This is a genomic window from Corynebacterium tuscaniense DNF00037 (genome assembly GCF_000759055.1).
Classification (GTDB): domain Bacteria; phylum Actinomycetota; class Actinomycetes; order Mycobacteriales; family Mycobacteriaceae; genus Corynebacterium; species Corynebacterium tuscaniense.
This window is the reverse complement of sequence record NZ_JRNG01000001.1, coordinates 56,661-112,041: the sequence shown is the minus strand read 5'-3', so window position 1 is coordinate 112,041 and position 55,381 is coordinate 56,661. Positions and strand designations below refer to the sequence as shown.

Sequence of the window (55,381 nt, the reverse complement as noted above, 5' to 3'; positions counted from 1 at the left end):
GTGACGGCCAAGCATGTCATTTGCCGTCTGGCCCGCGTACGGGCAAACAAGGAGGACTTGCGTGGCCTTGGGATAAACGTCGCTGACATGCAGCGTGACAGAAGCGTCACCCGCGTGTTCTGCCAACGCGTCCTGCAGCGCGTGCTGCTCCGGGTGTGTGCCACAGGCTGTTAGTAGCAAACAGGAAAGGGCGGCAGTAGTGAGTTTGGCGCGCATCTGGGTCCTTCTCCTCCGGCAGCGTAAGATTGTCGCCGAGTGTATCTGACCCCCTTTTCAAAGGAGTTGACAAACGTGACCGAAGCCACGGCACCCATGCGTACAGGCTACAAGCGAGTGATGCTGAAGCTTGGTGGTGAGATGTTCGGTGGGGGCAAGGTCGGCATTGACCCTGATGTGGTTGAAAGTGTGGCCAAGCAGATCGCTGAAGTTGCCCGTGGTGGTACCGAGATCGCCGTGGTGATCGGTGGCGGTAACTTCTTCCGCGGCGCGCAGTTGCAGCAGCGCGGCATGGACCGTGCACGCTCGGACTACATGGGCATGCTGGGCACCGTGATGAACTGCCTGGCGCTGCAGGACTTCCTGCAGCAGGAGGGCGTGGACTGCCGTGTGCAGACCGCGATCAACATGGCGCAGGTGGCGGAGCCGTACCTGCCGCTGCGTGCATCCCGCCACCTGGAGAAGGGCCGCGTGGTCATCTTCGGTGCCGGCATGGGTATGCCGTACTTCTCCACCGACACCACGGCCGCGCAGCGCGCCCTGGAAATCGGGTGTGATGTTCTGCTCATGGCCAAAGCAGTCGACGGCGTGTATTCCGACGACCCACGCACGAACCCGGACGCTGAGCTCTTCAGCGAGATTTCTCCGCGTGAGGCACTGGAGAAGGACCTCAAGGTCGCCGACGCCACTGCTTTCAGCCTCTGCATGGATAACAACATGCCGATCCTGGTGTTCAATCTGCTCAAGGAAGGCAATATTGCGCGGGCGGTTGCGGGGGAGCGCATCGGCACCCTCGTGAAGTAATGCTCATTCTCGCCGCGATGGCGGTTGGGGCGGTCATCCCTGCCCAGACCGCGGTGAACAGTCGCCTGCGCACGAGCGTGGGTGCGCCCTTACCCACGAGCTTTTACTCTTTCACCGTCGCGTTTCTGTGCGCGGTGACCCTGGCCGTGGCCATTTCTGGATTCCGCTGGGATTTTGCAGCCGCTGCTGCGGAACCCTGGTGGGTGTGGATCGGCGGTGTCATGGGCACCGTGTTCCTCACCGGCAACGTGCTGCTGTTCCCGCGGTTGGGCAGCGTGGAAACTGTGGTCATACCCATCCTGGGCCAAGTGATCATGGCGTTGGTCATCGACCAGTTTGGCATCTTCGGGGCGCCCCAAACGGAAGCCAGTGCGCTGCGTTTGCTTGGCGCGGTCGTGGTCCTGGCTGGTATCGTGTGCATTCACGTTCTCCGTCACAATAGCGACGGAGCAATAAGAGGCCACGCGGGTGGCGGCTCCCTGTGGGGTTGGCGTGCCTTCGGTGTCTTCATGGGCATGTGCTCCGCCACTCAAACCGCGGCCAATGGTTATTTGGGCACCGTCCTGGGTAGCTCGATCCAGGCGGGCGCCGTCAACTTGGCTGTCGGCGCAACACTGCTGTTTCTGCTCAGCTTGACTTTCCGTTCTTCCCGCCAGGCGCTCCTATCCACTATTGAACCCGGCCCGTGGTGGATGTGGCTCGGCGGAGTGTTCGGTGCGATCTTCGTGGTGGGAATGGCAACCCTGGCGCCAATTATCGGCACGGGCGCCACAGTCATCGGCCAGCTTGCCGGCACGATTATCTGTGGTCAGGTCATTGAGCGCTTCGGTTTCTTTGGCAGCCCAAAAACTCCGCTCCACGCCAACCGCGTGGTGGGCCTTGTCCTCGTGTTCATCGGCGCGGTCTTGGTGCGCGCGCTTTAGCGCCACTCGCGCACGACGGGTTCAATCAGCTGCGCCAGTTGGAGCAGCGTCGCATCATCCACGGTGAGCCCACCCAAATGAACCGGTCCCACTGCCACTGCAGGCCCACCCGAGAGGTTGAACAGGGAACACCACGGTGACCATTCGGTTTGCGCCATGAAGCTGTCCTCCGGCGCTAAACCAGGGAAGTAGTCCACCGCGGGCGGGTCCGCCGCAATCGTGGGTGTGAGCACCACGTCCACATCCCATTGCGCCGCCACATGAGTTGCCACACCCGCTGCCTGTTGCCGTGCCAACGTCACATCGCCCGGGGTCAAGGCGCGACCCTCACGCCGCAACCACGCCAAATATTCGCTGTCTGCCGGGTCCACGTCCGCAAAATTATGCGTGATCAACGTACGGAAGTAGCCAAAAGCGCGCTCCGCACCAGAGAAAGGTTCAAGCACTTGCTTATCGACGCCTCCCAGCTCCTCCAGAACCTCCCCCGCACGCTCCACCACAGCAACACGTTTCTCGTCTACTTGTGCGTTGGAGGCGAAGAGGGGAGAGGTGCAGATGCCGAGGCGGAGACGTCGATAAGCATTCTGGGGCAGACCATGAAGGGTGAGCTGATCGGCGACCGTGCGGGTGAGGAACCCATCCACGGTGCCCGCGCCGGAAGGCTTGAAACCCACAACTTCGCATGCGGCGGCAGGCACCCGCAACGATCCACCTGCATCACTGCCATGTGCCGCGCGATGCAGCCCCTCGGCCACAACCACCGCTGCACCCGAGGAGGAACCACCCGGTGTGGCTCCCGGATAAGCAGGGGACACGAGCTCCGGCACCCGCTCCGCGTACACCGTGGCACCCATCTCCGCCGTCACAGTCTTGCCGTTGATCGCCGCGCCCTGGCGCACCAGCGTGGCGAGGAATGGTGAGGTCGTGCGCGCTTTGTACTCGCGCGCGGGGTTCCCCATCGTGGTAGGCATCCCCGCGACATCCGAAAGATCCTTCGCGGGGATCACCCAACCAGCCAACCGCCCAGCAGTTTGGGGCAGGACGGAATTGTCGAGGTAGGTGAAAGCAGCATGCATCGTGAAGTTCAGTGTAGAAGCGGCTGCTAAGTTAGTACACGACAACGGCGCGCACAATGCGCGCGATGAAAGGATGAACACCCCATGATCGACGACGTATTGCTCGACGCCGAAGAGCGCATGACCAACTCCGTGGAACACACCCGCTCTGAGCTGGTGACCATCCGCACCGGCCGCGCGAACCCTGCCATGTTCAACGGTGTCATGGCTGATTTCTACGGCGCACCCACCCCGATCAACCAGATGGCCACCATCTCCGTGCCGGAGCCTCGGATGCTGCTGATCAAGCCGTTCGACCCGTCCACGATGGGTGAGATTGAAAACGCGATCCGTAACTCCGACCTCGGCGTCAACCCGACCGATGACGGTCACGTCATCCGCGTGACCATCCCGCAGCTCACCGAAGAGCGCCGCCGCGACCTGGTCAAGCAGGCCAAGGCAAAGGGTGAGGACGGCAAGATTGCCATCCGCAACGTCCGCCGCTCCGGCATGGACGCACTGAAAAAGATCCAGAAGGACGGCGACGCGGGTGAGGACGAAGTGACCGCAGCTGAGAAGGAACTGGACAAGACCACCGCCAAGTACGTCGAGCAGATTGACGACTTGGTGGGCAAGAAGGAAGCAGAGCTCCTCGAGGTCTAAATTCCGTGACGGACACGACTGAAAACCAACACCAGCGCCGAGTTCACCTGCCTAAACCCAAGAACTCCGCGGGCCGAAACCTGCCCGTGGCGATTGCCACGAGTGTGGTGCTTATTACCTTGGTGCTCGTGGCCACCTACGTGGGGCCTGTCATGTGGTATCCCGTTGTCAGCGTGGCTGCCGCGCTGGCGATGTGGGAAACCTTCACCCGCCTGCGCGAACACGGCTTTGGTGTGTACCGCTTTGCCAGCATCGTGCTGGGCATATCCATGATTGTGTCTACGTGGCCGTTTGGATATACCGGGTTGCTGGCCACTTTCACCGTAAGCGTGTTGGCCCTTATGTTCGCGCGCCTGTTCTTCCACGGCCCGGATACCGCGCCACGGAACTATGTGCGCGACACAGCCGTGAACATTTTTGTCCTCGTGTGGATCGGCATGTTCGGGGCCTTTGCCGCCATGATCTCCCGCCTAGAAGCGCCAGGGGTCGCGGGTGGATTTTTCATCATCACGTTCATCGCATGCGTGGTGGCCAATGATGTGGGTGGGTACACCGCCGGTGTTCTCTTCGGTTCACATCCGATGGCACCGGCAGTAAGCCCGAAGAAATCCTGGGAAGGATTCGTCGGCTCTGTCATCCTCGGTGCGGTGACGGGTGTACTCACCGGCATGTACCTGCTGGGGACACAGTGGTGGGCAGGACTCATCTTCGGGCTCGGCATCGTCGTGTGCGCCACCCTGGGAGATTTGGTGGAAAGCCAGTTCAAACGTGAACTGGGCATCAAGGATATGTCTGCGCTCTTGCCAGGTCACGGCGGAATGATGGACCGGGTTGACGGCATCCTACCGGCGGCTGCGGCGACGTGGCTGCTGATGAACGTCGTCGTGCTGTAACAATTGGCTATGACGTGACAAACCGGGCAGAATGGGCCACGTCATGAGTGATTTTCCAAAGATCCAGTTGCTGTCCCCCAAGCGCGGCATGCCGCCGAAGCACTTCGCGGACCTGACCGTTGAAGAACGCATCACTGCATTGGGGGAGCTCGGCCTACCCAAGTTCCGCGCCGACCAGATCGCACGCCACTACTACGGCCGCTATGAAGCGGACCCGTCCACGATGACGGACCTACCTGCTGCTCAACGTGAGACAGTCAAGGAAGCACTGTTCCCACGCTTGCTCACCCCGGTGCGCACCGTGGAAACCGATAACGGTGATACCACCAAGACCTTGTGGCGCCTGCACGACGGGATCTTGTTGGAATCCGTACTTATGCGCTACCCGGGCCGCGCGACCCTGTGCATCTCCTCCCAGGCTGGCTGTGGCATGGCGTGCCCGTTCTGTGCGACCGGCCAGGGTGGGCTTGACCGTAACCTGTCCACCGCGGAGATCGTGGACCAGGTGCGTGAAGCCGCCGCCATGATGGAAGCTGAAGGCGGTCGCTTGACCAACGTAGTCTTTATGGGCATGGGGGAGCCACTGGCTAACTACAACCGCGTGGTGGCCGCGGTGCGTCAGATCATCTTGCCCGCGCCGGAGGGCTTTGGCATCTCGCAGCGCAACGTGACGGTGTCCACTGTGGGGCTCGCGCCGGCTATCCGTAAGCTTGCGGACGAAGGCTTCAATGTCACCCTCGCGGTTTCCCTGCACACGCCTGATGATGAACTGCGCGACACCCTCGTCCCCATGAACAATCGCTTCTCCGTCGCCGACGTTCTGGATGCTGCCCGTTACTTCGCGGACCAAACCGGCCGGCGCGTATCCATCGAGTACGCGCTCATCCGCGACATCAATGACCATGATTTCCGTGCGGACATGCTGGGCAAAAAGCTTCACGACGCATTGGGCCCCCTCGTCCACGTCAACCTCATCCCACTGAACCCGACCCCGGGTTCGAAGTGGGACGCGTCCCCGCGTGAGCGCCAGGACGAGTTCGTCCGCCGCGTCATCGCCCAAGGTGTGCCGTGCACAGTGCGTGACACCAAGGGCCAAGAAATCGCTGCTGCGTGCGGCCAGCTGGCCGCCGATGAAAAGGCAGAGGCCTAACACCACATCGGGGCAGAAGAAAACCCCAGCTAACAGATCATAGAACTGCTAGCTGGGGTTAACTAAATGTCTTACTTGCCCAGTTGCTGGGTGCTGCGGGAAGCGCGGAATGCCTCCGGCTCAATGTTGTGGGCGCGCAGCTGGCTGTCGGTCAGATCAGCGTATGGTCCGGTCATGGTGCGCTGGAGTTCAGTCCAGTTCTTTTCCTCGTAACCGACCGGCTGGTTGAAAGCGGTGAGAGTGCGCACCTGGGACAGCTCCGGGCGGATGGCAAACAGCACGAGGCCGAGAGCAATAAGGACTGCCAGGGCGATCAACCAGATGGTCTCCACGTGGCCCCTATGGTTGCCGAAGTTGAAGCCAATGAGGAAAGCCACGGACACCCAACCAGCGATCTGGATGGTCTTCGGGGTCAGTTCAGACCAACCCCACTTGGCGGAAGGCACATCAGCCTCGGAAACACCGTTGTAGACTTGGGGTGCGTCATCCTTAGCGCTCACAGCAAACTCCTTGACACGGGTTAGGGAAAAGAGTCAATGCCACCATTTTGGCACACGTGGTGCTGTGTTTCCGATTCATCCCCCCGAAACACCCCGAACCTCACCCTTAGTATGACCCCACAGCGCTTCCCGCCCGCTCTGTGTGACAATGAAACTGTGCGCAAAGTTGTGATTTTGGGTTCCACGGGTTCCATCGGTACGCAGGCGTTAGATGTCATTCGGGACAACCCCGATGCCTTTGAGGTCGTGGGTATTTCCGCCGCCGGGTCGGATCCAGCCACGATCGTCGCCCAGGCGCGGGAGTGGGGGTTGGGGGCGGGGCAGGTTGGCGTCGCTAAGCAAGAAGCTGCTGATGAGGTAAGCCGTGAGCTCGGAGGCGAGGTTCTGCGCGGTGACGCGGCCGCGGAAACGCTGGTGCGCCACGTGAACGCTGATGTGGTGCTGAACGCTCTTGTCGGATCGCTGGGGCTCGCTTCGACGTTGGCCACGCTGGACAGTGGCGCGGTGCTCGCGCTGGCGAACAAGGAGTCTCTCGTTGCGGGCGGCGATATTGTCATGGCGCGCGGCGGCGAGATCGTCCCCGTTGATTCAGAGCATTCCGCGATGGCGCAATGCTTACGCGCGGGCCGGGCCGAGGATGTGGAACGCTTCGTCCTTACTGCTTCCGGTGGACCTTTCCGTGGGCAAACACGTGAGCAGATGTGGGACGCCACCCCCGCACAAGCTGCCGCGCATCCGACGTGGTCGATGGGGCAGATGAACACGTTGAACTCCGCGACGATGGTGAATAAAGGCCTCGAGCTGATTGAGGTGACGCTGCTCTTTGGCATCTCCCCGGACATCATTGATGTGACCGTGCACCCGCAGTCGATCGTGCACTCGATGGTGACCTTCGTGGACGGTGCGACGATCGCGCAGGCGTCACCGCCATCGATGAAGATGCCCATCGCGCATGCCCTTGCATGGCCGGACCGCGTGGCGGACGTGCAGCCGAAGCTTGACTTCACGCAGGCGATGGATTGGCGCTTCGAGCCACTCGATGAGGAGGCTTTCCCCGCCGTGCGCCTTGCTCGCGATGTCGCGCGCGCCCGAGACACCTTCCCCGCCGTGTACAACGCCGCCAACGAAGAGGCAGCCGCCGCGTTCCTAGCCGGAAAGATCCGCTTCCCCCAGATCGTGGACACCATCGACTATGTGCTGGATTCGGCGTCGGATTTTGCGGTGGTACCGTCATCCTTCGACGATATCGTGGCCGTGGAAACCGAGGCCCGCGCCCGCGCCATAGAGCGGGTTAAAACCATCAGTGCGTAGCGCCAGACGGAAAGGCAGTTCGTGGGACCATTCATCCTGGGCATTGTTGCCTTCGCGCTGTGTATCGCTGTGTCGATCGCGCTGCATGAGGCCGGCCACATGCTCACAGCGAAAGCCTTTGGCATGCGCGTGCGCCGCTTCTTCGTGGGGTTCGGCCCGAAGCTTGTGTCCGTGAAGAAGGGGGAGACGGAGTACGGCATCGCCGCGCTGCCGTTCGGCGGGTTCTGCGACATCGCCGGCATGACCGCGATGGATCCGCTCACCCCGGAAGAAGAGCCGCACGCGATGTACCGTAAGCCGTGGTGGCAGCGGGTTGCGGTGATGAGCGGTGGCATTGTGATGAACCTGTTTCTCGGGTTCATGGTGCTGTACCTACTGGCGGTCTCGTTCGGTATCCCGAACCCGTACGCAGATCGCACCCCGACGGTGGGAGAGGTGTCGTGCACGTCTGACCAGGTGGATGCCAGGACGGTCGCCGACTGCGCGGGCCCTGGTCCGGCCGGTGAAGCGGGAGTGCGCCCCGGCGACAAGATCTTGGCCATCGACGGCCAGGAGATGCGCACCTTCGTGGAGATCCGCGAGTACGTGCTCACACGCCCGGGCCAGACGGTCACGCTTGATGTGGAGCGCGCAGGGGAGCGCATGCTTATCGACGTCCCCGTCGCCTCCGTCACCCGCCTCACCCCCGAAGGAACCGCTTTTGAAGCCGGCGCGATCGGCGTGAGCAATGCCCCGGTGGAAGATGCCGTGAAGCGCTTTGGTCCGGTCGAAGCAGTGCCGGCAACCGCGCGTGTGTCCGGGGAGATGCTGTCAGCATCCGTGAAGGGGATCATCGCGTTTCCGGGCAAGGTGCCGGGGGTGGCGGCGTCCATCTTCGGTGCGGAGCGGGATGTGGAGGGGCCGATCAGTGTGGTCGGTGCGTCGCGGGCCGGTGGTGAGCTGGTGGAGCGCTCCATGTGGGCGGTGTTCTTCTTCCTGCTGGTTTCCCTGAACTTCTTCCTGGCCCTGTTCAACCTGATCCCGCTGCCACCATTGGATGGTGGGCACATCGCGGTGGTTCTGTATGAAGCAATCCGTGATCGGCTGCGCGCGCTGCGCGGGCTGCCGGCGGGGGAGCCGGTGAACTACCAGAAGTTGGCGCCGATCACGTACGCGATGGCGGCGCTCCTGTTGGGTGTGGGCGTGTTGGTCATTGTCGCCGACGTGGTCAACCCCGTGCGTCTCTTTGGCTGACGGAACCGGTGTTAGTCTTAGGTCTATGAATCTTCCCATCGGTTTGGGCATCCCGGAAGGCCCGCCTCCGACTCTTGCTCCGCGTCGTAAAACCCGCCAGTTGTTCGTGGGTGGAGTAGGTGTCGGATCCGATCACCCGATTAGTGTGCAGTCGATGACGACGACGAAGACGCACGATATTAACGCAACTTTGCAGCAGATCGCGCAGCTGACAGCGGCTGGTTGTGACATCGTGCGCGTGGCCTGCCCGAAGACGGTCGACGCGGATGCGTTGCCGGCGATTGCGCAAAAGTCGCCGATCCCGGTTATTGCGGATATTCACTTCCAACCGAAGTACATCTTCGCAGCCATTGACGCCGGGTGTGCCGCCGTGCGCGTGAACCCGGGCAACATCAAGGAGTTCGACGGCCGCGTGAAAGAGGTAGCCAAGGCTGCTGCCGATGCGGGGATTCCGATCCGCATCGGTGTTAATGGTGGCTCCTTGGATAAGCGCCTTCTGGAGAAATACGGTAAAGCAACCCCGGAGGCACTCGTGGAGTCCGCGGTATGGGAGGCCGGCCTGTTCGAGGAGCATGGTTTCGGTGATATCGCCATTTCCGTGAAGCACTCCGACCCGGTTCTCATGGTGGAGGCGTACCGCCAGCTCGCCGCGAAGACGGATTATCCGCTGCACCTCGGTGTGACGGAGGCGGGCCCGAAGTTCATGGGTACGATCAAGTCCTCTGTGGCCTTTGGCGCGCTCCTGGCTGAGGGGATCGGCGACACCATCCGCGTCTCCCTTTCCGCTGACCCGGTGGAGGAGATCAAGGTCGGCGACCAGATCCTCCAGGCGCTCAATCTGCGTCCGCGCAAGCTGGAGATCGTCTCCTGTCCGTCGTGTGGTCGCGCGCAGGTGGACGTGTACAAGCTCGCCGAGGAGGTCACCGCCGGCCTGGAGGGCATGGAGTATCCGTTGCGTGTTGCTGTGATGGGCTGCGTAGTTAATGGCCCCGGTGAAGCGCGCGATGCGGACCTCGGCGTCGCTTCCGGTAACGGCAAGGGCCAGATCTTTGTCAAGGGCGAGGTTGTGGAGACGGTACCGGAGTCGAAGATCGTCGAAACGCTCATTGCGCATGCTGAACGCATCGCGGAAGAAGAGGGCCTTGAGGAGATCGCGGGCGCGAAGGCTGAAGTCAAGGTTACAAAGTAGGACGATGAAATCTCGGGTCCTTGCGCTGCTTGCCGTACTGGTTGTTGCGCTTGGTGTGAGTGCGTGTACACCGAAGCCGAATCCGGCGAAGCCAGTAGCGCAGGATCTACTCGATGCTCTGCAAGATTTCGATTATGAGGCCCTAGCTCAGCTTGTCGACGTCCCCCAGCAAGCCACCGACTCGGCCTCCGCCACCGTCAGTGGCCTGCAAGCAGAAGCATTGAATGCGACGCTGAACTACATTGACCAAAAAGAAAACATCGCTACCGCCCACTACACCTTGGAGTGGGCCCTGCCACGCGACCGGCAGGTGGCCTATGACGCGTCGATGACGTTGACGCAGTCCAATGACGAGTGGACGGTGCGGTGGCAGCCGTCTGTATTGCACCCACGCCTGGGGGCGAACCAGCACCTTGAGTTGCGGACGGTCCCAGCGAAGCAGGCGAGTGTGGTGTCCTCCGATGGTGTGGCGTTGTTGAGTCCGGGGGTGGCGTATCGGCTGCTCGTAGATAAAGGCGCGGTGCGCAATGTTCCGGAAACCGCCATCTCGATCTCCAATGCTTTGACCAATGCTCACGCGGTGGACAAAGCGGTTCCCACGCGCGATGCGGGGGACCTGCAGAAGGAATTGGAGGCGGCTTCTGGGGTGTACTCCGTGGCGATGATCCCGGCCACCTCCCATGCGGTCGCTGATGCCGCGTTGAAGGGTATCCCCGGGGTGCGGCTGAATGAGGAAGCTGCGATGGTCAATGCGAATCCGGGTTTTGCGCCGGACATCATGGCACGCATCGGTGAAGTTGTGCGCGGGGATTTGGAGGGAGATGCGGGCTGGAAGATCGCCGTTGTGAATGAGAACGGCAATGAGCTCGAAGACGTGGAAAAGCACGACGCGAAGCCATCGCCGTCCATCGGGATCAGCCTGTCCCACAAGGTTCAGGTTGCCGCGGAGAAGGCTCTTGAGCCGATCGCGGGCCAGAAAGCAATGATCGTGGCAATCCGCCCCTCGACGGGCGAGATCCTCGCCGTTGCTCAAACACCTGAGGCGGATAAGGACGGCAACCTAGCCCTTACCGGCCAGTACCCGCCGGGCTCGACGCTCAAGATCATTTCCGCAGCCGCTGGATTGGAAAAGCAAGGGCTCAACCCAGGTTCCATCGTGCCGTGTCCAGGAACCATGAATATTTACGGGCGCATCGTGACTAACTACGCGGGCTCTGGCGCTGGGGATGTCCCACTGCAGACCGCATTCGCACGGTCCTGCAACACCACCTTTGCGGACATTTCAACGAAGTTGGCGCCGGGGGAGCTCAAAGACGTCGGTAAGCAATTTGGCCTTGGGGTGGACTACGAGATCACGGGCTTGGAGACCTTGACTGGCTCGATCCCCGTCGGCGAAGAAGCGCTTGACCGCACCGAGGCCGGTTACGGGCAAGGCCATGACCTGGCGAGCCCGTTTGGCATGGCGCTCGTGTCCGCAACTGCTGCCCGTGGCGAGGTTCCTCTGCCGTATCTGATTCAAGGCAAGGAAACGAAAGCCAGCGAAACGGCACCCAAACTCGACCCGCAGGCCCTGGCGGGTCTGCAGGACATGATGAAGGCAGTTGTCAGCCCTGGCGGCACCGCTGGCGGCATGAGTGCTGGCGGCGACATCCGCGGCAAGACTGGTGAGGCCGAAATCAACAGCGGCTCCCACTCCTGGTTCACCGGCTACCGGGATGATGACATTGCGTTTGCCACCCTCATCGTCCTTGGTGGCGGATCTGAGGCAGCCGTGCACATCACTGACGCGATGCTGCGCAACATCGATGAGGCCGGAGTCTAGGCCGAAACACGCGGGACTACCATGGCACCCATGAACCCACGCGGAAAACTGAAACCTGGAAAACCCACACCGATCCGCACCGTGCCGGACTCTATTGAGCGCCCGGAATACGCCTGGAAAGACACCGTCGCGGAGAACATCGGCGAACCGTTTGTGCAGACACCGGAGATCATCGAGAAGATGCGCGAAGCGTCCCGCATCGCCGCGAACGCTCTTGAGGCAGCCGGCGCGGCTGTGGCGCCTGGCGTGACCACCGATGAGATTGACCGCATCGCCCACGAGTACATGCTGGACCACGGTGCGTACCCATCGACGCTTGGCTACCGCGGTTTTGAAAAGTCCTGCTGCACGTCTCTTAATGAGATCGTGTGCCACGGCATCCCGGATACCACCGTGATCCAGGAAGGCGATATCTGCAATATCGACGTCACCGCCTACAAAAACGGCGTCCACGGTGACACGAACGCCACCTTCCTGGCTGGCGACGTCGCCGAGGAGCACATGCTGCTCGTTGAGCGCACGCACGAGGCGATGATGCGTGGCATCCGGGCTGCCAAGCCGGGCCGGGAGGTTAACGTGATTGGCCGTGTTATCGAGTCCTACGCCAAACGCTTCGGTTACAACGTGGTCACGGATTTCACCGGCCATGGTGTGGGCCCCACCTTCCATAACGGCCTGGTGGTGCTTCACTACGACTCGGATGCATACACGGACGTGCTGGAACCAGGCATGACGCTGACCATCGAGCCCATGATTAACCTTGGCGGGCTCGACTACGAGATCTGGGACGACGGCTGGACCGTCCAGAACACCGATGGTGAGTACACTGCCCAGTTTGAGCACACCATCCTCATCACTGAGGACGGCAACGAGATCCTCACCCTCCCCGATTCCCAGCGCTAACCATATAGCTGGTACAACGCGCCGAACCAGAGGGTAAACAAAAAGAAGACCGCGGGATTCGCGGTCTTCTTGAAGTATCTAGCGCGCAGCTTTTAGTGCTGCGACACGCTGAGATTTAGAGCTGCGGCAGCAGGCCCTCGTGCAGAGCCCAGTTAGCTGCACCGATGACAGCACCGACGCCAGCGAGCAGAGCGAACCACTCGATGGAGTCGCGCCAGATGCGAGCCCACTGCGGCAGAGCGCCGGTCTGCTTGCCCCAGAAGTCGCTGATGTTAGCTTCCGTGGTGCGGTCCACAGCTGCGCCGAAGCCGGTCAGGCCCTTGCCTTCGCCGAGCTTCCCGAAGCCCTGCTCGAGGACCTCGCCCAGGGTGGAGTCCTTCTTGCCGTTGTGCTCGCCACCCCAACCGGAGAAGAAGTGCGAGGAGCTGGTGCCGTTCGGGTTCTTCGGTGCTGCTTCTTCAGCGCCAGCGACGGTGACGCCGCCGAAAGCGACTGCGGTTGCGGTTGCTGCAGCGAGAGCTGCGTTGCGGAACTTACGCATGGTGTTTCCTTACTTTCTAGAAGTTGAAGTGGGTATGGGAGTTCGAACGCAGTTACTTAGCGTGCGGGCCGTACTTGATGAAGTTGTCGATCGGGGCGATCAGCAGCGCGAGAATAGCGGTGATGCCGAGGACAACGGAGAAGACGTAAAGACGCTTGCCAGCAGTGCTAGCGTCCGCCCAGTTCTTGCTGGAGCCGAAGATCTGCTGAGCGTCGGTCTTGTCGCCCTTGCCGCCGTGCTCACCGATCCCGAAGATGTTCTGGCCGACCCATGAGGAGAGGCCCGGCTTCGGGGTGTCGGCGCCGCCCTGCTGGGAGCTCTGCTGGGTCTGAGGGTTGGCGTCCTCGGCGACCGCGACGGCGGTGCCGCCGAAGGTCAGCGCGACTGCGGTTGCGCCTGCGAGTGCAATGTTGCGAAGGTTACGCATATTTACGATTCCTTTTCTAGTCCGATTTGGGGGTGAACGGGAACGCGGTGGATTCCAGTTCGCTTCCAGGGAACGTTGAGCAGGTTAGCGCATTTATGCTGGTAGGCGCAAAAGATAGTGGGTTTTAGCTGTGAAAAACTTAGAGGTGTTCTCAGGTTGATTCGTGTCCGAAGAAAGTTTTTTGCTTAGACCTCGGGGAAAGTGAAATCGAGGCCGAGGATGGCGTTCTCAGTTACCTCACCTAATGCGGGGTGAATCCAATATTGGAGTCGGGCGACTTCGCGGAGATCAAGGTCGAAAGCCATCACCGTGATGAGTTGTTGGATCAACGTCGATGCCTGGGGGCCCATGTAGTGCGCACCGAGGAGGCGGGCGGTGCGCCGGTCGGCGACGAGTTTCACGATGGAGGTGGCGTCTTCCATGGCCCAGCCGTAGGCGACGTCGCCGTAGTTCTGGGTTTTGCAGGTGACGTCGTAGCCTGCGTCGATAGCCTGTTGCTCGGTGAGGCCAACGGTGGCGATCTGCGGGGAGGTGAATACCGCGGATGGCACGTGATCATGGGGCATGGGCACCATACCGGATTCATCGCCGGCGGCCAGGCGCAGAATGTTGTGTCGCACGGCACGCAGTTCCGCATTGGCCACGTGCTTGAGCATGTAAGGGGAGGACACGTCGCCCAGTGCCCACACGCCGTCGGCGGTGGTGCGACCAAACTTGTCAACTTTCACGCGGCCATCCTCATGCAGTTCCACACCGCCAGCAGCAGCGCCGAGGCGGTCGCTGTTGGGCACACGGCCGGTGGCGACGAGGAGGGCGGAGGAGGTGACTTCAGAGCCGTCGTCAAGCATGAGCATGACTGAATTCGCATCGTGGGACGCGGATGCGACGGTGCGGCCAAGGTATGTTTCGTAGCGGTTCGTAGCCAGCGCGTTGAAGCGTTCGGCGAGGTCACTGTCAAGATGGCGCATCAAAGGGGAACGGTTCACAATGCGCACGTGGGTGCCCAAGGACTGGAAGATGTGTGCGAACTCCATCGCGATGTACCCGCCACCCAAGATTGTCAGCGATTCGGGATGCGCGGGCAGGCGCATGACGGACTCATTGGTCAGGTACGGCACACCAGAATCCGCGATGACATCCGGGATGAAAGCACGGGACCCAGCTGCCAGGACGATCGTGTCGGCGGTGATCTCCACAGGTTCGCCGTCACGGGAGGTGCGGATGGTCTTCGGGCCAATGAATTCAGCGTGCCCGTCGTATACGTCAATGTTCGGGCATTCATCACCGCGGCGGTACTCCTCGCCACCGCGAGAGATCTTGTCGATGCGGTTGGTGAATACGCGGTCCACAATCGCCGGCCAATCCGCCCCCTCAAAGGTGGTGCGGATGTTCAAGCGCCCAGAATCCGCCGCTGATTGTGCGGTGTCCGCTGCGACGACGAACATTTTCGTGGGGATGCACCCGGAGTTGAGGCAGGTGCCGCCGAAGCGCGGGGCTTCGTCGACAAGCGCGATGCTCTTACCGTCGAACTCGGGCGTGGGAAAAGAATTGCCGGAACCAGAGCCCAGCACAATGTAGTCATAGTGTGTCATTTTTGAGCCTTTCGCTTATCGGCGACCCCCTCCAGCCACCCGTCCATCTCCCGGAACGCATTCTGGCGGGCGAGCGGGGCGGAGAGGAAAACATCATGGAGCGCACCATCAATGACCTTGGTGGTGCTGCCGGGGGTGCTGGAGACGTGTGGGGCCCAATGCTGAATCTGCTTCACGTCAAGCACCGTGTCTGCCGTGTCTGCCGCTGCGGAATACGGCTTGTTCAGATATGAGTGCGAGGAACATAACGTGAGGGTAGGCACGCCGGAATCCACCGCGCCCTCATGGATCTCCTTTTGAGCGACTATGACCGCGCGGAACCACCCGAGGAACTTCTTGTGGCCACCCATGGCTTTCTTTTCCGTGTCATAGTCCCAGCGGCCGTGCGCACCTTTATAAATGGACTCCCCGTAGGTGGCCTCGCCGATCGAGGGGAGCGGGCACAGCGGGAAACGCCTCCCCACAATGTCCACAATGGGGGTAGTTACCGCCACCACCCAAGAGGGGAACTGCATGTCTAGCCACGGGCTGTTGAGGATCTGGCCGGCGACGAGCGCGTGCGTCTGCGGATCATTCCGGCGTAAATGATCCAGCCACAGCGGTGTGATCAGTCCCCCGGTGGAGTGTGCGAGCGGGATGACGCTGCCGTGTTTCTCCGCGATGAGCTTGGTCGCCTCCGTCAACTCGTCAAAGTAGTGGCGCATATCCGTGGTGTAGTGCCACTGATGTCCCTCGTGGTGTGCACGCCCACATTTGCGCAGATCCAAGGCGTAAAAAGGATAGCCAAGTTCCTTATAGTGCTGTGCCACATGGTCCTGGAAGAAATAATCCGACATGCCATGTACCCACAACAGAGCTGGTTTGCCCGTCACCTCATCTGGGAGCGCCTGCACCAAAACTGCTGACACTTCGCCTGAACCATCCGGGTCGGGCCCAAGGGGCAACGTGGCGCGCCGGTAGTTGCTGCCCAGTTCGTCCGTGGTCCAACTTAAGGAATCGAGGTTCATGTCACACATCATAGGAGACTGGGTTTTGGTTTGATACGGACATTTGGTTTTGGCTCTATACCGCATTTCGGGTGGAATGATGGGGAGGGGTAGGATGCACGTAAACCAAACACGGCGACAAGATCGAAGAGGTCAAAAGGTGTCAACGAAGCAGTCCCAAACAGCGAACAACCACTCGAAAGGGGACGAAGTTGATGTCCTCCTAGTGGGTGCGGGGGTCATGAGTGCGACACTGGGGGCAATGATCCACCAGCTCGAGCCATCCTGGTCCCAACTCATCTACGAGCGTCTCGATGGCGCAGCACAGGAGTCTTCCTTCCCATGGAACAACGCGGGTACCGGTCACTCCGCCCTGTGTGAGCTCAACTACACGCCGGAGAAAAATGGTCGCATTGATGTAACCAAGGCCATCGCGATCAATGAGAAGTTCCAGGTCTCCCGGCAGTTCTGGGCTCACCAGCTCAACGAAGGAGTTTTGACCGACCCGACCGAGTTCATCAGCCCCGTCCCGCACGTGTCCTTCGCGCAGGGCCAGGACCAGATTGAGTACCTGAAGCACCGCTACGAGGCACTGTCTGAGAATTACATGTTCCCCAACATGCAGTTCACCGATGACCGCGAGAAGTTCGCAGAGAAGTTGCCACTGATGGCTGAGCAGCGTGACTTCGATGCAGAACCCGTGGCTATCTCCTGGGTTGACGCTGGTACGGACGTCAACTTCGGTGCTCTGACCAACCAGTTCATCGACCACGCAACTACCTCCGGCACCGAGGTTCGTTACGGCCACGAGGTCGTGGACATCAAGCGTGAGGGCAACTTCTGGAAGGTCACCGCCAAGAACCTGCACACCGGCGCCAAGGAAACCACCCGCGCCCGCTTCGTCTTTGTCGGTGCTGGCGGCTACGCCCTCGACCTGCTGCGTAAGGCCAAGGTGCCTGAGGTTCGCGGCTACGCCGGCTTCCCCATTTCGGGTGCATGGCTGCGTACCACCAACCCGGAACTGGTGGCCAAGCACCAGGCCAAGGTGTACGGCAAGGCAAAGGTGGGTGCTCCACCAATGTCCGTCCCGCACTTGGACCTGCGCGTCGTGGACGGCAAGCAGTCCCTGCTCTTCGGCCCCTTTGGTGGTTGGACACCGAAGTTCCTGAAGGAAGGCTCCTACCTGGATCTGTTCAAGTCCATCCGCGTTGACAACATTCCGTCCTACCTGGGTGTTGCCGCATGGAACTTCGGCCTGGTCAAGTACCTGGTTGAGGAAGTGTTCAAATCTTTCGACGGCCGCGTGGATCACCTACGCGAGTACATGCCGTCCGCCGATGGCAAGGACTGGGAGGCCATCATCGCTGGCCAGCGCGTTCAGATCATCAAACCAGCCACCCCGCCTCACTTCGGCTCCCTGGAATTCGGTACCGCGCTGGTCAACGACCAGTCCGGCACCATCGCGGGCATCCTCGGTGCCTCCCCAGGCGCCTCGATCGCCCCGGCTGCGATGCTCGAGCTGCTTGAGCGCTGCTTCGGTGAGCGCATGATCGAGTGGAGCCCGAAGCTCTACGAGATGATTCCTACCTACGGCAAGACCCTCATCCGTGAGCGCGACCTGTATGAGAAGCAGTGGGCAGAGACCCAGGAAGCACTGAAGCTCAACCGCTAAGGTCCTCTTACGTACCGCAGTATGTGATGAAGGGTTCGCCTTCATCCCCCTCGGGCTCGGCCATCCAGGCCGGGCCCGCTTCTGAGTTATAAGGGGCCGTCACAGCTGTGAGCAGATCGAAGTAGGGCTCGAGATCGCCCTCGCGTTCAGCGCTGGAGATGGCCCGCTCGAGCATCCGGTTGCGAGGAATGAACACCGGCCCGCCGTGGTGCTTGTGGTTGTATGTGGTGATGTCCTCGGCCTGCGCCAGCGCCTGTGGGTCAGGGACGTGTTTCTCCCACACGCGGTGCCAGGTAGGTTCCATGTCCGCCAGGACTTCGCGCATGGCATCCTCGTTGCTCGCCGGAAGTAGCGCTTCTGCGAGACGCGTGAGGTTCCACGCCATGATGTCCGGCTGATTCCCAAAGGCGTAGCGGCCGTGGGCATCGATGGAGGAAAATACCGCCGCTGGCCGGAACTTCTCGGTGAAGGCGCACGGGCCGTAGTCGAGGGTCTCACCCGACAGGGCCACATTGTCGGTGTTCATTACCCCGTGGACGAAACCGATGCGCATCCACTGGGCAACCAGCTCGAGCTGACGTTCCATGACGGTGGCAAGGAGATCTTCCGGCGCGTCGAATCCAGCCGTCCTGATCACCGCACGGACAAGGTCAGGGGAGTGCGCCGCCGCGTACTGGACGGACCCGACCCGCAGGTGGCTGCGCGCCACTCGTACCACGATCCCGCCCGGCGCATTCCCGTGGTGCCGTAGCACTTTCTCCCCAGTGGTGAGCACTGCTATGGATCGAGTCGAGGGCACACCCACCGCGTGCATGAACTCGCTCACCAGATACTCCCGCAGCATCGGACCGAGTGCCCCGCGCCCATCCGAGCCCGGGCGGGAAAACGGTGTCGGGCCGGAACCTTTCAGCTGAATCTCCACCCGGCTGTCCGGGGTGGGGAGGTCGCCGAGGAGGAGGGCACGGCCGTCGCCAAGCAATGGCACAAACTGCCCGAACTGGTGCCCGGCGTACGCGGTGGCGTGCCCGCCGTTGGCCCCCGTGAGCCACCGGAGACCGTCGTCGCTGCGCAACCACGTGGGGTCTAATCCGAGGTCCCGCGCCAGCGGTTCATTGAGCACCACGATCTGCGGGGCCGGGAAGTCCGCACCCAGTGCTTCGACCGCCATGGTGGGCAGTGCGTCGGCGAAAGAATGATTCAGAGCGAGCATATGGCCAGCGTAGACAGGCCGACGGTGAGGTACGGTAAAGCCGTACAACTGTGGAGGGGTCATGGCACTAAGCGCTAGTGAAGCACGGTGGACGTTGTTCCAGCTCATTGAGCATGTCAACAACGATTGCTCAGTCGTGGAAATAACGTCTCGTTCCGGCAACGCGGTCCTCATGTCGGCGGATGATTACGCCACTTGGGAGGAAACCGCTCATATCTTCCGTTCCCCCGCGAATGCGCGTCGCGTGCTCGATGCTTACGAAGCTGCGCGTGCGGGTGAGTTCGTAGAGCACGCGATCGAGGACTAATGACCCGTTCGAAGGGATCGAGAAACCGGAGCCCCTCAAATATGGTGCGGAAGGGGCCTGGTCGCGGCGGATCACGCAGGAACACCGGTTCATTTATTTGGTGGACGGTGATGATCTGATCATCCTGCAGGCCTGCTACCACTACTGATGTGCCCCACCCTAGACTTGGGTGCCATGAACGGAACCGCCACGATGCGCACGCTCGATCGCCTCATCATCGACGAAGCGCCGATCCGTGTCACTGCCACCACCCTCATCTGCCACGACCCTACCCTGGACCTCACCCGCGCGGCGCTGGCGGAAGGTGGCCCTGTGGTGTTCCTGGACTCGGATTATGGGCGTAGCCAGGAAGCTACGTCGCTTGGTGCCGTGGTTGCCGGTGATGTGCGGCTGGACGAGTTTCTGGCTGGCGCGAGCGAATCCGCAGTGGCGATAGGGGAGATACCCAAGTCCCTGGCGCGGCTCGATTACCTGGCGCGTTCCATCGCTAGTGCTGGCTACGATGATATCCGCGTGGTGCTCGGCGGGAATAACAAGCATCTCTCGCGTGGCATGAATGCGACGCTCGCGGAATCTTTCACTGACGTTGGTGCCTCCCGCGGTCGCGGGAAATTCCGCTGCCTCGTCGCATCCGGCCCGCGCTCCGTGTCCTATGAACCGGTGCATGGGGATGGCCTGGTTGCCTTCGGTGGAGTCTTCTCTGGCGCGAAACCAGACCGCGGTGGGGAGCTGCTGCGTTCCTGCCTGCCGGCAGAACCGGGACGTTTACTCGATCTCGGATGCGGCAATGGTTCTGTTACCCGTGGCCTCGACGCGCAGGCAACGGATTCGGACGCCGATGCCGTTCTTTCCGCCCGTGCCATCGGCCTGGATGCCACCTGGGATGACGCTGGCTCGCGCTTCCCGGACGCGTCGTTTGACACCATCGCGCTCAACCCGCCATTCCACGACGGCACAGCCGTTGACGCCACTTTGGTGCAGCACCTGCTTGATGCGTCCGTGCGATTGCTCGCGCCTGGTGGCGCGCTCTACCTGGTGCACAACTCCCACCTGCGGTACCGCGGTGAGGTAGAAGCTCGATTCGCGCGGGTCACCGAAGTGGCACGAAACCAGAAGTTCACTGTCCTGCGCGCGAGCTAACCGGTGCGGTCCAGAGTCTTCTCGGCTGTCTCGAGGTCAGAGGATATGTCCTCTAAGTACGCAGCGAGCTCCTCCGCATAGAAGAACTTCTTCGCCTGCCCACCACGATTTAGCTGGTTATGAAGGTCGTCGATGCTACGGTGCATGCGGTTGGTGATGCGGCGGGACTCGTCGATAAGTTCCGGGTCGCTGAGGTCGATTCGCTCCAGGCTCTGCGCATCACGCTGTAGTTCATCGAGCACCGTGCTGTCTTCCGGCGTTGGGGAAAAGCATTCCACTCCGACTCCGAAGATCCCGGTTTTCTTATGCTTTGGGCCAGCCTCCGCAGCCAGGATCCGGTCGTAGAATTTCCGGTTCGGCTCAAAGAGGACGGCGCGGGCGTACCCCTCTTTCACGAGGGTCTCATTAATGAAGCTGCCTTCCTTGAACACGCCAGCCAGATCGCGCCCGTAGCGGTCCTGGTGTTCAACGTCGTATTCAAGCGTGACCTTTGTGCCAGCGGGGATGAGCTCCTCCAGGCGCTGCTTGGCTTCCTGAGCTAAGCATTCGTCCGGGGCGCCGTCGCGCCCGAGCTCAGGTGCGTCGATGTTGAGCAGTCTCACCCGAATTGTGTCGGATCCGGTGGAGACAGCGATGGTGTCACCATCAATGACGCGGTCAACGGTTGCGTTGTCACCCATGACATCCGCAACCGTCATTCCCGCACCCACGATGGCGGCTGCCCCCACAGCTACAAGCCATTTCTTCATCTAGTGCACCTAAAAGGTCAAAAACGGTGCCACCATCACGACCACAAGCAGTGCCACGAGCGTGAAAATATACCGCTTCACTGGTGCATGAGCCCAGTTCAAATCGACCTTGCTTTGGTTGAAGGGTGAGACCCAGGTGACCATCGGGTCCTTGGGCTCGTTGTAGAAGCCCATGCCACCGCCGAAGCCGAAGTACTTCTGGCGGGCGCGCTCCTCATCATCGGTAGGCATGGCTTCCAGCTGGTTCGGCCAGCGGGAGATCTGAACAAAGGTGTACCCCAGTGCTGCGACGATGCTAGCGATCAGCACGATGATGGCGGCGGTGAGGTAGCCCCGGTAAGCAGGGAAAGTGAGAGTGAACTGCATGAGGCACATCGGCACGACGGTGGCGAGTGCTAACCAGGCGAGTGAACGCTCAGTGATCCTGAGTAGGGTGGCGGCCTTATCGGCAGCGGTGTTAGAGAAGGGGATGACGGGATCGTCGGTGGCGACAGGGACACGGATATGCGCGAAGGAGGGCCGGGGTGCTGAGATGGCCACGAGCACGAGGAGCAGCACGGAGTACCACACGCCGAAAGTGGCGGCGGGTATGGACTTCGGCTCAGTCCGGTCGACCTCGCCGCCGGGGCCCACGTGTACGGGAATGTTGTCCGGCGCCGCATCAATATTCAGCACGATCAACGCGAAGCTGAACAGTGCAAAAGCTACTGCGACACCATAAATAGGTCGAGAGGACATAGAACAACTTTAGCCACGGAGGGAACCAAACCGGCGCAAGGCTAAACGACGAGCGTCAGCTGGTTCCCGTCCACTTCCACCGTCATGCCGTTGCCCTCGGCGATGGCGGCAACGCCCTCGATGTCGGTGACCGAGTCCGCATCGAGGGCGGTTGCAAGCACGCGAGCGAGCTCGCCTTTGTAGTGCTTGTTGTAGTGGCTGACCACCTTGCGCGTGCCATCTTCCTGCACGGACTCGACGCGGACGGTCACCGCGCCGGGGACGGGGCCGAGTTGCTGGTAGGCGCCGGAGCGCATGTCTACGATCAAATCGTCGACTGAGAGCAGCACATCGGTGATGGCGGTGCCCCAGCGGGCTTTCATAGTGGGCACGGCCGTTTTCTGTGCTTCCACCCCAGCAGCTTGCGCCTGGGATGGAAGGGAAGAGCCGCCGGAGAGCCGATAGCGGGGGATCGTGTCGGTAGCACGGACAACACCGAACAGCGCGGAGCCGATCGCTAGGTGGCGCAGGGCGGGGTCGGGGAGGGTGTCGGCAGACAATGCGTCGTAAAGCACTCCCGTATAGCGGTAGATTGCGGGCATGACGGGCGCTGAGCGCAGTTCGAGGTTCTCTGCGGCTTCCTCGCGTTTGGTGGGCGGGAGTTTGAGAGCGGACATCATCTCGTCGAGGTCAAGCGCGGCGAGGTCGTCCATGATCGCGGAGCGGATCGGATCGAGGGAGGGGAAGGAGACGTCGATGCCGTCCATTTCGCCACCGGGAGCTTTGGTTTCGGAGGGCGGAAGCACAATCAGCATGCCGTCCAAACTACATGTCTACGGGCAGGGTTAAGATGACGGGCATGATCACACGTTTGTCCACGCTGTTCCTACGCACCCTGCGCGAAGACCCCGCTGATGCTGAGGTGCCCAGCCATAAGCTTTTGGTGCGCGCCGGGTATATCCGCCGAGCGGCGCCGGGCGTGTACTCGTGGTTGCCGCTGGGTTTGCGGGCGGTGCGCAATATTGAGGAGATCGTGCGCGAGGAGATGAACGCGATCGGCGCGCAGGAGCTCCTGTTCCCGGCGCTTTTGCCGCGTGAGCCGTATGAGACGACGAACCGGTGGACCGAGTACGGCGACGATCTTTTCCGCCTGAAGGACCGCAAGGGCACGGACATGCTGCTGGGCCCGACGCACGAGGAGATGTTCACCCTCGCCGTGAAAGACCTGTACTCGTCGTACAAGGATTTCCCGGTGACGCTGTACCAGATTCAGACGAAGTACCGCGATGAGGCACGGCCGCGCGCGGGCATTCTGCGTGGGCGTGAGTTCGTGATGAAGGATTCCTACTCTTTCGACATGTCCGATGAGGGCCTGGATGACTCCTACGCGAAGCACCGTGGCGCGTACCAGCGGATCTTCGACCGTGTTGGCCTGAAGTACGAGATTTGCCAGGCCACGTCGGGTGCGATGGGTGGTTCCGCATCCGAGGAGTTCCTCGCCTACTCGGACAATGGTGAGGACACGTTCGTGGTGTCCACTGCGGGCGACTTCGCGGCGAACGTGGAGGCTGTGGTGACGGTACCGCCGGCAGAGCAGCCGATCGAGGGCCAGCCGGAAGCAGTCGTGCACGATACGCCGAAGTCGGAGACCATCGACACGCTAGTTGAGTGGGCGAATGGTGCAGGCGTGCTTGTTGACGGGCGTGCGGTCGAAGCCGCCGACACCCTCAAGTGCATGGTTGTGAAGATCAATGACCCACGCCAGGTAGACGAAGATGGCAAGCCGGTCGGCCCGCAGCTGACTGGTGTTCTCATCCCGGGTGACCGCGAGCTGGATGAAAAGCGCCTCGAGGCGTCCCTCGAACCGGCCACCTTTGAGCTGGCCAGCGAAGAGGACTTCAAGAACAATTCCTTCCTGGTCAAGGGCTACGTCGGCCCGAAGGCACTTAACGCCAATGGTGTGAAGGTCTACGCGGATCCGCGCGTTGTGGCTGGGTCGTCCTGGATCACCGGTGCAGATGCGCCACAGAAGCACGTGGTCGGCCTGGTTGCTGGCCGTGACTTCGAGGTGGATGAGTTCATCGAGGCAGCGGAGATCAAGGAGGGCGATCCGTCGCCGTCCGGCAATGGCACGGTGAAGCTGGCGCGCGGCATTGAGCTGGGTCACATCTTCCAGCTTGGTCGCAAGTACACCGAGGCGATGGATGTGCAGATTCTCGACGAGAACGGCAAGCGCGCTGTGCCCACGATGGGTTCCTACGGCATCGGCGTCACCCGTATGCTCGCGGTGATCGCGGAGCAAACCCACGATGAGAAGGGGCTGGTGTGGCCGAAGGAGATCGCGCCGTACCAGGTGCACCTCGCCGTAGCTAATAAGGATGCGGCCGCGCTCGAGGAAGGTGAGCGCCTCGTGGGAGAGTTTGAGAAGGCCGGTATCGATGTGCTTTTCGACGATCGCCTGAAAGTCTCCCCAGGCGTTAAGTTCAAGGATGCTGAGCTCCTAGGCATGCCCTTCATTGTGATCCTGGGGCGTTCTTTCGCCGACGGCATTATCGAGCTGCGTATTCGCGGTGGTGAAACGTTGGAGGTGCCGGCAAGCCAGATCGTGGAAAAGGTACTCGAGCTGGTTAACGGCTAGTTTTGGCTGGCTGCGCTTTGGGCGTGGCCGGCCAACAGGATGGCTAGTTCACGCCATTCGGGGGAATCGGCGTTGGCGGCTGCGGCGCGCCAATGCTCAACCAGGTTGTTCTCTAGGGCATGAACAAACGCTGTGGCCTCAGCCGGGTTTGTGGGGGCGCCTTCGGGGATCTCGTAGCCGGCTTCGCGGGTGGGGAGGTCGCCGGTGGGGAAGGCATGGTGGAGGGTGGCCACGCGGGCATCATGAAGCAAACGTAGATCGTTGATGCGACTGTGGAGCTGCGTGTCTGCGTAGGCGCTGGCGATGTCCAGGCCGAATTCGACGGCGTACTCGGCGCTGAGCAGTTCCTTGGCGGCATTGAGGGGCTCAAGCCCCTCAATGGGGGACTTAAAGCCATCAATCGGGAGTTCCGCGGTGGAGGCAGCATCAATCGCTTGGGCAATGACGAGGTCGCGCGAGTCGGCGGGCACCTTCGTGGCGACCTGAGCGGTGTGGGTGACAAGTTCCTGTGCGTTGCCACTGGCTGGGAGATCGGTGTCGCCGTACGTGACATTGCACGAGGTGGGCACTTCGCCCCGGTCGTTTATCCCGCACAGTCGTCGCGCTTCCTCTTGGAGTTGGTCGGCGTGGGTGGCGCGGAGTTTGTTCCATTCAGTCTCGCCACCTAGTTGATCGGCGGAAGCTTGCTTGGCTAGCTCCATGATTGTGTTGTTGGCGTGCGGGCCGAAGATATCGACAGGGGAGCAGGCAGTAAGTGGTAATGCGGCCACGATGCACAAGGTGGCGAGATAACGAGGGGACTTCACGTGGTTGACCCTACCGGTCGGACAGTACAGTGGCCTGCATGGCATTCCCGCAAGTTGAAGAACTCACTGCTCTCATTCGTCCCGTCACCGATGCTCGCGGCTTTGACATTGAAGCCGTCAAAACGGTCAAAGCCGGTAAGAAGTCGCAGGTTGTTGTCGCTGTTTCTGGTGATGACGCGCCGACGCTGGACCAGTTGGAAGATGTGTCTAATGAGCTTTCCGAGCTTTTCGACGCTGCCGAGGAGCGCGGTGACGTCAACTTTGGCGCCGGCTATACCCTGGAAGTAACTACCCCGGGTATCGATCTCCCGCTCACGGAGCTGCGCCATTGGCGCCGTAACCGTGGCCGGTTGGTGAAGGTTGACGGGGACATCTTCCGTGTTGGGGCTCTTGATGGCGCAACCGGGCAGGTGGTGCTCGTGGTGCCGGTGAAGAAGGGTGAGCCCGGTGTGCGTGTGGTTCCCATTTCGGATGTGTCGGGTGCAGTGGTAGAAATTGAATTCAACACTCCGCCAGTTCAGGAGATCGAATTGGCGGAAACACCCTTCGGCGAAATTGCTGAGATCGCTGAGGAAAGCACCACCGGGAAGGACGACAAGTGAATATCGACATCGCAGCGCTCAAAAGTATTGAGAAGGAAGCCGGGATTCCGGTTGATGACCTGTTGGGAACGATTGCGGCCGCTCTGCTGCACGCCTACCGCGAGCACAAGAATGACGGCATCGCACCGACGCAGCCTGATGAGGGGTCGAAGGCGCGTGTGGATGTTGACACCGAAACGGGTGATGTAGCGGTGATTGTCAGCGAATTGGACGAAGAGGGCAACGTCACTTCCGAATTCGACGACACCCCGGTGAACTTCTCCCGCGTAGGCGCGTTGGCTGTGCGCAACGCCATCTTGAAACGCCTGCGTCAGGCAGAGGCCCAGCGCGCATTCGGTGAGTACTCCGAGCTAGAAGGCAAAGTTGTCTCCGGTGTTGTACAGCGTGATGCCAATGCGAACGCCCGTGGCATCGTTGTCGTGCAGCTGGGCACGGAGTCTGATCCACAGGACGGCATTCTGCTTCCTGCAGAGCAGATCCCGGGGGAGAAGCTCGAGCACGGTGATCGTGTCAAGGCCTACGTGGTGGGTGTTTCTGGCGGTGAGCGTGGCACGACAGTGAACCTGTCGCGCACACACCCCGAACTCGTCCGCGGCTTGTTCGCCCTGGAGGTGCCGGAGGTAGCAGATGGGGCAGTGGAGCTCGTGTCCATTGCTCGTGAGGCTGGACACCGTTCCAAAGTGTCCGTCAAGGGTGTGGCTAAGGGTATCAACGCCAAGGGTGCCTGCATTGGTCCGCGCGGCGCGCGTGTGACCAACATCATGGGGGAACTTGCCGGTGAGAAGATCGATATCGTTGACTACTCCGATGACCCAGCTGTGTACGTGGGCAATGCGCTCGCGCCGTCCAAGGTTGTCCGCGTGGAGATTCTTGACCCCGAGGCACAAACCGCCCGAGTCACTGTGCCGGACTACCAACTGTCCTTGGCTATTGGCCGGGAAGGGCAGAATGCTCGTCTGGCTGCGCGCCTCACAGGGTGGAAAATCGATATTCACTCCGATTCTGGAGTGGGTAACGCAGAACAAGCGGAGTAACAGTTCGCGGCAAAGTGGCGTAAGGTGGTTCAGTGGCTTCAATCTGGCAGAACTGCTGGGGTGGGGTCGTCGATAAGCGAAAATGAGCAAGAAACATGAACCAGTCCGCATGTGCATAGCCACGCGCCGACTGCAACCAGCAACAAAGCTCTTGCGCGTCGTCGTCGATCCGGCTGATCCAACACGGATCATCCCCGACCCCAAGCGGATCATGCCAGGACGCGGAGCGTGGATCACCCCCACGCTTGTCGCGTGTGAGCAGGCGGAATCACGCCGCGCCTTCGGGCGGGCTCTCCGCGTGTCTGCGAAAGTAGACACTAGCCATGTGCGCAAGTACATCGCCGTCGTGGAAACCACCATGCCGGCGGGCAAAGCAGTAAGTGAAAAGGACTAAAGAACTGATGAGTCTTCAACCATGAAGCAGAAAATGCATCAGCGATGAACGTCATGACCATCGTCTAGAGGTCGCTCGCGTAGCTCCGCAAGCTGCCGTGCCACCTCTAGCCTGACCAAGAGGAGACACGTGCCCGGAAAGCTACGCGTTCACGAACTGGCAAAACAGCTCGGCGTAACAAGTAAAGAACTACTCGCAACCCTGAAAGAGGAAGGCGAGTTTGTTAAGACTGCTTCTTCCACCATCGAACCCCCGGTGGTGAAGAAAATGATTGCGCTCTACGAAGAGCGCGGTGCCGCTGCCGACGACGCGAAGGAAGAAAAGGCTGCGAAGGCACCAAAGAAACCAGCGGCGAAGACCGCTGCGAAGCCAGCCGTTAAACCGGCGCCGAAGCCGGCTGCTGCGAAACCTGCTGCGCCAGGACCGAAATCTGCAGCACCGAAACCCGCAGCGCCAAAACCGGCTGCTACGGCGAAGCCCGCCGCCCCCAAGCCTGCTAAGCCGGGGCCGAAACCCGCAGCACCGAAACCGGCTGCTGCTAAAACGGCTGCTAAAACGGGGGATGCGGCATCCGCTATGCCGCGCCCAATGCCGAAGCCGGGTGGTCGCCCGCGTGTGGCCAACAACCCGTTCTCGTCTAATACTGGTGGTCCGCGCCCGCAGCCGCGTCCCGGTGGAAACCGCGGTGGTGGGGCAGGTGCTGGTGGCGGTCAACGTCGTTCCGGTGGTGGTCAGGGTCAGCGTGGCTCCGGTGCACCGCGTTCAGGCGCGCCGAGCCCGGCAGATATGGCAAATGCGCCAAGCCCAGGCCAGATGCCATCGCGTGCTGCCACCCGTGGTGGTGGACGTGGCCGCGGTCAGGGTGGTCCCGGTGGTGGTCGCGGACGTGGCCACGGTGGACCTGGTGGTTTTGGTGGTCCCGGTGGTGGGTTCCGTGGCCGCGGTGGTCGCCGTGGTGGCACCGCCGGTGCTTTCGGGCGCCCAGGTGGCGCACCTGGCCGGGGACGCAAGTCCAAGCGCCAGAAGCGTAATGAGTACGAGGAGATGCACGCACCGAACGTCGTTGGTGGCGTTCGCCTGCCCGACGGTGGCGGTAAAACCGTTCGCCTGCGCCAGGGAGCAACCTTGTCTGACTTAGCAGAGAAGATCGGTACCGAGGCATCTAACCTCGTCCAGGCGCTGTTCAACCTCGGTGAGATGGTGACGGCGACGCAGTCCGTCTCCGAAGACACCCTGCAGCTGCTGGGTGCGGAGATCAACTACGAAGTTCAGATCGTCTCCCCTGAGGATGAGGACCGTGAGCTGCTTGAATCCTTCGACCTGCAGTTCGGTGAAGATGAAGGCGGCGAAGAGGCGCTTGAGCAGCGTCCGCCTGTTGTGTCCGTCATGGGTCACGTTGACCACGGTAAGACCCGCCTGTTGGACTCCATCCGTAACGCCAACGTTGGCCGCGGTGAAGCTGGTGGCATTACCCAGGGCATTGGTGCGTACCAGACCGAGGTCACTCTTGATGGTGAGCACCGCAAGATCACTTTCCTTGATACCCCGGGGCACGAGGCCTTTACTGCGATGCGTGCCCGTGGTGCGAAGTCCACGGACTTGGCCATCCTCGTCGTTGCTGCTGATGACGGTGTGATGCCGCAGACCGTGGAGGCCATCAACCACGCCAAGGCAGCTGACTTGCCCATCGTGGTTGCAGTGAACAAGGTGGATAAGCCCGAGGCGCAGCCGGACAAGATCCGTGGACAGCTCACCGAGTACGAGCTGGTGCCGGAGGAGTACGGCGGTGACACGATGTTCATTGACATCTCCGCGAAGAACGGCACCGGTATCGATGAGCTACTGGAGGCGGTATTGCTCACCGCGGATGCGTCCTTGGAGCTCACGGCGAACCCAGACATGGATGCGCAGGGTCTGTCCATTGAGGCACACCTGGACCGTGGCCGTGGTCCGGTGTCCACCGTGATTGTTCAGCGCGGTACTCTCCGCGTCGGCGATTCCATTGTTGTGGGCGGCAACTTCGGCCGTGTCCGCCGCATGGTCGACGAGTGGGGCCACGACGTGGAGGAGGCAGGCCCGTCCTGCCCGGTCCAGGTCCAAGGTCTCAACGGTGTACCTGGTCCTGGTGACAACTTGCTCGTGGTTGAGGACGATCGTGTTGCGCGCCAGATCGCGGCACAGCGTGATGCTCGTCAGCGTGCCGCCATGCAGGCCCGCAAGAAGAAGCGCGTTTCCCTGGAGAACCTGGATCAGGCGCTCAAGGAGACGAACACGCTCAACCTCATTCTCAAGGGCGACAACGCCGGTTCGGTGGAGGCCCTGGAGGAAGCGCTGCTCAAGATCGAGGTCGACGACGAGGTGGATGTGAACATCATCGACCGCGGCGTTGGTGCGGTCACGCAGACCAACGTCTCGCTCGCTGCGGCGTCGGATGCTGTCATCGTGGCGTTCAATGTCCGTTCCGAGGGCAAGGCCACGGAGGAGGCCAACGAGGAAGGCGTGGAGATCCGCTACTACTCGGTGATCTACCAGGTCATCGAGGATGTGGAGGCTGCTCTCAAGGGCATGCTCAAGCCGATCTACGAGGAGCGTGACCTGGGCACCGCGGAGATCCGTCAGATCTTCAAGGCATCTGCTGTGGGTCTTATCGCTGGTTGTATGGTCACCACCGGCAGCGTCAAGCGTGGTGCCAAGTTGCGCCTTGTGCGCGATGGCAATGTGATTACGCCGGACGCAACCATCACCTCCCTGCGCCGGGAGAAGGACGATGTCACCGAAGTGGCCAAGGGCTACGAGTGCGGTATGGTCCTGTCCTACCCGGATATTCAGGTGGGCGATGAAATTCAGGTCTACGAGATGGTTGAGGTACCAAGGACGTAGGCGTGGGTTGAGAGGGATCGTCGATAAGCATGTGCTTATCGACGATTTCTTTAGCCCTGTAGACTTAAAACCCTGTTCTGCTACTGACATCAAAGGAGTGACGCTATGGCTGACAACACGCGTGCACAACGGCTGGCTAAGAGGATCCAGACGATTGTGGCAAGCGCCATTGAGCGCCAGATCAAAGACCGCCGCTTGGAGTTGGTCACCGTCACTGATGTCCGAGTGACCGGCGATTTGCATGATGCGACTGTGTTTTACACGGTGCGCGGCGCGAATATTGATGATGCGCCGGATTATGAGCAGGCCGCTGAGGCCCTTCACCGTGCTCGCGGTCAGCTGCGCAAGATCGTCGGCGACGAGTTGGGGGTGCGTTTCACTCCGACGCTGGCTTTTGAGTTGGATACTGTGCCGGAAGCATCTGCACGTATGGAGGAGCTGCTGGCACGTGCCCGTGCGCGTGATGAGGAGCTGGCTGAGTTGAAAAAGAACGCCACCCCAGCGGGGGAGGCGGACCCGTATAAGACGAAGGACGAATAAATGGCCGGTGACATTCACGCCGAGTATCCGGCTTTGTTTGGCCCCGGTGAGGGGGACTTTGCCGGCGTGGCCGCGAAGCTGAGTACCGCAGATGAGGTGCACATTGTCACCCACATTCGGCCGGATGCGGATGCGGTAGGGTCGGCCCTTGGCCTGAAACATGGGCTTGCTGCTCTTGGCGTGCCGTCCACGGTGTACATCGGGCAGAAAGAGGAGCTTCCTGAAAACATCAGGACGGTGCCGGGCGTGGCATCGGTAGCGTTGGGGGAGCCACTGCCTCCTTCTGGCGTGGTGGTGACCACGGACTGCGCGTCATTGGACCGCACCGGCATGTACCACGATGAGCTGGCGGGCAACCCGGAGCGCGTTGTGGTGATTGACCACCATGCGTCGAATCCTGGTTATGGCGCGATGAATTTGGTGTTGCCGTCTGAGTCGACGACGGTGATTATCCGTGAGCTGCTCGCCCACATGGGTGTTGCACTCACCCCGGATATTGCGTACTGCCTGTATGCGGGTCTGGTCACGGATACGGGAAGCTTCCGGTGGGGGACTTCCCGCATGCACATTCTCGCCGCTGAGTTGATGGAGCACGGCGTGGATACCCGCGCTGCCGCGATGGACCTCATGGATGCGGTGTCGGCGGATGATTTGAAGCTCATGGGGGATGTCATGGCGGGCATGGAAACTCGTGTGGCGGGGCGCTACACCATCTCCGTGCTTGCTATCGACGATGTGCATCTCCGCCACATGAACCAAACTGCGATCGAAGCCATCATTGAGTACTCTCGCGCGTTGACCGGTAGTGATATCGGCGTGGTATTCAAGGAAATTCACCCGGGTTATTGGTCTGTGTCCCTGCGTTCGAGCGTGGTCAATGTTGCGGATGTGGCGGCGATGCACGGCGGTGGCGGACACGTCCCGGCTGCGGGCTATTCCGTTGCGGGTGCTGTGGACGCTGCGATTGATGCGTTGCAGCAGTCTGTTTCGGAGCTTCCGTGACGGATGTGACCGCACGGCGGGTGCTTGCACTCGCTCTTCCTGCCCTAGGGGTGCTCGCCGCGAACCCGCTGTACCTGCTGCTTGATACGGCTGTGATTGGTCGTTTGGGTGCGGTGGAATTGGCGGCGTTGGCAGCTGGCGCCACGGTTCAATCCACGGTGACGACGCAACTGACCTTTTTGTCCTATGGGACAACAGCGCGCTCTGCACGCTTTTATGGGGCGGGCAAGAAAGACCAAGCAGTTGCTGAGGGCGTGCAGGCCACCTGGGTTGCCCTTGGCGTGGGTGCGCTGCTGGCCATATTGGTGTGGATCTTTGCCCGGCCGGTTGCGCTGTTTCTCACCAATGATCCCGTGGCAGCTGGGCAGGCAGTGTGGTGGATGCGCACTGCCGCTTTTGCCATCCCGCTCACCCTGATCATCATGGCGGGCAACGGCTGGTTGCGAGGCATACAGAACACCCGCCTGCCGTTTGTGTTCACGTTGTGTGGGCTGATCCCGGGCGCTATTGCTTTGCCGTTCCTTGTAGCCCGCTTCGGACTGGTGGGTTCGGCGGTGGCCAACATTATCGGGATGGGGCTGACCGCGGCCGGGTTCATTGCGGCGCTGATACGTGCGCACGAGGGACCGTGGAAGCCCCAGTGGCGTGTGATCAAACAGCAGCTCGTCTTGGGGCGTGATTTGATCGTGCGTTCGTTGTCATTCCAGGTGGCGTTTGTCTCCGCCGCGGCGGTGGCAGGGCGTGTCGGGGTGGCTGCGCTCGCGGCACACCAGATCATGCTGCAACTGTGGAATTTCCTCACATTAGTGCTTGATTCCCTGGCTATTGCCGCACAAACCCTCACTGGCGCTGCGTTGGGCACCGGCCGGGTGGATACCGCGCGTGACGTGGGGCGCCAGGTGGTGAGGCTCTCCGCGGGCTTCGCACTGATCTTGGCGGCGGTCTTCGCACTTGGTGGTCCGATTATCCGTCGTATCTTCACCTCCGAGGAGGCGGTGCTGGATGCGATGGTGGTGCCGTGGTGGGTGCTCATTGCCATGATCGTGGCCGGGGGTGTGCTTTTTGCACTCGACGGAGTGTTGCTGGGCGCCAGCGATGCCGCTTTCCTGCGTACACTCACGGTGGCCTCGGTGGTCTTCGGTTTTCTGCCAGGTATCGCTGTTGCTTACTGGGCTGGCACGGGACTCACTGGCATCTGGTGTGGTTTGGCCGCGATGATTGCGCTGCGATTGGTCGGCGTGGTCTGGCGGTTCAAATCCATGCGCTGGGCGCGCACAGTGGTAGGAACATAAGCACGATGACTGTGCAGCCCAACAAAAAGCGGACCACCACCTTGTGGGCGGTTTCCGATTTGCATGCGGCGGTGAAGGCGAACCAGCCGCGGTTGGAGGAGATCCAGCCGAATGATCCCTCGGACTGGCTCATTGTTGCTGGTGACGTGGCGGAACGCACTGAATTGATCGTTCAGGTGATGCAACAGTTCGTGGATCGTTTCCACACGGTCATGTGGGTACCGGGCAACCACGAACTTTTCTGTCGTGGCACTGACCGGTATACGGGGCGTGAGAAGTACGAGCACCTGGTGGAGGAGCTGCGCACGATCGGGGTGATTACTCCGGAAGACCCGTATCCGGTGTTTGCGGGTGTGACCATCGCACCGCTGTTCACCTTGTATGACTACTCTTTCCGCGGGCCGATGATGAGCGTGGAGGAAGCGCTCGCGTCCGCGCGGGCACGTGAGATCGTGCTCACGGATGAGGTGGCCATTGCTCCCTTCGTAGATATTCGTGCGTGGTGCTGGGACCGCTTGGCGTACACCACCAGGAGGCTTTCCCGAGTGGAGGGGGAGACCATCTTGGTCAACCACTGGCCGCTCATCCAAGAGCCAACGGACAAGATGTTGTGGCGTGAGATTGCCCTGTGGTGTGGCACGCGACATACCCGTGGGTGGCCGAAGCGCTACAACTCCCGTGCGGTCATTTACGGGCATCTGCACATGCCTGGTGTGGAAACGTATGACGGGGTGGATCATATCGAGGTGTCTTTGGGATACCCAGACGAGTGGCGGCGGCGCGAAAACGGCCCGCAGTGGCCGTACCCGGTGATGGAGGTGGAGCAGTGATTGATCGCGACCTGTTCCCCGAACCGGCTCGAGTGGTGTACATGTATACCGACCGGGCCAATGGTGACACGGACCTAAGCAATTACAACGAACTTCACCCTGAAGAGCGCATCGTGGTTAGTCGTGCTGTGGATTCCCGGAAGGGGGAATTCGGTGACGCGCGGTGGTGCGCCCACGAGGCTTTGCGAGAGCTGGGTGTGGATTCGGTCCATGCGATTCTGCGTGGGGAGAAGGGGATGCCGTTGTGGCCGGAAGGCTACACCGGTTCCCTCACTCACACGGAAGGTTTGCGCATCGCGGTGGCGGCGCCGACGAAGACGCTGCGGACCGTGGGCATTGACGCTGAACCGGCGGAGCCCCTGCCGGACGGCGTGTTGGGGGAGATCGCCCGGCCCCAGGAACGCGAATGGGTAGACAGCCAAAAAGCCGCTGGCCACGGTTGGGCTGACCGCCTGTTGTTCTGTGCGAAGGAAGCGACGTACAAGGCCTGGTTCCCCATGACCTTGCGCTGGCTCGGCTTCGAGGACGCGGAGATTGATATCCGCGAGGACGGTACATTCATCGCCTATATCTTGAAACGCCCGACACCGGTGCCGTTCATCGAGGGGCGTTGGGTGGTCCGAGGTGGCTACGTGTGCGCGAGCACGTTCGTGGTGAGGTAGAACCCTAGAGGGTGGAGGGGCGGGCGACGAAGATCGTCGATAAGCGAGAGCCCTTTTCTTTGACCAAAGCGACCGCACGGCCATCTGGGCCGACTGCGGCGTGCACGCCCTTTAGGCCGCGAGGCTCGAGCCATTTGCCCATTGCGAGCGCCGCGTACTCATCCGTGGTTACTTCCAGAACAGGCCACGCGGTGGTCAGTGCTTCATCGAGCGTGAGGGACAGCTGCGGGGTGGCCTCCAAGGATTCCAGCGTGCGCGCATGAGCGAGAGTGAAGGGCCCAGATGCTTCACGACGCAACGCGGTCAAGTGTCCACCCACCTCAAGCGCCTCACCCATATCGCGTGCCAGCGATCGGATGTAGGTGCCCGAAGAGCAATGCACGCGCGCATCCACGTCGACGAAAGAACCTTCGTGGCGAATCTGCGACACGTCGAAGCTAAACACCGTCACCGGTCGAGCCGGGATGACCACTTCTTTGCCTTCGCGCACGAGCTCGTGAGCGCGCTTGCCGTCGATCTTGATGGCGGAAACCTTGGATGGCACCTGCATGATGTCCCCGGTTAGCGCGGCGACTTTGGCCATGATCGCCTCATCGGTGAGCGCGGAAGCGTCCGTCTGCGAGACGATGTCGCCCTCCGCATCATCCGTCGTGGTGGAAGCGCCCAAGCGGATGGTGGTGGAGTACACCTTGTCATCGGCCACGAGGTGAGCCAGCAGCTTCGTGCCGCGCTCAATGCCGGCAACAAGGACACCGGTGGCCATTGGGTCGAGCGTGCCGGCGTGCCCTACCTTGCGGGTTCCAAAAAAGCGCCGCAAACGTGCCACAACATCATGGCTGGTCATGCCAGCCGGTTTATCCACCACGACGATGCCGGAGGTGGACAGAGGGTCAGGGTTTTGGCCAAGGTTCATAGCACTAACCCTATGCACTACGCTGTCGCGAGTGGATATTTTGTCAGGGCTCGCTGAGGTTCCCGCCGGTCTGAATGGACCGGTGGTCACCATCGGGGTCTTCGACGGGGTGCACCGCGGACACCAGAAGCTCATCGGGCATGCGGTGGATCGCGCCCGCGAAGCCGGTGCGCCGAGTGTGTTGATGACCTTCGACCCGCACCCAGTTGCTGTCTTCGCGCCCGAGCACACACCCGATGTGCTCATGCCGTTGACGGAGCGCGCCCGTCTCATTGAGTCGCTCGGCGTTGATTACATGCTGGTCATTGACTTCACCAAAGAGCTCGCGGGGGAGAGCCCGGAGGACTATTTTGTGCAGGTGATCGTCGATAAGCTCCATGCTTCCCGCGTCGTCGTGGGGGAGAACTTCACCTTCGGCGCGGGTGGGTTGGGCACGGCGCGCACGATGCAGGAGCTCGGCGAAAAATACGGCGTCGACGTGGACATTGTTCCGTTGCTTTTTGACGGCTCCTCCCGCGTCTGCTCCACCTCCATCCGACACGCTCTCGCCGAAGGTGAAGTGGGCCAAGCCTCTGAGTTTCTTGGCCGTGCGTTCTCTGTGACCGCACGTGTGGAGCGCGGCGCCGGACGCGGTGGCCGCGAATTGGGTTACCCGACCGCGAACCAATACGTTGGCGATAACGAAGCCGTGCCGGGGGATGGCGTGTATGCCGGCTGGTTCACCGTGCTGCCGGAAGAGGGAACCGGCCCCATCGACGGGGACATGGAATTAGAGGTCTGTTATCCGGCGGCGATCTCCGTGGGCACGAACCCCACTTTTGGTGATGCGCGCCGTAGCGTGGAGTCCTTCGTACTTGACCGCGACGCAGATCTGTACGGGCGGCTCGCGCGCGTGGAATTCATTGCGAAGGTGCGCGACATGGTGAAGTTTGATTCCGTCGATGAATTGCTGGAGAACATGGCGCGCGACGTGGCAACCGTGCGCACCCTGCTTGAGCGCGCTTAGAGGTTCACCGGATAGGCTGGGGCCCCATGACCCGCAAAATGATTCTGGACCTAGATACCGGCATCGATGATGCCCTCGCTCTCGCCTACGCACTGGGCTCGGAGGAAGTAGACCTCATCGGTGTGACGGGCACGTATGGCAACGTGCTTGTGGAAACTGGTGTGCGCAACACCCTGGCCATCCTTGAACTCTTTGGCCGCACTGACGTCCCAGTGTTTGCTGGCCCTGGCCATGCCAGCGCGAAAGAGTCCTTTGAGGTGCTGGAGATCTCCGAGTTCATCCACGGCAAGAACGGCATCGGCGAAGCAGAGCTACCGGAGCCCGCGCGCCGGGTGGAGCCGAAGTCCGCGGTGGACTTCCTCGTGGAATCGGTGGAGAAGTACGGCGATGAGCTCGTCATTGTTCCCACCGGTCCATCTACCACCATTGCTGCTGCAGCAAAGGTGAGCAAGACATTTGCGGAGAAAGCCCACATCGTCATGATGGGTGGTGTGCTCACCGTCCCCGGCAACGTGTCGCCGTGGGCTGAGGCCAACGTCAACCAGGACCCGGAGGCAACCGACGCGATCTTCCGCAGCATGAAAGACATCACGATGATCGGTTTGGATGTCACACTGCAGACTCTTCTGACCACCAATGAAACGGCTCAGTGGGAAGCGCTGGGCACTCCGGGCGGTGACTTCCTCGCAGCAGCCACGAATTACTACATCGGTGCCTATGACACCACCGCGCCACATCTGGGTGGCTGCGGTCTGCACGACCCGCTGGCTGTTGGTGTGGCCATTGACCCGACACTAGTGGCCACATTGGACATTAACCTCAAGGTCGACACCGAGGGGGAGACCCGCGGACGCACCATCGGTGATGAAACTCGGCTCAATGACGAGACGAAGACAGCCAAGGTTGCCGTCGCAGTGGACAAGCAGCGCTTCCTTGATGAATTCATGCGCCGCCTCACCGGCCTGGCTGAGAAGAGCTAGCGGGATTAACAGTTTCCGCCCGCGGTGCGGTACTCTTTCCAATTCGGTAGCGGCAACGCGTGACTGTGGTTCGCAGCAGTCCCCGCCACTGACTTTCCGATGAATGCGAACTGAAATAACCAAGGAGAACACTTTCCATGGCTTTGACCACTGAGAAGAAGGCCGAGATCCTCAAGGAATACGGCCTGCATGAGACCGACACTGGTTCCCCGGAGGCTCAGGTTGCCCTGCTCACCGAGCGCATCAATAACCTCACCGAGCACCTCAAGGACCACAAGCACGATCACCACTCCCGTCGTGGTTTGCTGCTGCTCGTTGGTCGTCGCCGCGGTCTGCTGAAGTACCTGCGCGAGAATAACGTTGAGCGTTACCGTGAGCTGATTTCGCGTCTGGGGCTGCGCCGATAAGCAAAAAGCTTTTCTTCCAGCACGAACAACGGCCGTCATCGTTTGGCGGCCGTTTTTCGCGCGCATACGGTGTTTTACGTGGCTAGCTGGTAGTGTGCCTGGGTGCAACCAAAAGATTCACCTCGGCGGCACCGACGACCGCCACGAACCCATGAAAGGGATCTGTTGAGCAAGAACACAAAGCACACCCCGGACAACTCCGTTGAATTCCACATTGATGAGGAATTCGGCCTGACCGAAGCAACTGCCATTCTGGACAACGGCGACTTTGGCACCCGTACCGTCCGGTTTGAAACCGGACAGCTTGCGCGCCAGGCTGACGGCTCGGTGACCACCTACCTCGACGACGACACAATGCTGCTGGCCACCACTACCGCATCCAACCAGCCACGCGAAGGCTTTGACTTCTTCCCACTCACCGTTGACGTGGAAGAGCGCATGTACGCCGCTGGAAAGATTCCGGGCTCGTTCTTCCGCCGTGAAGGCCGCCCGTCCACGCAGGCGATTCTGGCCTGCCGCCTGATTGACCGTCCGCTGCGCCCGACCTTTGTCAAGGGCCTGCGTAATGAGGTCCAGGTTGTCATCACTGTGATGAGCTGGGACCCAGAGGAGTACTACGACGTTGTAGCTATCAACGGCGCATCGGCTGCAACGCAGCTGTCTGGTCTGCCGGTATCTGGCGCTGTTGGTGGCGTGCGCATGGCGCTCATCGCTGATGACAGACATCCAAAGGGCCAGTGGGTCGCGTTCCCGAACCACGAGCAGCACGAGAAGGCTGTGTTCGAAATGGTCGTGGCCGGCCGCATCGTCGAGAAGCGAAAAGGTCGCCGCAAGGTCCAGGACGTTGCCATCATGATGGTGGAAGCTGGCGCGGGCGTGAACGTGATGAAGCTGGTGGCTGACGGCGCGCCAGCACCGACGGAAGCGACCGTCGCCGAGGGGCTGGAGGCGGCGAAGCCCTACATCAAGACCTTGTGCGAGGCGCAGAATGTTCTGGCTGAGAAGACCGCGAAGGAAGCGCAGGAATTCCCTCTCTTCCCGGCATACAGCGATGAGGTCTTTGACGCTGTGGAGAAGAAGGCCTCCAAGAAGCTGGCCAAGCTGCTCACCATCGCGGGTAAGGCTGAGCGCGATGACGCGACCAATGAGTACATGGAGGAGATTGAGGAGAACCTGCTGTCCTCCTTCACCGCTGAGGACGCATCCAAGCAGATCCGTGCCGCCTACAACGCGCTGATGAAACAAATCGTGCGCGAGAAGATCCTCACCGAGGGCTTCCGTATCGACGGCCGTGGGGTCACCGACATCCGCGACCTCGGCGTCGAAGTGGAACTGATTCCGCGTGCCCACGGCTCCGCTCTGTTCGAGCGTGGTGAAACCCAGATTCTCGGCGTGACCACCTTGGACATGTTGAAGATGGAGCAGCACCTAGACGCACTCCACCCGGAGACCTCCAAGCACTACATCCACCACTACAACTTCCCGCCGTACTCCACCGGTGAGACCGGTCGCGTTGGTTCGCCGAAGCGCCGCGAGATCGGCCACGGCGCGCTGGCTGAGCGTGCCCTCGTGCCAGTGATTCCGTCCAAGGAGGAGTTCCCGTACACGATCCGGCAGGTCTCTGAGGCGCTGGGCTCCAACGGTTCGACCTCCATGGGTTCTGTGTGTGCATCGACGCTGTCGCTCTACAACGCTGGTGTGCCACTGGCTGCGCCGGTTGCTGGTATCGCCATGGGCCTTGTTTCCGGTGAGGTTGACGGTGAGACCAAATACGTTGCGCTGACCGACATCCTCGGTGCTGAGGATGCATTCGGCGACATGGACTTCAAGGTTGCCGGCACCCCGGATTTCATCACCGCCCTGCAGCTGGACACCAAGCTTGACGGCATCCCGTCCGACGTTCTGGCTAACGCGCTCACCCAAGCCAAGGAAGCCCGCGGGACCATCCTGGACACGATGGCTGAGATCATCGAGGGCCCGGATGAGATGAGCCCGCTGGCCCCGAAGATCACCACCGTGCACGTGCCTGTGTCCAAGATCGGTGAGGTGATCGGCCCGAAGGGCAAGACCATCAACCAGATCACGGAGGAGACGGGCGCTGACATCTCCATCGAGGATGACGGCACCATCTACGTTGCCGCTGCCACGGGTGAAGGTGCAGACGCTGCGATTGAGCAGATCAACTCGATTGCGAACCCGCAGCAGCCGAAGGTGGGGGAGCGTTACCTGGGCACTGTTGTGAAGACGGTTGCTTTTGGTGCGTTCGTGTCCCTCACGCCGGGTCGTGATGGCCTGGTGCACATTTCCAAGCTTGGTGGCAACAAGCGTATTGAGAATGTGGAGGATGTAGTCAACGTTGGCGACAAGATCGAGGTTGAGATCGCGGACATCGATAACCGCGGCAAGATCTCGCTCGTCCCAGTCGAAGACTAAGCTCCTGCTTATCGACGAAGCCCCGGCTAGTTCACTGTGAACTGAACTAGCCGGGGCCTTGTTGTGCGTTACTTTTGGAAGTCCACGACCACGCGCGTCGGGTTTTCAATCACTTCAACCTTGAAGGGGCGTTTCTTGTCCACGCCGATGTACCACCTGGAATCGCCTTCATCCCAGCCTTGGTAGACAACGTCGGTGATACTCGGGGCGTGCCCGTCTGAGCCTTGTGGGGCTTCATAGGGATCATTCACTCCGCGCACGAGTACGAGGAGTGCGGCGCCACCGTTGACGTGAACATCGAAGCCAGATCCTTGTTGGCTGGGGTGATCGTCGTACTGCGCAAAAATCCACGGTGTGCCAGTGCCGCCGATGTCGAAGACAAGGCGATCAAAGGTGTCGTGCGCGCCGATGCGGACACCGGTGACTTTGTAGGAGCCGTCTCGGTGATCCCTAATTTCCACGCGGTCGGTGCCAAAACCGTGCGCGACCGGTGGCTCGGGGGCGGCTTTCTCCGTTGTTTCTACCGTTGTGGTGATGGTGTTCGGGGGAGCTGATTCGCGCAGTGTCATCACGGCTTCGTCAGGTTCTTGCAGCTGTGAGCATGCGCCTGCCGACATGGCCGCGAACAATGTACTACACACCACAGCTACATGGCGGGCGTGGAACATGATCGGGAGCCTACTTCTGAATGTCCACGACGACACGCGTCGGGTTTTCCAACACTGTCACTTTGTACGGGCGCTGTTTGTCCAGCCCTATGAAGTACTGGGAAACACCCTCGAAGGTGCCACTATTAGTCACGTCCTTGATGTTGCCCGAGGCAAGCCCAAGGGTGGTTTTGCCGGCGTACTTGGCGTCCGGGGTTTGGTCGAGGGAAGTGCCGTGGATGGTGATCTCCAGGGCTGCCTCACCCGGGACCTCCACCGGAAGGCCGGAGGCCTGCTGAAGAGGTTCATCGGAGTAGCCCGCAAGAAACTCTGGCGTGCCATCGCCCTCGAATTCGAAGACAACGCGGTCATAGCCTTCGTGGGAACCTGAGCGGATATCAGCGGTGCGCAGCTCCGGCATGTTCGAGCCCGTGAAGGTTCCCGTGGGTTCTGTGGAGTAATCCCCGGGAACGTCCTGGTTGTCGATCGTGGACGCAACGACTGTCTTGGTGTCAGTTGTAGTGGAGGGGGAGGGGTTTCCGTTCGGCTCTGAAATGCTTTCCGAAGGTGAGCACGCGGCCATGCCCAAGGCGCTGACCGTCAGGAGAGCGAGTGTTAACGCGTGTGACTGGTGTTTCATATGTTGTAGTTTATCGGACAATCTCATCCCCCGTCGGAGGCAAGGCGGAGCTATCGCTTCCGGGTGCAGGCGATAGAGTGGGGCGGAGCAGAATAAAACGAAGAATCACAAGATCTCAAGGGGTTGACAGCCATGGCCATCAAAGTGGGAGTTCTCGGAGCAAAAGGGCGCGTGGGGTCAGCGGTTGTGGCAGGGGTCAATGCCGCCGCTGACCTGGAATTGGTCGCGGAGGTGGATTCCGGTGATTCCCTCGACGTTTTGGTAGAAAGCGGTGCTCAGGTCATCGTTGACTTCACCACCCCGAGCGCCGTGATGGGCAACCTGGAGTTCTGTATTAACAACGGCATCCACGCCGTTGTTGGCACGACTGGCTTTGACGAGGAGCGCTACCAGCAGGTGCGCGACTGGTGCGCTGCCAACGAGAGCGTGGGTGTCCTCATTGCCCCGAACTTTGCCATCTCCGCGGTGCTGGCCATGGCCTTTGCCCGCCAGGCTGCCCCGTTCTTCGACTCCGCTGAAGTTGTTGAATACCACCATCCGAACAAGCTGGATGCGCCATCTGGCACGGCACAGAAGACGGCGCAGGGGATTGCGGAGGCGCGCGCTGAAGCAAAGATGGGTCCAATGCCCGATGCGACCGAGCAAGCCCTCGATGGCTCCCGCGGCGCTGACGTCGACGGTGTGAAGGTGCACGCAGTACGCATGCAGGGCATGGTTGCGCACGAAGACATCATCTTCGGCACCACCGACCAAACGCTGACCATCCGCCAAGATTCCTACGGCCGCGACTCATTCGTGCCCGGCGTGCTCACCGGTGTGCGTGGCGTTGCGGACCACCCCGGCCTAACCATCGGCCTCGACTCCTACCTGGGCCTGTAAATGTCACAGAGTAAAAATCTTCACGTTCAACTCATCGCCGCCACCTCCTTCGCAGCCCCTGCCGACGTGGACTGGGAGCAAGACCCGGACTCCACCGACGCGGAGGCGCTCGTCGAATTTGCGGGGCGAGCCTGCTACGAAACCTTCAACAAACCCAACCCGCACACCGCTGCCAACGGGGCCTACCTGCGTCACATCCTCGAGGTTGGGCACGATGCACTGCTGGAGCATGCCACCGCAACGTTGTACATCCGTGGCCTCTCCCGTGCAGCGGGAAATGAGCTACTGCGACACCGCCACCTGTCTTTCTCCCAGCTCTCCCAGCGTTTTGTGCCCGCGCGCGAAGCCAACGTGGTCATCCCCGACGCGATTGCGGAAGACGAGGATCTGCGCCATATCTTCCTCGCCGCAGTCGATGAGACACGCTTTGTCTACGAGGAACTCCTCGGCGCACTCGAAAGTAACCTCGACGACGAACCCAACGCACTACTGCGCAAGAAAAAGGCGCGCCAAGCTGCCCGCGCCATCCTGCCCAACGCCACCGAAACGCGTTTCGTGGTCACTGGCAACTACCGCGCATGGCGCGACTTCATCGCCGCGCGCGCCAGCGAACACGCGGATGTAGAAATTCGTGAACTCGCCATCGCCATTCTTGAGGTATTGAAGAAACAGGCGCCTTCGCTTTTCGACGACTTCCTCATCAGCACCCTTGCAGACGGAAGCGTTATGGCCACAAGCCCCTACGTCGGATAGTTCTATTGAACCCCGCCGGTGGCCGATGGGCGGGACAAAGAATGTACCCTATGTACCCATGGGCATTTCAACGAAAGCACAAACTGGTGCAGATGAGTTCGGAACCATCGGCGTTGCCATGGTCACCCCGTTTGACACAAGCGGCGAGTTGGATCTCGCCGCTGCACGAAAGTTGGCTGTCCACCTGGTAGACAATGGTGTCGATTCCCTCATCCTTGGTGGCACCACGGGTGAATCCCCAACAACGAGCCCCGAGGAGAAAATCGAACTGATCAAGGCGGTGCGCTCTGAATTGGGGGACCGCGTGAAGATCATGGCGGGGGCAGGAACGAATGACACGCGGACGTCGATAGCTTTGGCGCAAGCTTCTCGTGATGCTGGTGCTGACTCCCTCCTCGTCGTCACTCCGTACTACTCCAAGCCCTCTCAGGCGGGACTGCTTGCGCACTTCACTGCTGTTGCCCAGGCCACCGATCTGCCCGTTTGCCTCTACGACATCCCAGGACGCTCTGCTATCCCCATCGCCGGCGCAACAATTCGCGCCCTGGCACAACTGCCCACCATCAAAGCTGTCAAAGACGCCAAAGGTGACCTGCTAGAAGCCACCACGATTATCAATGACACCGGGTTGGCCTGGTACTCTGGCGACGACGTTCTCAACCTGCCGTGGTTCTCCGTCGGCGCAACCGGAGTTATCTCCGTTGTTGCCCACGCAGCCCCAGGTCTTATGAGAGAAATGGTTACAAGCTTCGAGGAAGGCGACCTCGCCCGCGCGCGGGAAATCAACGCCACCACCATGTGCGTGCTCGCTGGACAGCAAGCCGTGCTCGGTGGAGTGACATTTGCAAAAGCCGCCCTGCGCCTGCAGGGCATTGAGGTCGGAGACCCCCGCCTGCCCATCGTCGCACCCGACGAAACGCAGCTGGAGGCGCTCCGCCATGACATGGAAAAGGCTGGAGTCCTTTAAGTATGAACGAAACCCGTAACCGCTCGCGCAAGGTGACCCGTAAGGCGGGCCCGCCGGAGACGAGCGACCAGCAGCCGGTGTTCCAAACCGCTGACACCCAACCGCAGGAAAGCCGTAACGACGGTGGCAATGGCGGTAACAACGGTAAAGGTGGCAATAATAACCGTGGCCACGGGGGTAACAACGGTGGTGGAAACCGCAACCGTGGTCGTGGCCGGGGCCGTGGTCGCGGACGCGGCGGGGACAATCGCCGCAACCCAGTGAGGGGCATGCAGGGCGCGGACTTGACCAAGCGTTTGCCGGAACCGCAGAAGCCTACGAATGGCGCGCTGCGTATTTACGCTCTTGGTGGCATCTCTGAGATTGGCCGCAACATGACCGTGTTTGAGTACAACGGTCGTCTGCTCATCGTGGACTGTGGTGTTCTGTTCCCGTCCTCTGATGAGCCGGGCGTGGACCTCATCCTGCCGGACTTCGGTCCGATTGAGAATAAGTTGGATAAGGTCGACGGGCTCGTCGTTACGCACGGGCACGAGGACCACATTGGTGCAATCCCGTGGCTGCTTAAGCTGCGCCCAGACATCCCGATTTACTCCGCGAAGTTCACTAACGCGCTCATCGCGGCGAAGACCAAGGAGCACCGCCAGCGCCCGAAGCTGCACGAGGTCAATGAGAAGTCGGAGATTACCGTCGGCCCGTACAACGTGCGCTTCTTCCACGTTGGGCACTCCATCCCGGACTGCCTTGGCGTTGTGATCAAGACTGGTGCGGGCACCGTCTGCATGACCGGTGACGTCAAGGTCGACATGACTCCGTACGACAACAAGCCCACCGATCTGCCGGCGCTTGCCCGCTACGGCGACGAAGGTATTGACCTGTTCCTGTGTGACTCCACCAATGCCACCATTCCGGGCATTTCCGCCTCTGAGGCTGGCATTGAGGAGAACCTCATCCGAATCGTGCAGGCCGCTAAACAGCGTGTTGTTCTCGCGTCTTTTGCGTCCAACGTGTCGCGTGTGCAGATGGCGGTCAACGCTGCCGTGGCTTCCGGCCGCAAAGTTGCGTTCAACGGCCGCTCCATGATCCGCAACATGGAGATAGCGGAGAAGATGAGCCTGCTGCGCGCCCCGAAGGGCACCATCATTCCTATCGAAGAGGCCGCGAAGATGGCGCCGCACCGCGTCATGCTTATTACCACCGGTACGCAGGGTGAGCCGATGGCAGCGCTGTCGCGCATGTCCCGCCGTGAGCACCGCCAGATCACGGTGCGTGACGGTGACACGATCATCCTGTCCTCATCGCTTATCCCGGGCAACGAGGAAGCAGTGTTCGCTGTGATCAACAACCTCGCGCAGATCGGCGCGCACGTGATCACCAACGACGAGGCACATGTCCACGCTTCCGGCCACGGTTACGCCGGCGAGCTGCTGTTCCTCTACAACATGGCTCGCCCTCGCAACGCCATGCCGGTACACGGTGAGTGGCGCCACCTGCGCGCCAATAAGGAGCTGGCTATCGCTACTGGTGTGAAGCCAGAGAACACGGTGCTGGCGCAGAACGGTGTTGTCGTGGACCTGGTTGACGGCCGGGTGAAGGTCGCCGGCCAGTACCAGGTGGGCAACCTGTACGTTGACGGCACGACGATGGGTGACGTTGACCCGGACGTGCTCGCGGACCGCACCAATTTGGCTGCCGGTGGCGTCATCTCCATCACTTGTGTGATCGATGACCGCACGAGTCGCCTCATTGAGAAGCCGACGGTGTCCACCACGGGCCTTATCGATGATGACCGTGAGGTCAAGCCCGTCATCGTCGAGCTGGTGGAGAATACGATGTACGACCTCGCCGCCGAGGGCGAGAACGACCCGTACCGTATGGTCCAGCAGTTGCGTCGCCGCATTTCTCGCACGATCGAGCAGAAGTACAAGCGTGAGCCTGTCATTTTGCCCACGGTCGTGCCAATGAATGCTGACGATGTCACTCCTGTGCCCACGGAGGAAGTCGAGGCATCGCGCGAATCACTGTAGCGTTTCGCTTTTTGGCGCTTGCCTGAAGCCCCGTTCCCACCCTCGGGAGCGGGGCTTCGCGTTATTCTGGGCGACATGACGTTTCAACAGTCTGAACGTGCAAAGCTTGCTCAGTTGTTCCTGGAATTGGGGCCGGATGCGCCGACGCTGTGCGCAGGGTGGACAACCCGGGATCTAGCGGCACATATGTACATCCGGGAGAACCAGCCCCACCGGGCAGTTGGCTACCTGGTGCCGGCAATGAAATCGGTGACGGCGTCTGCTGAGAAGGCGGTGAAGCAGCGCAACTACGAGGATGTGGTGCGCGAGTGGGCAGCCGGGCCACCGGTGTTTGTGAAGCCACTTGATTCGCTGATCAACGTGTCGGAGAACTTCATCCACCATGAGGATGTGCGGCGTGGTGGTGATCGCTCGCTGGAACCTCGCGAGTTCTCCGAGTCTGTGGAGAAGAAGCTCATGTCCGCAGCAGTCATGATGGGAAAGTTGGCTCTCTCAAGTGGGGGTGTCCCGGTGATTCTCACCCCGCCACGCGTGCCGGCGGTGACGCTCGGAGGAAAGAGAGGAGTGGCTGCGGACGGTTCCCGTGTCGTGCGCGTGAACGGTGAACCAGGAGAGCTGCTGTTGTGGGTGACCGGCCGTGACAAGGTCGAGGTTGAGGTCAGTGGAGATCCGGAGGATATTGTGGCTGTCAAGCGTCATATCTAGACCCACCTAGGCTGGTGTGGCATATGTGATTTGAGGTGTGCAAGGTACTACAGTGGTCCCCATGTCTGCCACCAGTACCTCACGCCGCAATAAAGGCCGCTCACAGACGGGCCCCAAAGGGCGCACGAAGCGTTCGAGCGGTAGCTACAGCCACCGTTCCTCCTCACGTGCAGCCGATGTCCCCGATGAGAGGGTTGGTTCCGCAGTGGGTGCTGTTGGCCGGGGCATGGGTAACGCCGCGCGCGATATTACGGGAGCCTTTAAGGCTGTTGGTGGCCAGGAGCGACGCCGTCGTCGCGCGGAAAACGATGAGAGCTATGACGCCGCCACAACCGACACATACGAAGAAAGTGAGGAGGATGTGAGCCTTCGTCGAGCCCCCAGTGCGGACGCGATCGGCTTGGTGCTGATTGGTCTTGCCGCCGTGCTTGGTGCATCGGTGTGGCTGGATGTTGCCGGACCGGTTGGTGCGCTGATCGCTAGTGGCACCTCCTGGGTTATTGGTGCTGGTGCGTTGGTGCTGCCGGTGGTGCTCGTAGGCATCGCCATTGCTCTGATGCTCGGTCTCGGGGAGTCTGCCTCTGAACGTGCGCACAGTGGGGCCGGGCTGACGATCATCGCGGTGTGCATGCTTGGTTTAATCCATATTCTTGCGGGTTCCCCGGCGGAATGGGATGAACGTCGTATAGCGGGCGGTGCTGTCGGCGCGTTCATCGGTGGGCCGCTCAGCGCTGGTTTTACACCGTTCGTCGCCGTGCCACTTCTGGGACTTGTGATCGTGTACGCCGCACTGTTGGCCACCGGTATTACGGTGCGCGAATCCTTTGACTTCATCCGTGGACTGTTCGGCTCCATCGCAAGCAGCGCTCATACCCCCGACCCGGAGGAGGACCTTTATACGGACGCCGACGATGACATCGATGCCATCGCGGAAGGCCGTCCGCGTGCCCGGCGCCGCACACCGATGGACAACTATCCTGTCGATGAGCCCACGCTTTTCGACGCGGACCCCACCCCCGAGGAACCCCAAAAGAAACGCTCCACCCGCAAGAAGGTGGGAGTGGCTCCCTCCATCGTGGATGAAGTGGACACTGAGACGAAGATTCTCGATCGTCCTACATCTGTGTCGGAGACCGCAACCGATGCAGTTTCCGCTTCCAGGGAAGAGATGCGCAAGGCGATCATCGCTCGATCTGGAATCGATGCTGCAGCGGTGCCTGGGGCAACGCCGAATTCGGAGAAGGGCGCGGGAGACGTGGAGAAGCCTTCGGCCCGCGTACCCGTGACCACAACCGACTATAAGCTCCCGCCCACCAGCCTTCTCATTGCAGGCAAAACCCCAAAGAAGCGTACTGAGACCAATGACCGCATGATTGAGGCGATCACGGAGGTCTTCGAAGAATTCAACGTCGATGCCCAGGTGACCGGCTTCTCCCGTGGCCCTACAGTGACGCGCTACGAAGTTGAGCTGGGCCCCGGTGTGAAGGTCTCCAAGATCACCAACCTGCAGTCCAACTTGGCTTACGCTGTGGCGACGGACAATGTCCGGCTGCTCACCCCGATCCCCGGAAAATCCGCCGTGGGTATTGAGGTCCCGAACGCCGACCGCGAAATGGTGCGCCTGCGTGATGTGCTCGACGCCCCGAATGTTCGTGGTGACCACGACCCGATGCTTATCGGGATGGGCAAGAACATCGAAGGAGACTTTGTCTCGGCATCGGTGCAGAAGATGCCGCACCTGCTCGTAGCTGGTTCGACCGGTTCCGGTAAGTCCGCGTTTGTGAACTCGATGCTCGTGTCACTGCTCACGCGTGCGACCCCCGAGGAGGTCCGGCTGATCCTGGTCGACCCGAAGATGGTGGAGCTCACGCCGTACGAGGGAATTCCGCATCTGATCACCCCGATCATCACCCAGCCGAAGAAGGCTGCCGCCGCGTTGCAGTGGTTGGTGGAGGAGATGGAACAGCGCTATATGGACATGAAGTCCGCGCGCGTGCGGCACATTAAGGACTACAACGCGAAAGTCCGCGCTGGCGAATATACCGCGCCACCCGGGTCGGAGCGTGAGGTGCGTCCGTACCCGCTCATCATCTGTGTCGTCGACGAGCTGGCGGACCTTATGATGACTGCACCGAAGGAGATCGAGGACTCCATCGTCCGCATCACCCAGAAGGCGCGTGCTGCCGGGATCCACCTTGTTCTGGCAACACAGCGCCCGTCCGTGGACGTTGTCACTGGTCTGATTAAGACGAACGTTCCGTCGCGGTTGGCGTTTGCCACCTCATCGCTTACGGACTCTCGTGTGATCTTGGACCAGGCCGGTGCGGAGAAGCTCATCGGTATGGGCGATGCACTGTTCATTCCGCAGGGCGCTGGCAAGCCACAGCGTATGCAGGGTGCGTTCGTCTCCGATGAAGAGATCCAGGCTGTTGTGGAGGCTGTCAAGGAGCAGGGCGAGCCACACTACACCGAGGGTGTTACCGAGGAGAAGGCGCCGGAAAAGAAGAATATCGACGAGGAGATCGGCAAGGACATGGACGACCTGCTCGAGGCGGTCGAGCTTGTCGTGACGTCGCAGCTCGGGTCGACCTCGATGCTGCAGCGCAAACTGCGCATCGGTTTCGCCAAGGCCGGTCGTCTCATGGACCTCATGGAATCCCGCGGCGTTGTTGGCCCATCCGAGGGTTCGAAGGCCCGCGAGGTGTTGGTGAAGCCAGAGGAGCTGGACACCATCATCTGGATGATCAAGGGTGCTGACCCTGCCGAGGCCCCCAAGGAAGTGCTCGCCCAGCAAGAGCTTGACGACGACTCGTCCGCCGGTGATCCCGCCGGCGATGACTCCCCTGCGGCGGACGGCGAGACTCAGACCGTGAAGGCGACCTACAACCCGACCGGGGGCGCGTTTTAACCGATGGGCACTACTCCCGGGTTCCGGTTCTCTGTTGTTCTTTTCGACGATGTTGAGCTGCTCGATGTGGCCGGCCCAGTAGAAGTGCTGTCCAAAGTCGACGACTTCGACGTGGAAATGCTTTCAGCGGATGGTGGTTCCGTCACGAGTTCTCAAGGTGTCCGACTCGGCGTCGACGGCGACTTCAGTTCGACAACCGGGGATGTGCTGTTCGTGCCGGGTGGCATGGGGACGCGCCGGCTGGTGGAAGACGACCACTTTCTTGCCCAGTTGAAGGCGATGTCCGCCGGGCGGCAGATCCTGATGTCGGTGTGCACGGGATCCGCGCTTCTCGCTGTTGCGGGCTTGCTCGAGGGATACACTGCGACGAGCAACAAGAGAGCTTTCGATTGGGCCACGAGCTTCGGCGAGAATATTGAGTGGCGCCGCTCTGCGCGGTGGGCGCATGACCGCGACCGGTGGACATCGCCGGGAGTTGCCGCTGGAACCGACATGGCCGCAGCGTTCGTTGCGGACCGCTACGGTGAAGAATTCGTCTCCGACATCGCTGACGCGATTGAGCTCCGGCTTAACCTCGATGCCGACGACGACCCTTTCGCTGTCTAAGCGTCGGCGCTGCGGGTCGGGGTGTGTGCTCGCTGGAGCGATCAAGTAGGGTTGCTTCCTGTTGGAGGGGAGTACCCCAAAAGCGCCTTGGATCGTCAACACGGCTAACCCAGTTAAGAGGTTCCCGGTCCAGGCGGCCCACCATGCGAAAGGGTGGGGGAGACCTCCGGTTATTTTTTCATCTCAACCGGAGGTTGCGTACATGCATGTGCCCCTTTCTATTTGGCTGATCACCTCAGCGGTGATCCTTGGCTTCTTCATCTTTGACTTCGTGTCCCACGTGCGCACGCCGCACGAGCCGTCCATGAAAGAATCAGGTGGCTGGGCAGCGTTCTACATGACGATGGCTTGCATCTTCGGCGGCATCGTGTGGTGGCTGTGGGATGCCGAACACGGCGTGCAGTTCTTCACGGGCTACATCACGGAGCTCTCACTCAGCGTGGACAACCTGTTCGTATTCGCGCTGGTCATGGGCGCGTTTAAGATCCCGCGCGCGTATCAGCAGAAGGTGCTCCTCATCGGTATTGTGATCGCGTTGATCTGCCGTTTGGCATTCATCTTGCTCGGTGCGGTGATCATTGAGGCTTGGTCGGACGTCTTCTATATCTTCGCTGCGTTCCTGCTGTACACCGCGATCAAGCTGGTCTACGACGAGGCTACTGACCAGGAAGATCCGGACCCGAACGACATGTTCGTGGTCAAGACACTGCGCAAGGTCATCCCCGTGACGAAGTCGTATCACAGCGACCGTTTGTTCTCCGCCACGGAAGCAGGCAAAAAAGCAGTCACCCCGCTGTTCGTGGCGCTGCTGTCCATTGGCTTTATCGACGTGATGTTCGCCTTCGACTCCATCCCGGCCATCTACGGCATCACGCAGGAAGCATTCCTGGTGTTCACTGCCAACGCTTTTGCGTTGTTGGGGTTGCGTCAGCTGTACTTCTTGCTCAACGGTCTACTGGATAAGCTCGTTTACTTGCCCTACGGCCTTGCGGTGGTGCTTGGATTCATCGGTGTGAAGCTGCTGCTTCATGCTCTGCACGAGAACAACCTGTCCTTTGTCAACGGTGGCCAGAACGTCAACGTGCCTGAGGTCAGCACCGTGCTGTCGCTCGTGATTATCGTGGCCGTGCTTATCGTGACGGCTGTGGCATCGATCATTAAGGAACGTGCCGATATCAAAGCAGGCGTGCTTGAACGCGACGCAGCGAAGTACCACGTTGACTATGATGACCACGGGAATCGTCGGAAAGTGGATGCCCACGGTAACCACATAGAGTGGATCGATGACCCGGCAACGTCGGGTAAGGGTGACCACACCGCCACCGGCTCGCGGGAGACCTCGCACCTGGATGTCAAGCGCGGTGGTGCCCGCTAGATCGCGGGATCACCGTCCATACAGTGAACGCATCGCTCCGAATGGGTGGCGCGGGTTCGCGGCGGGTCGGCCACGCGGGGAGACCCAAGTGGGTGTGCCACGCATCATAGCCACGCGCCCGCGCCAATTTCGGTATGGGTCATCATCATTGACCCGGTTGTGATACCTGCACAGCACCGCCAGATTGGCCATGTTTGTCTCGCCACCATGCTTCCAGGCCGTGATGTGGTGAATTTCGCAGGAATCAGCGCCATGGCGGCAACCGGGGACTGGGCACGTGGTGAGTGTGGCCCGCGCTAGGTCGCGCTGCTTCTGGTTGGCTAGGCGCTGGGTGCGGTAAAGGTTCACCGCGCCTTCCTCCGGGTGGAAGAGTGCCACCTCCAGTTCGGCGCCATGATGCTTCTGGAGGTAGTCAGCGCCGGTGATGGTGGTGCCGTCAGAAAGCCCGAGCACCACTTCATCCCCGTTGCCCGCGACGATGCGAGTATAGTCCGGTAGTGGCACCAGGAGCAGTGGACGCGGTACAGCATGTGCGACACCAGTACCGCCGTTGCGGATAAGCGACATGAATGGCTCCACCAGCTGCGGCGCTACAGGACGGGTGGGGTCAACGTTGCGCGTCACGTTAAATTCAATATCCGCAATGTCACGCTCGTGGGTTGTTACCATCATTGAGCGGTAACCTCCCCGGGATCCAGTGAAGGTCACCCCGGGGCGAGGTGAACGCGTCTCAGGTACCGGCACAATTTGTTTCGCCGCTCGAGTCAGGGATGCATAGTCGCCCGGCGCGTCCAAGAGAGCCAGGCGTAGTTTCCACCGCAACGCCTGGGGCTCCACATGCTTGATGCGGTTTTCGATGTACACCAGCTGGTCAATAGAGAACTGTCCCACGCGCGCCCGTTCTACGGCTGTGTGTTGTTTGACCGTCCATGAGGTGGATCCGTAGTAGACCTCGAAGACGCGTTCCCATTCGCGGACGCGGGTGGCACTCACACCGGCAGCCAGCGCCGCCTGGCGTTCAAAGGATGCCAGGGTGTCTACGCCGGTGCTGAGTGCCCCGAGGAATTCCGCGAATCGTGTCATATCTCGCACATTAAACGCTCGGCAGCACCAGCGAAAGGGCAGTCAATCGCACCTGTGGATAACCGCGTTGACACGTCACCTACCAGGCTTTGTTATCCACAAAACCCAGGAGCTAAAAACTACTCCCAGACGTTGATCACTGGGTTCCACTCACGGAACTCACGGTCAGCCAGGGCACCAGCGGTCAGGTAGGGGTCATCTGCCAACAGCTCGGCGGCATCCCCCAACGACGCCCCGTCTGGGAGTCTCAGGATGATCACCGACTCGGCCCCATCGCCGTACGGTCCTGCGGCAATGACGTTGCCCTGATCTTTGAGTCGGGCGATGAAGGAGCGGTGGGCGGGACGTGTTTCGTCGATAAGCGACTGCGCTCCGTATGTGTACGTTGCAATGAAGTGTGTCATGGACGCGGATTCTAATAGGCTTGGCAGTGTGAAACAGTCCAATTGGAATCTTCCGAACGTCCTCACGTCTTTGCGCATTCTTTTCACGCCGGTATTTGCATGGCTTGTGCTGAGTGAACACTGGTGGTGGGCGTTTGGCCTGTTCGTTGTACTGATGGCCACGGATAAACTCGATGGTGACATTGCGCGCGCGCGTGGTCTGGTCACCGATTTTGGCAAGATCGCGGACCCGATTGCGGACAAGGCGCTGATGATCACGGCGCTGGTGACGTTAAATATTGCCAGTTCGTTGCCGGTCTGGATCACCGTGGTGATTGTGGTGCGCGAGCTGGGTATCACGCTATGGCGCATGTGGATGCTGCGCCAGGGCAAGGTGGTGCCAGCGTCGAAGGGCGGCAAACTGAAGACCGTGCTGCAGACGCTTGGTGTGGCGCTGTACTTGTGCCCACTTCCTGGCTGGATGGATGTGCCAACGTTTGTTGTCATGCTCATCGCGGTGGTGGTCACGGTGGTCACGGGCGTGCAGTACCTTGTTGACGGTGCGCGCGCGAATAGGACACCAGCATGAGTCTTGCAGCCTCGCTTATTGGCATCCTCCGGGCCCACTCCCACACCCTTTCCTTCTGCGAATCCCTCACCGCAGGCCTCGCGTGCGCGACGGTAGCAGACGTGTCGGGTGCCTCGGCTGTGCTGCGTGGGGGACTGGTGACGTATGCCACGGACCTCAAGGGGAGTTTGGCGGGGGTTCCGGCAGAGGTCTTGGCTGCGCATGGGCCCGTGTCACCGGTGACGGCGGAACACATGGCGCGCGGTGCGAGGCGCGTGTGCGGTTCTGATTGGGCCGTCGCTCTCACCGGAGTTGCCGGACCAACCCCTCAAGACGGGCACCCGGTGGGCGAAGTGTACGTTGCTGTTGCAGGACCAATGCGCACCATCACGGTGCATGCGCCGAAGGTTGACGGTGACCGACAAATCATCCGGAAGGCTGCGGTGACAGCAAGTCTCGAGGCGCTGGAACGTGAAATACGCGAATGGGAACAAAAAGAAGGGATGGTTCGTTAGAAAACGTGATGGCAACAACAACGACTCTCAAGTACCAGCCCGCACCTCAGGTTATTACCCGTGAAAAGGTGCGCGAACCGCTGCTGCGGGAAGCCCTTGGCATGTCTCTGCGCGCATTCCGTGCGGATAAAGGTGTGACCCTGCGTGAACTGGCGTCTCAGGCGCGTGTGTCGCCCGGTTACCTGTCAGAATTGGAACGTGGACGCAAGGAAGTATCTTCTGAGCTTCTTGCCTCCGTGTGTGTGGCACTGGGTACCACCGTGTCTGAACTGTTGATGGAAGCTGCAGCGAACCTGTCGCTTCAAGCCATGGCAGACGAACTGGCACATACACCTCCCGCCGCTGCAGAGGTGTAAAGCGGTCTCACATGACGCGCATGCAGGTGCGCTCCGCTACCATGTATACGAACATTTCTTCACGATAATCTTCAGCTGCAGTTCTGCACGCGAGAGAAAGGCAAATACACCATGGCTAATCCGTTTGTTAAAGCCTGGAAGTACCTGATGGCGCTCTTCGACAATAAGATCGACGAGCACGCTGACCCCAAAGTTCAGATCGAGCAGGCCATCGGCGAGGCACAGCGCCAGCACCAGGCTCTGTCCCAGCAGGCGGCGGCCGTGATTGGTAACCAGCGTCAACTGGAGATGCAGCTCAACCGTCGCTTGGCGGATGTGGAGAAACTGCAGTCCAATACCCGTCAGGCTCTCCAGTTGGCTGACAAGGCCCGCGCTGATGGTGACAGCCAGAAGGCCACCGAGTACGAGAACGCCGCTGAGGCTTTCGCCGCTCAACTGGTCACCGCCGAGCAGGGTGTTGAGGACACCAAGCAGCTTCATGACCAGGCTTTGCAGCAGGCCCAGCAGGCTAAGCAGGCCGTTGAGCGCAATGCAATGCAGCTGCAGC

The 55,381-nt window shown here is 60.9% G+C and carries 57 protein-coding genes (2 of these 57 only partly in view); 40 read left to right on the top strand and 17 right to left on the bottom strand.

Translation table 11 applies throughout. The annotated features are described in order from the left end of the window. On the bottom strand, window positions 1-216 hold the 5' portion of the coding sequence (locus HMPREF2129_RS00550) for a hypothetical protein (protein WP_034661567.1). Its footprint begins 204 nt before the window's first position; the window shows 216 of its 420 coding nt (coding positions 1-216); the start codon lies at window positions 214-216; its stop codon lies off the left edge, out of view. Window positions 217-312: 96 nt separating this feature from the next. Between HMPREF2129_RS00550 and pyrH the strand changes: the two genes are divergently transcribed. Both pyrH and HMPREF2129_RS00540 read left to right on the top strand, forming a co-directional pair. Then, window positions 313-1,020 (top strand): UMP kinase, encoded by a 708-nt coding sequence (gene pyrH / locus HMPREF2129_RS00545; protein ID WP_052092463.1) that lies wholly within the window; start codon window positions 313-315, stop codon window positions 1,018-1,020. After that, entirely contained in the window at window positions 1,020-1,943 is a 924-nt protein-coding gene (locus tag HMPREF2129_RS00540) for a DMT family transporter (protein ID WP_034661563.1), read from the top strand. The genes pyrH and HMPREF2129_RS00540 overlap by 1 nt, the downstream gene beginning before the upstream one ends. Here the strand turns inward: HMPREF2129_RS00540 and HMPREF2129_RS00535 are convergent. Further along, entirely contained in the window at window positions 1,940-3,019 is a 1,080-nt protein-coding gene (locus tag HMPREF2129_RS00535) for an amidase family protein (protein ID WP_034661560.1), read from the bottom strand. The two genes, HMPREF2129_RS00540 and HMPREF2129_RS00535, sit on opposite strands and share 4 nt — an antisense overlap. A gap of 84 nt (window positions 3,020-3,103) precedes the next feature. On the opposite strand from HMPREF2129_RS00535, the gene frr reads away from it, so the two are divergent. The 3 genes from frr to rlmN are packed head-to-tail and all read left to right on the top strand — an operon-like array spanning window position 3,104 to window position 5,704. Continuing rightward, the gene (gene frr / locus HMPREF2129_RS00530; RefSeq protein ID WP_034661558.1) at window positions 3,104-3,661 is read left to right on the top strand and encodes a ribosome recycling factor; all 558 of its coding nucleotides are present in this window, start codon (window positions 3,104-3,106) and stop codon (window positions 3,659-3,661) included. Between the two features lie 5 nt (window positions 3,662-3,666). Beyond that, on the top strand, window positions 3,667-4,554 hold the full coding sequence (locus HMPREF2129_RS00525; protein WP_052092452.1) for a phosphatidate cytidylyltransferase: 888 nt from the start codon (window positions 3,667-3,669) through the stop codon (window positions 4,552-4,554). Between the two features lie 43 nt (window positions 4,555-4,597). Then, on the top strand, window positions 4,598-5,704 hold the full coding sequence (rlmN, locus tag HMPREF2129_RS00520; protein ID WP_034661555.1) for a 23S rRNA (adenine(2503)-C(2))-methyltransferase RlmN: 1,107 nt from the start codon (window positions 4,598-4,600) through the stop codon (window positions 5,702-5,704). 71 nt (window positions 5,705-5,775) lie between these two features. On the opposite strand, the gene HMPREF2129_RS00515 is transcribed toward rlmN, so the two are convergent. Further along, window positions 5,776-6,204, bottom strand: coding sequence for a DUF2631 domain-containing protein (locus tag HMPREF2129_RS00515; RefSeq protein WP_034661553.1), 429 nt, complete (start codon window positions 6,202-6,204; stop codon window positions 5,776-5,778). Between the two features lie 111 nt (window positions 6,205-6,315). On the opposite strand from HMPREF2129_RS00515, the gene dxr reads away from it, so the two are divergent. Genes dxr through map form a run of 5 tightly spaced genes read left to right on the top strand, consistent with a single transcriptional unit; the run spans window position 6,316 to window position 12,662 of the window. Beyond that, window positions 6,316-7,515 (top strand): 1-deoxy-D-xylulose-5-phosphate reductoisomerase, encoded by a 1,200-nt coding sequence (gene dxr / locus HMPREF2129_RS00510; RefSeq protein WP_052092450.1) that lies wholly within the window; start codon window positions 6,316-6,318, stop codon window positions 7,513-7,515. A 21-nt stretch (window positions 7,516-7,536) separates the two neighbouring features. Further along, a complete protein-coding gene (locus HMPREF2129_RS00505; protein ID WP_034661551.1) occupies window positions 7,537-8,748 on the top strand; it encodes a M50 family metallopeptidase in 1,212 nt (403 codons plus the stop codon). 25 nt (window positions 8,749-8,773) lie between these two features. Then, window positions 8,774-9,937 (top strand): flavodoxin-dependent (E)-4-hydroxy-3-methylbut-2-enyl-diphosphate synthase, encoded by a 1,164-nt coding sequence (gene ispG, locus HMPREF2129_RS00500; RefSeq protein WP_034661548.1) that lies wholly within the window; start codon window positions 8,774-8,776, stop codon window positions 9,935-9,937. Window positions 9,938-9,941: 4 nt separating this feature from the next. Then, window positions 9,942-11,759 (top strand): penicillin-binding transpeptidase domain-containing protein, encoded by a 1,818-nt coding sequence (locus tag HMPREF2129_RS00495; protein WP_034661545.1) that lies wholly within the window; start codon window positions 9,942-9,944, stop codon window positions 11,757-11,759. A 30-nt stretch (window positions 11,760-11,789) separates the two neighbouring features. Then, window positions 11,790-12,662, top strand: a complete 873-nt coding sequence (map, locus tag HMPREF2129_RS00490) for a type I methionyl aminopeptidase (RefSeq protein WP_034661688.1) — start codon at window positions 11,790-11,792, stop codon at window positions 12,660-12,662. Between the two features lie 115 nt (window positions 12,663-12,777). Here map and HMPREF2129_RS00485 read toward each other — a convergent pair whose 3' ends face one another. From HMPREF2129_RS00485 to HMPREF2129_RS00470, 4 genes are all read right to left on the bottom strand, one after another. After that, on the bottom strand, window positions 12,778-13,203 hold the full coding sequence (locus HMPREF2129_RS00485; protein WP_034661542.1) for a hypothetical protein: 426 nt from the start codon (window positions 13,201-13,203) through the stop codon (window positions 12,778-12,780). A gap of 52 nt (window positions 13,204-13,255) precedes the next feature. After that, window positions 13,256-13,630, bottom strand: a complete 375-nt coding sequence (locus tag HMPREF2129_RS00480) for a hypothetical protein (protein ID WP_034661539.1) — start codon at window positions 13,628-13,630, stop codon at window positions 13,256-13,258. 185 nt (window positions 13,631-13,815) lie between these two features. Beyond that, window positions 13,816-15,222, bottom strand: coding sequence for a mycothione reductase (gene mtr, locus HMPREF2129_RS00475; protein WP_034661536.1), 1,407 nt, complete (start codon window positions 15,220-15,222; stop codon window positions 13,816-13,818). Further along, window positions 15,219-16,229 (bottom strand): alpha/beta hydrolase, encoded by a 1,011-nt coding sequence (locus HMPREF2129_RS00470; RefSeq protein ID WP_034661685.1) that lies wholly within the window; start codon window positions 16,227-16,229, stop codon window positions 15,219-15,221. Before HMPREF2129_RS00470 ends, mtr begins: the two co-directional genes overlap by 4 nt. Window positions 16,230-16,449: 220 nt before the next feature. Between HMPREF2129_RS00470 and mqo the strand changes: the two genes are divergently transcribed. Then, window positions 16,450-17,880 carry a malate dehydrogenase (quinone) gene (mqo, locus tag HMPREF2129_RS00465; protein WP_232218056.1) on the top strand — a complete coding sequence of 477 codons (1,431 nt, stop codon included), beginning with the start codon at window positions 16,450-16,452 and terminating at the stop codon, window positions 17,878-17,880. A gap of 7 nt (window positions 17,881-17,887) precedes the next feature. Here mqo and HMPREF2129_RS00460 read toward each other — a convergent pair whose 3' ends face one another. After that, window positions 17,888-19,090: a protein adenylyltransferase SelO family protein gene (locus tag HMPREF2129_RS00460; RefSeq protein WP_034661531.1), complete on the bottom strand. Its 1,203-nt coding sequence runs from the start codon at window positions 19,088-19,090 to the stop codon at window positions 17,888-17,890. Between the two features lie 61 nt (window positions 19,091-19,151). Here HMPREF2129_RS00460 and HMPREF2129_RS00455 point away from each other — a divergent pair, with 61 nt between their 5' ends. Genes HMPREF2129_RS00455 through HMPREF2129_RS00450 form a run of 3 tightly spaced genes read left to right on the top strand, consistent with a single transcriptional unit; the run spans window position 19,152 to window position 20,537 of the window. Continuing rightward, window positions 19,152-19,397 carry a type II toxin-antitoxin system Phd/YefM family antitoxin gene (locus tag HMPREF2129_RS00455; RefSeq protein WP_034661528.1) on the top strand — a complete coding sequence of 82 codons (246 nt, stop codon included), beginning with the start codon at window positions 19,152-19,154 and terminating at the stop codon, window positions 19,395-19,397. 16 nt (window positions 19,398-19,413) lie between these two features. Beyond that, the gene (locus HMPREF2129_RS10750) at window positions 19,414-19,545 is read left to right on the top strand and encodes a Txe/YoeB family addiction module toxin (protein WP_084576379.1); all 132 of its coding nucleotides are present in this window, start codon (window positions 19,414-19,416) and stop codon (window positions 19,543-19,545) included. Between the two features lie 26 nt (window positions 19,546-19,571). After that, window positions 19,572-20,537, top strand: coding sequence for a class I SAM-dependent methyltransferase (locus tag HMPREF2129_RS00450; RefSeq protein ID WP_232218055.1), 966 nt, complete (start codon window positions 19,572-19,574; stop codon window positions 20,535-20,537). Here the strand turns inward: HMPREF2129_RS00450 and HMPREF2129_RS10495 are convergent. Genes HMPREF2129_RS10495 through yaaA form a run of 3 tightly spaced genes read right to left on the bottom strand, consistent with a single transcriptional unit; the run spans window position 20,534 to window position 22,818 of the window. Next, window positions 20,534-21,286 carry a thermonuclease family protein gene (locus HMPREF2129_RS10495; RefSeq protein ID WP_052092448.1) on the bottom strand — a complete coding sequence of 251 codons (753 nt, stop codon included), beginning with the start codon at window positions 21,284-21,286 and terminating at the stop codon, window positions 20,534-20,536. The genes HMPREF2129_RS00450 and HMPREF2129_RS10495 overlap by 4 nt on opposite strands. A 9-nt stretch (window positions 21,287-21,295) precedes the next feature. Next, window positions 21,296-22,024, bottom strand: coding sequence for a DUF1648 domain-containing protein (locus tag HMPREF2129_RS00440; protein WP_034661525.1), 729 nt, complete (start codon window positions 22,022-22,024; stop codon window positions 21,296-21,298). Window positions 22,025-22,065: 41 nt separating this feature from the next. Then, on the bottom strand, window positions 22,066-22,818 hold the full coding sequence (gene yaaA, locus HMPREF2129_RS00435; RefSeq protein ID WP_034661523.1) for a peroxide stress protein YaaA: 753 nt from the start codon (window positions 22,816-22,818) through the stop codon (window positions 22,066-22,068). Between the two features lie 44 nt (window positions 22,819-22,862). Here yaaA and HMPREF2129_RS00430 point away from each other — a divergent pair, with 44 nt between their 5' ends. Next, complete coding sequence (locus HMPREF2129_RS00430; protein WP_034661678.1) at window positions 22,863-24,641, top strand: proline--tRNA ligase; 1,779 nt, start codon at window positions 22,863-22,865, stop codon at window positions 24,639-24,641. Here HMPREF2129_RS00430 and HMPREF2129_RS00425 read toward each other — a convergent pair. Further along, a complete protein-coding gene (locus tag HMPREF2129_RS00425; protein ID WP_052092446.1) occupies window positions 24,638-25,447 on the bottom strand; it encodes a DUF4439 domain-containing protein in 810 nt (269 codons plus the stop codon). The two genes, HMPREF2129_RS00430 and HMPREF2129_RS00425, sit on opposite strands and share 4 nt — an antisense overlap. A 38-nt stretch (window positions 25,448-25,485) precedes the next feature. On the opposite strand from HMPREF2129_RS00425, the gene rimP reads away from it, so the two are divergent. The 9 genes from rimP to HMPREF2129_RS00380 all read left to right on the top strand — a co-directional run bounded on the left by rimP (window position 25,486) and on the right by HMPREF2129_RS00380 (window position 34,683). Then, window positions 25,486-26,049 carry a ribosome maturation factor RimP gene (rimP, locus tag HMPREF2129_RS00420; protein WP_034661520.1) on the top strand — a complete coding sequence of 188 codons (564 nt, stop codon included), beginning with the start codon at window positions 25,486-25,488 and terminating at the stop codon, window positions 26,047-26,049. After that, the gene (gene nusA / locus HMPREF2129_RS00415) at window positions 26,046-27,083 is read left to right on the top strand and encodes a transcription termination factor NusA (protein ID WP_034661518.1); all 1,038 of its coding nucleotides are present in this window, start codon (window positions 26,046-26,048) and stop codon (window positions 27,081-27,083) included. Before rimP ends, nusA begins: the two co-directional genes overlap by 4 nt. 82 nt (window positions 27,084-27,165) lie before the next feature. Next, window positions 27,166-27,477: a YlxR family protein gene (locus tag HMPREF2129_RS00410; RefSeq protein ID WP_034661515.1), complete on the top strand. Its 312-nt coding sequence runs from the start codon at window positions 27,166-27,168 to the stop codon at window positions 27,475-27,477. 129 nt (window positions 27,478-27,606) lie between these two features. Beyond that, window positions 27,607-30,357 carry a translation initiation factor IF-2 gene (gene infB / locus HMPREF2129_RS00405; protein WP_034661512.1) on the top strand — a complete coding sequence of 917 codons (2,751 nt, stop codon included), beginning with the start codon at window positions 27,607-27,609 and terminating at the stop codon, window positions 30,355-30,357. A 105-nt stretch (window positions 30,358-30,462) separates the two neighbouring features. Beyond that, a complete protein-coding gene (gene rbfA / locus HMPREF2129_RS00400) occupies window positions 30,463-30,897 on the top strand; it encodes a 30S ribosome-binding factor RbfA (protein ID WP_034661505.1) in 435 nt (144 codons plus the stop codon). Then, window positions 30,898-31,899, top strand: a complete 1,002-nt coding sequence (locus HMPREF2129_RS00395; protein ID WP_052092444.1) for a DHH family phosphoesterase — start codon at window positions 30,898-30,900, stop codon at window positions 31,897-31,899. After that, a complete protein-coding gene (locus HMPREF2129_RS00390; RefSeq protein ID WP_034661503.1) occupies window positions 31,896-33,191 on the top strand; it encodes an MATE family efflux transporter in 1,296 nt (431 codons plus the stop codon). The genes HMPREF2129_RS00395 and HMPREF2129_RS00390 overlap by 4 nt, the downstream gene beginning before the upstream one ends. A gap of 5 nt (window positions 33,192-33,196) precedes the next feature. After that, window positions 33,197-34,021, top strand: coding sequence for a metallophosphoesterase family protein (locus HMPREF2129_RS00385; RefSeq protein WP_034661501.1), 825 nt, complete (start codon window positions 33,197-33,199; stop codon window positions 34,019-34,021). Then, a complete protein-coding gene (locus HMPREF2129_RS00380; protein ID WP_034661499.1) occupies window positions 34,018-34,683 on the top strand; it encodes a 4'-phosphopantetheinyl transferase family protein in 666 nt (221 codons plus the stop codon). The genes HMPREF2129_RS00385 and HMPREF2129_RS00380 overlap by 4 nt, the downstream gene beginning before the upstream one ends. Window positions 34,684-34,687: 4 nt before the next feature. On the opposite strand, the gene truB is transcribed toward HMPREF2129_RS00380, so the two are convergent. Then, window positions 34,688-35,596, bottom strand: a complete 909-nt coding sequence (truB, locus tag HMPREF2129_RS00375; protein ID WP_034661497.1) for a tRNA pseudouridine(55) synthase TruB — start codon at window positions 35,594-35,596, stop codon at window positions 34,688-34,690. A 31-nt stretch (window positions 35,597-35,627) separates the two neighbouring features. On the opposite strand from truB, the gene HMPREF2129_RS00370 reads away from it, so the two are divergent. The 4 genes from HMPREF2129_RS00370 to HMPREF2129_RS00355 all read left to right on the top strand — a co-directional run bounded on the left by HMPREF2129_RS00370 (window position 35,628) and on the right by HMPREF2129_RS00355 (window position 40,422). Further along, window positions 35,628-36,602, top strand: coding sequence for a bifunctional riboflavin kinase/FAD synthetase (locus HMPREF2129_RS00370; RefSeq protein WP_034661495.1), 975 nt, complete (start codon window positions 35,628-35,630; stop codon window positions 36,600-36,602). A 26-nt stretch (window positions 36,603-36,628) separates the two neighbouring features. Beyond that, window positions 36,629-37,582 (top strand): nucleoside hydrolase, encoded by a 954-nt coding sequence (locus HMPREF2129_RS00365; protein WP_034661492.1) that lies wholly within the window; start codon window positions 36,629-36,631, stop codon window positions 37,580-37,582. 137 nt (window positions 37,583-37,719) lie between these two features. Beyond that, window positions 37,720-37,989: a 30S ribosomal protein S15 gene (rpsO, locus tag HMPREF2129_RS00360; protein ID WP_034661490.1), complete on the top strand. Its 270-nt coding sequence runs from the start codon at window positions 37,720-37,722 to the stop codon at window positions 37,987-37,989. Window positions 37,990-38,151: 162 nt separating this feature from the next. Continuing rightward, entirely contained in the window at window positions 38,152-40,422 is a 2,271-nt protein-coding gene (locus HMPREF2129_RS00355) for a polyribonucleotide nucleotidyltransferase (protein ID WP_034661669.1), read from the top strand. A 68-nt stretch (window positions 40,423-40,490) separates the two neighbouring features. On the opposite strand, the gene HMPREF2129_RS00350 is transcribed toward HMPREF2129_RS00355, so the two are convergent. Next, window positions 40,491-41,090, bottom strand: a complete 600-nt coding sequence (locus HMPREF2129_RS00350; RefSeq protein ID WP_156959202.1) for an AMIN-like domain-containing (lipo)protein — start codon at window positions 41,088-41,090, stop codon at window positions 40,491-40,493. 10 nt (window positions 41,091-41,100) lie between these two features. Then, on the bottom strand, window positions 41,101-41,709 hold the full coding sequence (locus HMPREF2129_RS10490) for an AMIN-like domain-containing (lipo)protein (RefSeq protein WP_052092441.1): 609 nt from the start codon (window positions 41,707-41,709) through the stop codon (window positions 41,101-41,103). A 132-nt stretch (window positions 41,710-41,841) separates the two neighbouring features. On the opposite strand from HMPREF2129_RS10490, the gene dapB reads away from it, so the two are divergent. The 8 genes from dapB to HMPREF2129_RS00305 all read left to right on the top strand — a co-directional run bounded on the left by dapB (window position 41,842) and on the right by HMPREF2129_RS00305 (window position 51,929). Next, on the top strand, window positions 41,842-42,588 hold the full coding sequence (gene dapB, locus HMPREF2129_RS00340; protein WP_034661488.1) for a 4-hydroxy-tetrahydrodipicolinate reductase: 747 nt from the start codon (window positions 41,842-41,844) through the stop codon (window positions 42,586-42,588). Further along, window positions 42,589-43,341 carry an FAD-dependent thymidylate synthase gene (gene thyX / locus HMPREF2129_RS00335; RefSeq protein WP_034661486.1) on the top strand — a complete coding sequence of 251 codons (753 nt, stop codon included), beginning with the start codon at window positions 42,589-42,591 and terminating at the stop codon, window positions 43,339-43,341. 58 nt (window positions 43,342-43,399) lie between these two features. Next, the gene (gene dapA / locus HMPREF2129_RS00330; RefSeq protein WP_034661483.1) at window positions 43,400-44,308 is read left to right on the top strand and encodes a 4-hydroxy-tetrahydrodipicolinate synthase; all 909 of its coding nucleotides are present in this window, start codon (window positions 43,400-43,402) and stop codon (window positions 44,306-44,308) included. Between the two features lie 2 nt (window positions 44,309-44,310). Beyond that, a complete protein-coding gene (locus HMPREF2129_RS00325) occupies window positions 44,311-46,335 on the top strand; it encodes a ribonuclease J (RefSeq protein WP_034661481.1) in 2,025 nt (674 codons plus the stop codon). A gap of 75 nt (window positions 46,336-46,410) precedes the next feature. Beyond that, window positions 46,411-47,040, top strand: coding sequence for a TIGR03085 family metal-binding protein (locus tag HMPREF2129_RS00320; RefSeq protein ID WP_034661479.1), 630 nt, complete (start codon window positions 46,411-46,413; stop codon window positions 47,038-47,040). Window positions 47,041-47,101: 61 nt separating this feature from the next. After that, window positions 47,102-49,948 carry an FtsK/SpoIIIE family DNA translocase gene (locus tag HMPREF2129_RS00315; protein WP_034661476.1) on the top strand — a complete coding sequence of 949 codons (2,847 nt, stop codon included), beginning with the start codon at window positions 47,102-47,104 and terminating at the stop codon, window positions 49,946-49,948. Between the two features lie 3 nt (window positions 49,949-49,951). Further along, the gene (locus tag HMPREF2129_RS00310; protein ID WP_034661474.1) at window positions 49,952-50,554 is read left to right on the top strand and encodes a DJ-1/PfpI family protein; all 603 of its coding nucleotides are present in this window, start codon (window positions 49,952-49,954) and stop codon (window positions 50,552-50,554) included. Window positions 50,555-50,756: 202 nt separating this feature from the next. After that, a complete protein-coding gene (locus tag HMPREF2129_RS00305; protein WP_034661472.1) occupies window positions 50,757-51,929 on the top strand; it encodes a TerC family protein in 1,173 nt (390 codons plus the stop codon). Between the two features lie 9 nt (window positions 51,930-51,938). Here HMPREF2129_RS00305 and HMPREF2129_RS10485 read toward each other — a convergent pair whose 3' ends face one another. Both HMPREF2129_RS10485 and HMPREF2129_RS10940 read right to left on the bottom strand, forming a co-directional pair. Further along, window positions 51,939-53,012, bottom strand: a complete 1,074-nt coding sequence (locus tag HMPREF2129_RS10485; RefSeq protein WP_052092438.1) for an HNH endonuclease signature motif containing protein — start codon at window positions 53,010-53,012, stop codon at window positions 51,939-51,941. Window positions 53,013-53,131: 119 nt separating this feature from the next. Further along, complete coding sequence (locus HMPREF2129_RS10940) at window positions 53,132-53,416, bottom strand: YciI family protein (RefSeq protein ID WP_034661470.1); 285 nt, start codon at window positions 53,414-53,416, stop codon at window positions 53,132-53,134. Here HMPREF2129_RS10940 and pgsA point away from each other — a divergent pair. The 4 genes from pgsA to HMPREF2129_RS00275 all read left to right on the top strand — a co-directional run. Next, a complete protein-coding gene (gene pgsA / locus HMPREF2129_RS00290) occupies window positions 53,403-53,984 on the top strand; it encodes a CDP-diacylglycerol--glycerol-3-phosphate 3-phosphatidyltransferase (RefSeq protein WP_052092436.1) in 582 nt (193 codons plus the stop codon). The two genes, HMPREF2129_RS10940 and pgsA, sit on opposite strands and share 14 nt — an antisense overlap. Beyond that, window positions 53,981-54,478, top strand: coding sequence for a CinA family protein (locus tag HMPREF2129_RS00285; RefSeq protein ID WP_034661466.1), 498 nt, complete (start codon window positions 53,981-53,983; stop codon window positions 54,476-54,478). Before pgsA ends, HMPREF2129_RS00285 begins: the two co-directional genes overlap by 4 nt. A gap of 8 nt (window positions 54,479-54,486) precedes the next feature. Next, window positions 54,487-54,834 carry a helix-turn-helix domain-containing protein gene (locus HMPREF2129_RS00280; RefSeq protein ID WP_034661464.1) on the top strand — a complete coding sequence of 116 codons (348 nt, stop codon included), beginning with the start codon at window positions 54,487-54,489 and terminating at the stop codon, window positions 54,832-54,834. 111 nt (window positions 54,835-54,945) lie between these two features. Continuing rightward, window positions 54,946-55,381 carry the 5' portion of a PspA/IM30 family protein gene (locus HMPREF2129_RS00275; protein WP_034661462.1) on the top strand. Its footprint extends 419 nt past the window's final position, so the window shows 436 of its 855 coding nt (coding positions 1-436); its start codon is at window positions 54,946-54,948; its stop codon lies off the right edge, out of view.

Excerpts from the sequence above, each read along its gene's own strand:
- rpsO (WP_034661490.1), top strand. The coding sequence starts at position 37,720 with ATGGCTTTGACCACTGAGAAGAAGGCCGAGATCCTCAAGGAATACGGC.
- HMPREF2129_RS00280 (WP_034661464.1), top strand. The coding sequence starts at position 54,487 with ATGGCAACAACAACGACTCTCAAGTACCAGCCCGCACCTCAGGTTATT.
- rimP (WP_034661520.1), top strand. The coding sequence starts at position 25,486 with ATGGCATTCCCGCAAGTTGAAGAACTCACTGCTCTCATTCGTCCCGTC.
- HMPREF2129_RS10495 (WP_052092448.1), bottom strand. The coding sequence starts at position 21,286 with ATGAAGAAATGGCTTGTAGCTGTGGGGGCAGCCGCCATCGTGGGTGCG.
- HMPREF2129_RS00480 (WP_034661539.1), bottom strand. The coding sequence starts at position 13,630 with ATGCGTAACCTTCGCAACATTGCACTCGCAGGCGCAACCGCAGTCGCG.
- HMPREF2129_RS00350 (WP_156959202.1), bottom strand. The coding sequence starts at position 41,090 with ATGTTCCACGCCCGCCATGTAGCTGTGGTGTGTAGTACATTGTTCGCG.
- frr (WP_034661558.1), top strand. The coding sequence starts at position 3,104 with ATGATCGACGACGTATTGCTCGACGCCGAAGAGCGCATGACCAACTCC.
- truB (WP_034661497.1), bottom strand. The coding sequence starts at position 35,596 with ATGAACCTTGGCCAAAACCCTGACCCTCTGTCCACCTCCGGCATCGTC.
- HMPREF2129_RS00325 (WP_034661481.1), top strand. The coding sequence starts at position 44,311 with ATGAACGAAACCCGTAACCGCTCGCGCAAGGTGACCCGTAAGGCGGGC.
- HMPREF2129_RS00315 (WP_034661476.1), top strand. The coding sequence starts at position 47,102 with ATGTCTGCCACCAGTACCTCACGCCGCAATAAAGGCCGCTCACAGACG.
- HMPREF2129_RS00320 (WP_034661479.1), top strand. The coding sequence starts at position 46,411 with ATGACGTTTCAACAGTCTGAACGTGCAAAGCTTGCTCAGTTGTTCCTG.
- HMPREF2129_RS00455 (WP_034661528.1), top strand. The coding sequence starts at position 19,152 with ATGGCACTAAGCGCTAGTGAAGCACGGTGGACGTTGTTCCAGCTCATT.
- ispG (WP_034661548.1), top strand. The coding sequence starts at position 8,774 with ATGAATCTTCCCATCGGTTTGGGCATCCCGGAAGGCCCGCCTCCGACT.
- HMPREF2129_RS00470 (WP_034661685.1), bottom strand. The coding sequence starts at position 16,229 with ATGAACCTCGATTCCTTAAGTTGGACCACGGACGAACTGGGCAGCAAC.
- rbfA (WP_034661505.1), top strand. The coding sequence starts at position 30,463 with ATGGCTGACAACACGCGTGCACAACGGCTGGCTAAGAGGATCCAGACG.
- HMPREF2129_RS00485 (WP_034661542.1), bottom strand. The coding sequence starts at position 13,203 with ATGCGTAAGTTCCGCAACGCAGCTCTCGCTGCAGCAACCGCAACCGCA.
- dapA (WP_034661483.1), top strand. The coding sequence starts at position 43,400 with ATGGGCATTTCAACGAAAGCACAAACTGGTGCAGATGAGTTCGGAACC.
- HMPREF2129_RS00495 (WP_034661545.1), top strand. The coding sequence starts at position 9,942 with ATGAAATCTCGGGTCCTTGCGCTGCTTGCCGTACTGGTTGTTGCGCTT.
- pgsA (WP_052092436.1), top strand. The coding sequence starts at position 53,403 with ATGAAGTGTGTCATGGACGCGGATTCTAATAGGCTTGGCAGTGTGAAA.
- HMPREF2129_RS00285 (WP_034661466.1), top strand. The coding sequence starts at position 53,981 with ATGAGTCTTGCAGCCTCGCTTATTGGCATCCTCCGGGCCCACTCCCAC.
- rlmN (WP_034661555.1), top strand. The coding sequence starts at position 4,598 with ATGAGTGATTTTCCAAAGATCCAGTTGCTGTCCCCCAAGCGCGGCATG.
- yaaA (WP_034661523.1), bottom strand. The coding sequence starts at position 22,818 with ATGCTGATTGTGCTTCCGCCCTCCGAAACCAAAGCTCCCGGTGGCGAA.
- mqo (WP_232218056.1), top strand. The coding sequence starts at position 16,450 with ATGAGTGCGACACTGGGGGCAATGATCCACCAGCTCGAGCCATCCTGG.
- HMPREF2129_RS00410 (WP_034661515.1), top strand. The coding sequence starts at position 27,166 with ATGAGCAAGAAACATGAACCAGTCCGCATGTGCATAGCCACGCGCCGA.
- map (WP_034661688.1), top strand. The coding sequence starts at position 11,790 with ATGAACCCACGCGGAAAACTGAAACCTGGAAAACCCACACCGATCCGC.
- HMPREF2129_RS00430 (WP_034661678.1), top strand. The coding sequence starts at position 22,863 with ATGATCACACGTTTGTCCACGCTGTTCCTACGCACCCTGCGCGAAGAC.
- HMPREF2129_RS10940 (WP_034661470.1), bottom strand. The coding sequence starts at position 53,416 with ATGACACACTTCATTGCAACGTACACATACGGAGCGCAGTCGCTTATC.
- HMPREF2129_RS10490 (WP_052092441.1), bottom strand. The coding sequence starts at position 41,709 with ATGAAACACCAGTCACACGCGTTAACACTCGCTCTCCTGACGGTCAGC.
- HMPREF2129_RS10485 (WP_052092438.1), bottom strand. The coding sequence starts at position 53,012 with ATGACACGATTCGCGGAATTCCTCGGGGCACTCAGCACCGGCGTAGAC.
- HMPREF2129_RS00385 (WP_034661501.1), top strand. The coding sequence starts at position 33,197 with ATGACTGTGCAGCCCAACAAAAAGCGGACCACCACCTTGTGGGCGGTT.
- HMPREF2129_RS00305 (WP_034661472.1), top strand. The coding sequence starts at position 50,757 with ATGCATGTGCCCCTTTCTATTTGGCTGATCACCTCAGCGGTGATCCTT.
- mtr (WP_034661536.1), bottom strand. The coding sequence starts at position 15,222 with ATGACACACTATGACTACATTGTGCTGGGCTCTGGTTCCGGCAATTCT.
- HMPREF2129_RS00365 (WP_034661492.1), top strand. The coding sequence starts at position 36,629 with ATGACCCGCAAAATGATTCTGGACCTAGATACCGGCATCGATGATGCC.
- HMPREF2129_RS00540 (WP_034661563.1), top strand. The coding sequence starts at position 1,020 with ATGCTCATTCTCGCCGCGATGGCGGTTGGGGCGGTCATCCCTGCCCAG.
- HMPREF2129_RS00450 (WP_232218055.1), top strand. The coding sequence starts at position 19,572 with ATGAACGGAACCGCCACGATGCGCACGCTCGATCGCCTCATCATCGAC.
- dxr (WP_052092450.1), top strand. The coding sequence starts at position 6,316 with ATGACCCCACAGCGCTTCCCGCCCGCTCTGTGTGACAATGAAACTGTG.
- HMPREF2129_RS00535 (WP_034661560.1), bottom strand. The coding sequence starts at position 3,019 with ATGCATGCTGCTTTCACCTACCTCGACAATTCCGTCCTGCCCCAAACT.
- dapB (WP_034661488.1), top strand. The coding sequence starts at position 41,842 with ATGGCCATCAAAGTGGGAGTTCTCGGAGCAAAAGGGCGCGTGGGGTCA.
- pyrH (WP_052092463.1), top strand. The coding sequence starts at position 313 with ATGCGTACAGGCTACAAGCGAGTGATGCTGAAGCTTGGTGGTGAGATG.
- HMPREF2129_RS00440 (WP_034661525.1), bottom strand. The coding sequence starts at position 22,024 with ATGTCCTCTCGACCTATTTATGGTGTCGCAGTAGCTTTTGCACTGTTC.
- HMPREF2129_RS00395 (WP_052092444.1), top strand. The coding sequence starts at position 30,898 with ATGGCCGGTGACATTCACGCCGAGTATCCGGCTTTGTTTGGCCCCGGT.
- thyX (WP_034661486.1), top strand. The coding sequence starts at position 42,589 with ATGTCACAGAGTAAAAATCTTCACGTTCAACTCATCGCCGCCACCTCC.
- HMPREF2129_RS00310 (WP_034661474.1), top strand. The coding sequence starts at position 49,952 with ATGGGCACTACTCCCGGGTTCCGGTTCTCTGTTGTTCTTTTCGACGAT.
- HMPREF2129_RS00460 (WP_034661531.1), bottom strand. The coding sequence starts at position 19,090 with ATGCTCGCTCTGAATCATTCTTTCGCCGACGCACTGCCCACCATGGCG.